The organism is Pseudomonas sp. D8002, assembly GCF_013385695.1.
GTDB lineage: Bacteria > Pseudomonadota > Gammaproteobacteria > Pseudomonadales > Pseudomonadaceae > Aquipseudomonas.
Genome location: NZ_JACAPM010000051.1, coordinates 57343 through 97769 on the forward strand (window position 1 = coordinate 57343; position 40427 = coordinate 97769).

The window sequence follows — 40427 nt, forward strand, 5'->3', positions numbered from 1 at the left end:
TATCCATACCTGAACAACGAACAGGCCTTGCAGGTGCTGTTGACCACGGCCACCCAGCTCAATGGCGCGGTCACCGATGCACCGACCACTCAGGTCGGCTGGGGCGTGCCGGATCTTGGCCGAGCAATGCACGGGCCCGGGCAATTGCTCGGGCCGATGAATGTCACGTTGGCGGCCGGGCAGGGCGATGTGTGGAGCAATGCGATCTCCGACAAGGCGCTGATCCAGCGTCAGGCCGAAGACAGCGCCGAAACCCTGGCCTGGCAGCAAACCCTGCGCGATAAGGGCTGGGAGAACGGCGTGGGCGCCGGCGCGAGTCAGCAGGACCAGACGGACTATGCCGTTGGCACTGCCCGTGCGGCAGCCGCGGCCCAGCGTATCTACGAAGGCAGCCTGACCAAATCCGGTGCGGGCAGCCTGATCCTGGCGGGCGACAACACCTACCGTGGCCCGACCACCGTGAATGGCGGCCGGTTGGCGGTGAATGGCTCGCTGACGTCCGCGGTGACGGTCAATGACAGCGGCACGTTGGGCGGCTCCGGTCGCATCGCGGCGTTACAGGTCAATAGCGGCGGCACCGTGGCGCCGGGCAATTCCGTGGGCACCTTGCAGGTGGCCGGGGATGTAAACCTCGCCGCCGGCTCCACCTATGCGGTCGAACTCACCCCCACCACCAGCGACCGGATTGTCGCCACGGGCAAGGCAATCCTCGGCGGCGGCACCGTGACCCTGGCCCTGGAAAACAGCCCGACCCTGCTCAGCCTGCAACAGGCGGAAAGGCTGGTGGGGCGCCAGTACAACATCCTCCAGGCGGCTGGCGGGATCCAGGGCCAGTTCGGTGCCGTGTTGCCCAACTACCTGTTCCTCGGCGGCACCCTCGACTATGCCGCCAACGGTGTGCAACTGGGCATTGCCCGCAGTGATGCGAGTTTCGCCAGTGTCGGTGCCACTCGTAACCAGCGTTCGGTGGCCGCGGCCGCCGAGCAGTTGGGCGCCGGTAATCCGGTGTACGAAAGCATCCTGCGGTCAGACTCGGCAGCCACGGCGCAGTCGGGTTTCCAGCAGCTGTCGGGAGAAATCTACCCGGCCATCGGCACAATGCTGATCAATGACAGCCGCCAGGTACGCGATGCCGTTAGCGAGCGCCTGCGCCATACGCCGGTTACCGGTGAGAGCAACGTGTGGGTCAAGGCGCTCGGCAGTTGGGGCAAGACCGACAGCCGCAGCGACACGGCAGGCTACACCAGCTCACTGGGCGGCATGCTGGCCGGTGTCGACGGCGCGCTGGACGAGCAGACCCGTGCCGGTCTCGTGGCCGGTTACAGCGACAGCTCGCTGAACATGGGCAGCGGCACGCATTCATCGGCGTCCATCGACAGCTACCACCTCGGCGCCTACGCCGGGCATGAGCTGGGCAATTGGCGCTTGAGCGTCGGCGGTGCCTACAGCTGGCATCGCGGCGACGTGAAACGCGACTTGCAGTACGGCGAAGTCAGCGGCAAGCAGAAGACCAAGCTGGATGCGCGCAGCGCCCAGGTATTTACCGAAGCGGCCTACCGTTTGAACGTGTCCTCGGTGGCGCTGGAGCCGTTCGCCAATCTGGCTTACGTGCATCTGGACAACGAACGCTTTCACGAGAAAGGCGACGCCGCCGCGCTGGAGCGTGGCAGTGACAGCCGCGATGCGGTGCTGAGCACCCTGGGCCTGCGGGCGGCAAAAACCTTCCCCCTCAATGACCGCCAGCAACTGGACGTTTCCGGCTCGCTGGGCTGGCAGCACAGCCTGAGTGCCGTTGAATCCGAAGAGCACCTGGCGTTTGTCGCCGGAGGGCCGTCGTTTGCGGTGCAAAGCTCGCCGTTGATGCGCGACGCGGCATTGGTGGGCGTGCAGGCGAGCCTGGCGTTGAGCAAAAGCACACGGGTCAACCTCGACTACACCGGCCAATTGGCTGGCCGGGAAAAAATCCAGGGCGTGGGGTTGAGCCTGAACTGGCAGTTCTGAGCAAGATCCTGAGGTCGAAAGAGGTCAACTGTGGGAGCGGGCTTGCTCGCGAATGCGGTGTGTCAGTCGACGCACCTGTAACTGAGCCACCGCATTCGCGAGCAAGCCCGCTCCCACATGGGGTCGGCGACGCTTGGGAGAAACGTGATTTATACAAGTGCAATAAAAACTAAGGAAGGTCACCGTGAAAAAAACAAAACGAGGGTTTCAATCCGCCATCCCAACAGGCCCGGGCTACCCGCTCAAGGCCCTGAGCTGCGTGCCATACGGCGCGTTGCTGTGTTGCCTGGCCAGCCTGGGTACCGCCCAGGCCGCACCCTACGTGGAAACCGGCAAACCGGGGGACGCTGCCAGCTGGCGCAGTAATGAATTCAAGGCCGATTGGGGCCTGGGCGCCGTGCATGCAGACGCCGCCTACGCCGCCGGCTACACCGGCAAGGGCGTGAAGCTGGGGATCTTCGACCAGCCGGTGTATGCCCAGCATCCGGAATTCGCCAGCCCCGGCAAAGTGGTCACGCTCGTGACCGAAGGCATTCGCCAATACACCGACCCGTACATCCCGGTGAAGGCCGGGGACGCGTTTCGCTACGACGGCACGCCTTCCCTGGGTTCCAACGGCAAGCTCGGCAATCACGGCACCCACGTAGGCGGGATCGCTGCGGGTAACCGCGACGGCGGGCCAATGCACGGCGTGGCGTTCGATGCGCAGATCATCAGCGCCGAAAACGGTGACCCGGGCCCCGAAGACGGGATCATCCTGGGCAACGACGGTGCGGTCTACAAAGCCGGTTGGGACGCGCTGGTGGCCAGCGGCGCGCGCATTATCAACAACAGCTGGGGCATCGGCATCGGTGACCAGTACGCCAAGGGCGGCCGAGATCCGGCATTCCCCAACTTCACGGTCAATGAAGCCCAGGCGCAGTTCAATAACATTCGGCCGATCCTTGGGACGATCGCAGGTGGCGCTTATCAGGGCGCCATTGATGCGGCCCGCAGCGGCGTGCTGACGATCTTTGCCGCCGGCAACGACTACAACCGCAACAACCCGGATGCGATCTCGGGCCTGGCGTACTTCGTGCCGGAGATTGCACCCAACTGGCTGTCGGTGGCGGCCTTGCAACAGAATCCCGACACCGCCAGTTCCGATCCTTACGTGATCAGTACGTTTTCCTCGCGCTGCGGGTATGCCGCCAGCTTCTGCGTCGCGGCCCCCGGCACCAAGATCTACAGTTCGGTGATCAACGGCACCTCCCTGGAAAACCTGACCACCGACTACGCCAATTTCAACGGCACCTCCATGGCCGCGCCGCATGTGGCCGGCAGTGCAGCGGTGTTGATGGAGCGCTTCCCGTACATGAGCGGCGACCAGATCTCCACGCTGCTGAAAACCACCGCGACCGACCTCGGCGCACCGGGCATCGACTCCCTGTACGGTTGGGGCATGATCAACCTGGGCAAGGCCATCAACGGCCCGGGGATGTTTGTGACGGCCGAGGATATCCCGGCGGAGTTTCGTATCGACGGCGCCTACGGCTCCGGCCAGTTTGTTGCGGACCTGCCAGGGATTGGCGCCGTGGTGGATGCCGGCAAACCGACCCAGCGCACGTGCACCGATGTGCATTGCGGGCTGGATGTGTGGAGCAACGATATCTCCGGGCATGGCGGCCTGACCAAGCAGGGCATTGGCGCGCTGGTACTGACCGGCACCAACACCTACAGCGGCCCGACCCTGGTCAACCAAGGGTTGCTGGCGATCAATGGCTCGATCACCTCCGACGTTACCGTCAGCAGCAGCGGCGTAGTGGGCGGTTCCGGGCGCATTGGTTCGCTGACAGCGAACAGCGGCGGTACCGTGGCGCCGGGCAACTCCATCGGCACCCTGAACGTGGCCGGGGATGTGAACTTCGCGGCGGGCTCTACCTATGCGGTGGAGTTGTCGGCCACCAACAGTGATCGCATCGTCGCCGGTGGCAAGGCCACCCTCAGCGGCGGCACGGTGACCCTGGCCCTGGAAAACAGCCCGACGCTGCTGACCCAGACCCAGGCCGAAAGCCTGATCGGTCGCCAGTACAACATCCTGCAGGCTGCGGGCGGGATTACCGGCAGCTTCGGTTCGGTGCTGCCCAACTATCTGTTTATCGGCGGCACCCTGAACTACGCCGCCAACGGCGTGCAGCTGGATGTGGGGCGCAATGCCAACACCTTTGCCAGTGTGGCCGCCACCCCGAACCAACGTTCGGTGGCCGCTGCTGCCGAGCAGTTGGGCGCGGGCAACGCCGTGTACGAAAGCCTGTTGCTGGCGCCGAATGCGGCTTCGGCCCAGGGTGCATTCCAGCAGCTGTCCGGGGAGATCTACCCGGCGCTGGAAACCGCGTTGGTGAATGACAACCGCTACCTGCGCGAAGCCGTGGGCGAGCGCTTGCAGCAAGGGGCGATGGGCGCATCGAGCCAGACCGTCGACAGCCGTGGCAACGTCTGGGTCAAGGCGTTGGGCGCCTGGGGCAAGACCAACAGCGGCAGCGATACGGCGGGCTACACCACCTCCATCGGCGGCATGCTGGCGGGTGTGGACGGCGCGCTGGATGAAGACACCCGTGTAGGCCTGGTGGCGGGGTACAGCGATACATCGCTGAACATGGGCAGCGACACCCATTCCCGGGCATCGGTGGACAGCTATCACCTGGGTGCGTATGCCGGGCATGAAATCGGTGCCTTGCGCTTGAGCGGTGGTGCGACCTACAGCTGGCACCGCGCCGATGTGAAGCGCGAGCTGCAATACGGTGAAGTCGCCGGCAAGCAGAAAGCCAAGGTGGATGCCCGCAGTACCCAGGTGTTTACCGAAGCGGCGTATCGCCTGAACCTGCAACCCCTGGCCCTGGAACCGTTCGCCAACCTGGCGTACGTGCATCTGGATGCCGATGGGTTTACCGAGAAGGGTGATGCGGCGGCCTTGAAGGGCCGGGATGACAGCCGCGACGTGGTGTTGAGTACCCTGGGTGCTCGAGCGCTGAAAACCTTGAATATCAATGACCATCAGCAACTGGAGCTTTCCGGCACCCTGGGTTGGCAGCACAACCTGAGCAGCGTCGATTCCGAGCGGCACCTGGCGTTTGCCTCGGGCGGCCCTTCGTTCACTGTGGAGAGTTCGTCGATGGTGCGTGATGCGGCATTGGTGGGGGCACGGGTCAGCCTGGCGTTGAGCAAGGAGGCGAAGGTGAATCTGGATTACGACGGCCTGCTGGCCAGCAAGGAGAAAGTCCATGGGGTGGGTTTGAGCCTGGACTGGGCTTTCTAAACACTGCGGTTCGAAATGTGGGAGCGGGCTTGCTCGCGAAAGTGGTGGATCAGTCAACCCATCCACCGACTGGCACACCGCCTTCGCGAGCAAGCCCGCTCCCACATTGATCCGGTTCCAATCGTCCATTTGTGCAGATTCGGCTTTCTCGACAATTCCAACAAAAGAGAGGCAATACCATGGGTGTTTTCGACTATAAAAACCTCGGCACCGAGGGCTCCAAAGCGTTGTTCGCCGATGCCATGGCGATCACGCTGTACTCCTATCACAATCTGGACAACGGCTTTGCCGTGGGTTACCAGCACAACGGTTTTGGCCTGGGGCTGCCCGCCACTCTGGTGGGGGCGCTGCTGGGCAGCACCGATTCACAGGGGGTGATTCCGGGCATTCCCTGGAACCCGGATTCGGAAAAAGCCGCCCTCGAGGCGGTCAACAAGGCCGGCTGGACGCCCATCAGCGCCAGTACCCTGGGCTACGGCGGCAAGGTGGACGCCCGGGGCACGTTCTTCGGTGAAAAGCCCGGCTACACCACCGCGCAGGTGGAAGTGCTGGGCAAGTACGATGGCGACGGCAAGCTGCTGGAAATCGGCATTGGTTTTCGCGGGACTTCGGGGCCTCGGGAAACCTTGATCAGCGACTCCATCGGCGATTTGGTCAGTGACCTGCTGGCGGCGCTGGGGCCCAAGGACTACGCGAAAAACTACGCCGGCGAAGCCTTTGGCACCTTGCTCAAGGATGTCGCGGCGTATGCCGGCAGTCATGGCCTGACGGGCAAGGACGTGGTGGTCAGCGGTCATAGCCTGGGTGGCCTGGCGGTCAACAGCATGGCCGACCTGAGCGGCAATAAATGGTCGGGGTTCTACAAGGACTCCAACTATGTGGCTTATGCCTCGCCAACCCAGAGTGCCGGCGACAAGGTGCTGAACATCGGTTATGAAAACGACCCGGTGTTTCGCGCGCTGGACGGCTCGTCGTTCAACTTCTCGTCACTGGGCGTGCACGACAAGCCCCATGAGTCGACCACGGACAATATCGTCAGCTTCAACGATCACTACGCGTCGACGCTGTGGAATGTCCTGCCGTTTTCCATCGTCAATGTCCCCACCTGGCTTTCTCATTTGCCCACCGGGTATGGGGATGGCATGACGCGGGTCCTGGACTCGCAGTTCTACGACCTGACCAGCCGGGACTCGACGATTATCGTGGCCAACCTGTCGGACCCGGCCCGGGCCAATACCTGGGTGCAGGACCTCAACCGCAATGCCGAGCCGCACAAGGGCAACACGTTCATCATCGGCAGTGATGGCGATGACTTGATCCAGGGTGGCAAGGGTGTGGATTTCATCGAGGGCGGCAAGGGCAATGACACGATCCGCGACAACAGCGGGCATAACACCTTTCTGTTCGGCGGGCAGTTTGGGCAGGACCGGGTGATTGGTTATCAGCCGACCGACAAGCTGGTGTTCCGGGACGTGGAGGGCAGTGCGGACTGGCGTGACCACGCCAAGGTGGTGGGGGGCGATACCGTGCTGAGCTTTGGCGCTGACTCGGTGACGCTGGTTGGCGTTGGGCTCGCCGGGGTTTGGGGCGATGGGGTTTCCATCGGCTAAGTAGCGCCACGGATTGATCGTTCCCACGCTCTGCGTGGGAACGCCGCCCCGGACGCTCTGCGTCCAACGGCCAACCCACGGTTCATGTCTTGCGCAGTGGTGACGCGGAGCGTCACGGGATGCATTCCCACGTAGAACGTGGGAACGATCATGGCAAAGAAAAGTGGGAGCCGACGGGCTCCCACTTTTATTTCTCCTTCATCACGGTCGCGACGTCATCGGCCTTGACGCGAATATGCTTGCCGGCGATATCGGTGAATTCGTAGAAGCCATCGGCGGTTTTCGCGTTGGGCACGTCCTTGGTCAGGTATTGAGTGCCGTTCTGCAACGTCACCACCGTCTGCGTGGAGCAACCGGCCAATACCAGCAACGTCAACATACCCACCGCCAGACCCAAATTCTTCATGCTCATAACCCTTACCCTGATCCTTCGAAAACCCCGCACCTGAGCGGTCGGGGGAGACTCATTTAATGTGGCTGACAGCCATCTGATCATTATTACGCAAAAAGTTGCGTGTGCCTTTGATCTATTACTGATTGCAACAGTCGGTCAGGGACGGCACTCTGTATGCATAAACAGTGGTTGATCCAGTGCCTGAAATGTCCAATCCCCTAGAAGATCCGCTCTATTACCTGCATAACTTCCGCCAAGTGCTCGCCTGGCTGGGGCAGCGTTATGCCGATTTGCTGGCCCCGGACGAAGAGCATTTCATTCAGCAATTTGACAGCTTGCCGCAGGCATCCCAGGCGTTACTGGTACGCATGGTGATGCGCAAGGGCGCGCATTTCCGGGCGGGCAAGCTCAACTATGTCGAGATCGGCGCGGTGCACGAGGCGGTCGTGCCTTTGCTGGAACAGGGTTGGGTGACGGACCAATGCCTGTTGTCGTTCGGCGAGCTGTTCGGCCTGTTGCAGAAAGCGGAAATCCTGGCGGCGTTCAAACCCTGGATCGAGCAACCCAAGGCCAGGAAGGCTGACTGGCTGGAAACGCTGTCAATGCAGTTTTGTGAACTGCGTCACTTCCAGCACTGGTGCCCGGACCTGGCCGATCAGCTTTACAGCCTCACCGTGATGGAACTGTGCGACCGCCTGCGCCTGATGTTCTTCGGTAATCTCTATCAGGACTGGTCGGAATTTGTGCTGGCGGACCTGGGGATCTTTACCTACGAGAAAGTCGAATTCTGCGCCGAATCCCGCGGTTTGCGCAGCCGTGACGATGTGTACGGCTTCCTGTTCCTGCATCAGTGCCAGCAGGCCTTTGAAGCGGGCGAGGCACTCGATGGCGTGCTGGAACAAATCGCTACCTTGCACACCGACAACCCCTGGCTGGAGAAACGTCGGGCCAAGTTGTTGTTCCAGGCGGGCCAGTATTGTGAGCGCAGCGCCGAGTTGGCCCTGGCGGAAGCTATCTACCGGGGCTGCACCTATCCCGGCGCACGGGCGCGGCTGATCCGGGTGCTGGAGCGCCAGGAGGATTTTGCCCAGGCGATGGGGCTGGCCCGTGAGGCGCAACAGGCCCCGGAAAGCGCTGCCGAACAGCAGCACTTGCTGCGCGTGATACCCAGGCTGCGACGCAAGCTCGGCGAGCCGGCGCTGCCCAAGGCAAAACCCCGCGAGATCGTGCGCCTGGACCTCGAACTGCCGGCTCCGGAACCGATGATGTCGGTGGAGTATTGCGTACAGGCGCACCTCAGCGACCATGGTGCACCCGTGCATTACGTCGAGAACAGCCTGATCAATTCGCTGTTTGGCCTGCTGTGCTGGCCGGCGATTTTCGCGCCGTTGCCGGGGTCGTTTTTCCACCCGTTCCAGCGCGAGCCGGTAGACCTGCACAGCGAGGATTTTCATCTGCGGCGCGCCGAGCTGTTCGCCGAGTGCCTGGGCCAACTGGACGATGGACGCTACAAGCACACCATTCGCCAGCGTTATGTAGACAAATGGGGCATCCAGTCACCCTTCGTGTTCTGGAACGTGCTCAGCGAAGAACTGCTCGATCAGGCCCTCGACTGCCTGCCAGCGGCGCACCTTCGCCACTGGTTCGAACGCCTGCTGCTGGATATCCGCGCCAACCGCGCCGGCATGCCCGACCTGATCCAGTTCTGGCCCGAAGAAAAAACCTACCGCATGATCGAAGTCAAAGGCCCCGGTGATCGCCTGCAGGACAACCAGTTGCGCTGGCTGGAGTTCTGCGGCGAACACCAGATGCCCGTCACTGTGTGTTATGTGCGCTGGGCGGGGCAGGCCGCTTGAGCTACAGCGTTGCGGTGCGTGCGTTATGTGAATTCACCGCCAAGGTCGGCGACCTCGACCTGCGTTTTACCCCGTCTCCCAGTGCCCAGGAAGGGATTGTCGGCCACCGCACCGTGGCCTCGCGGCGCAGCGCCCATTACCAGAATGAAGTCGCGCTGGAGGGCGAATACCAGCAGTTGAAAGTCCGGGGCAGGGCGGATGGCTACGACCCGGACCGCAACCAGCTGGAAGAGGTGAAAACCTATCGCGGCGACCTGGACAAACAACCGGCCAACCACCGGCAACTGCACTGGGCACAGGTCAAGGTCTACGGCTGGTTGATGTGCCAGAAGCTCGGGTTGTCGGAGATTGTCCTGGCGCTGGTGTACTTCGACATTGTTGGCGAGCATGAGACGCTGCTCAGCCAACGGTTTCAGGCTGATGACCTGCAGGCATTCTTCGTGCAGCAATGCACCCTGTTCCTCGGCTGGGCCGAACAGGAAATGCACCAGCGCGAAGCCCGCAATGCCGCAGCGGTTGCCCTGGGCTTTCCCCATGCGGCGTTTCGCCCGGGCCAGCGCGCCCTGGCGGAAACGGTCTACAAGGCGGTCAGCACCGGCCGCTGCCTGATGGCCCAGGCGCCTACCGGGATTGGCAAGACCGTCGGCACGATTTTCCCGATGCTCAAGGCCATGGCGCCGCAACAGCTGGACAAGGTGTTCTTCCTGACCGCCAAGACCCCGGGCCGCAAACTCGCGCTGGATGCGGCGCAGGTGCTGTATGACAGCAGCCCCGATCTGCCATTGCGGGTGCTGGAGCTGGTGGCGCGGGACAAGGCCTGCGAACACCTGGACAAAGCCTGCCATGGCGACTCCTGCCCACTGGCGAAGGGTTTTTATGACCGCTTGCCGGCGGCCCGCGAAGCTGCTTCCCGCGTGCGCCTGCTGGACCAGCGCAACCTGCGGGAAGTCGCCTTGGCCCATGACGTCTGCCCCTATTACCTGAGCCAGGAAATGGCACGCTGGGCCGACGTGGTGGTCGCCGACTACAACTATTACTTCGACTTCGGCGCCATGCTGTTCGGCCTGGCCCAGCTCAACCAGTGGCGCGTCGCGGTGCTGGTGGACGAAGCCCACAACCTGGTGGAGCGTGGCCGCTCGATGTACAGCGCGGCCCTCGACCAGTACACGCTCAAGACCCTGCGCGAGATCGCACCCGAGCGGCTGAAAAAGCCGCTCCAGCGCCTGAACCGTGAGTGGAATGCCCTGCACAAGGAGCAAGTGGCGCCTTATCAGGCCTACGCCCAGAAACCCGACAAACTGCTGCAGGCGCTGAGTCTGTGCACCAGCGCCATGGGTGAATATTTCAACGACCATCCCGAAGCACTCAATGGCGAACTGCAAGCCTTCTACTTCGAGGCGTTGCAGTTTGCCAAGGTCGCCGAGCTGTTCAACGAACACTTCATTTTCGACATCAGCAAACGCGAACTCAGCGGCAAGCGCAGTTCATCAAACCTGTGCCTGCGCAACGTGGTGCCCGCCGAATTCATTCGGCCCCGGCTGACGGCGGCCCGCAGCAGCGTGCTGTTTTCCGCAACCCTGAGCCCACGGCACTACTACGCGGACTTGCTGGGAATGCCGCCCGACACGGCCTGGGTGGATGTGGAATCACCGTTCAAGGCCGAGCAGCTGCGGGTGCATATCGTCGACCGGATCTCCACCCGGTTTGTGCATCGCCAGGCGTCCCTGGAGCCCATCGTCGAGCTGATTGCAGCGCAGTTTGCCCAGGCGCCGGGCAACTACCTGGCGTTTTTCAGCAGTTTTGATTATCTGCAGCAAGTGGCGCATTTGCTTGCCGAGCGGCACCCGCACATCCCGCTGTGGCAGCAATCACGGGGCATGGCCGAGGCGCAGCGCCAGGGGTTTCTCGACCAGTTCACCCAGCACAGCCAGGGCATCGGTTTCGCCGTGCTCGGCGGGGCATTCGGCGAAGGCATCGACCTGCCGGGCACCCGCCTGATTGGCGCGTTTATCGCCACCCTGGGCCTGGCGCAACTCAACCCGGTGAACGAGCAGCTCAAGCTGCGGATGGGCGCGATTTTCGGCGCCGGTTATGACTACACCTACCTTTATCCGGGCATCCAGAAGGTGGTGCAAGCCGCGGGCCGGGTGATCCGCAGCCAGCAGGACCGAGGGGTGGTAATGCTGATTGATGACCGGTTTGGCGAAGCGCGAGTGCGGCAGTTATTGCCGCGCTGGTGGTCGATCACTGCGGCGGATACACCGCATCCCGCAACTGGTGGGTGAACTGGCCGGACATGCCTTCGTAAGCCGTATTGGTCAGTGCCACCACCGTAAGCTTCTGCTGCGGGTCGACAAACCAGCTGTGACCGTAGGCGCCGCCCCATTCAAAGGTGCCCCGGGATTGCGGTGTGCCTGTCAACGCCGGGTCATCCAGCACCGCCCAGCCATAACCGAACCCCCAACCCGGGTCCTGGGTTTGCGCCTTGGCGCCGACCGAATCGGTGACCATCAACTGCACGCTGTGTGCCGACAGGATCGGAGCGCCGCCCCGGCGAATGGTTTCCAGGAACCGCGCAATATCACCTGCCGTCCCGGCCATGCCTGCGCCGCCGGAAGGGTAGGCCTGGGGATCGAGAATCCGCCGCACATCAAACAGCGCAGTGCTGGTGCCCGAGGTGATCGTGGCCTTGTCGACCATGCGCAACGGCTGCGGTGATCCATCCTGATACGCGGCGGCCAGCCGCGTGAGGTCGGTCACGGCAAACCCGGTATCGCGCAGGCCCAGAGGCCCGGTCACCGACTCGTGGATCAATTCCGGCAAGCGCTGGCCCGACGCCTTTTCCAGCACCGCACCCAGCACATCGGTGGCCATCGAATACTGCCAGCCGGTGCCCGGCGGGTAACTCAGGGGCACGCTCGCGATACGCTTGAGATTCTCGGCAAAGCTGATCTCGGGCTCACCCAAACCATCGGAAACCCCGGCGGTGCGGTAAGGGCCATGGGTACTTTCCAGGAATCCATAGCTCAGGCCGGCTGTGTGGTTAAGCAACTGGCTGACGGTGATCACCGGGATGGTGCCATCCGCCAGCTTGGGATTGAAGTCGGGCAGCCAGCGGCTGACCGGATCGTCAAGGCCCAAGCGACCTTGTTCCACCAGGTGCATCGCGGCGGCGGATACCAGCGGTTTGGTCACCGATGCCAGGCGAAAGATCGTGTCCTCTGTCATCGGGCGCCCGTCTTCGCGGTCCGCCAAGCCGGCAGCACGGTGATAAACCAGCTGCCCGTCCCGCAGCACCAGCACCACGGTGCCCACCAGGCGATTGTCGGCAATGGCGCTGTCGACCACCGCATCCACGCGCTTGGCGAGCAGTGGGTCGTGGCTGTCGGCGCAGGCGAGGGTGGCGCAAAGGGAGGCGGCAAGGGGCACGAGGTATCTGGCAGGAGGCTGCATGGTTCAGGTCGCTCATTGGCAGTGCATGACTGCCAAATATGAACGCTGGGGTCCCGGACTACAACGTGACATTGCACAACTGCTGACTCACTGCCCATAAGCGTTCGGCCTGCTCCGGGTCGACAGCCCAGGGCCATACGCCGTTACGGCTGGTGTCATCCTGCGACCAAGCGGCCACATCGCAATCTTCGCAGTAGAGTCCGCCCATGCCCTCCAGTTGCGGGCTGACAGCGCACCACACCGAGGTCGCGGCGCCTTGCTCGGGGCTCTTGTAGTGACTGGCGCTGCGGATATTGCCGTGCTCATCCAGTGCGCCGACGAATGCCAGGTCGTCCTTGTCCAGGTAGCGGATCAGGTCGGTGAGGATTTCCCCCGGGTGCACGGAAAATGCGCGCACACCCTCCGCTTTACCTCGTCGGTCCAGTGCTACCGCGAACAGTGCGTTGGCGGTTTTTGATTGGCCGTAGGCGAGCCACTTGTCATAGGGGCGGTGTTCAAATTGCGGGTCATCGAAATGCACAGGGCTGAGACGATGGCCTAGGGATGATACCGAAACCACTCGTGCGCCATTAGCCTCACGCAGCGCCGGCCACAACCGCGCGGTTAGCTGGAAGTGGCCCAGGTGGTTGGTGGCGAACTGCGCTTCGAAACCTCGCGTATCCCGTTGCAGTGGTGTGGCCATGATTCCGGCGCTATTGATCAGAAGGTTCAATGCCCGGTCGCTGGCGAGGAAGTTTTCGGCAAAACGGTCGATGGAAATCGGGTCGAGTAAATCCAGGCTGGCGTGTTCAACACCGATGATGCCCGAGAGGTTGCGTTCGGCCTTTTCAGGATCCCGCGCGGGAACGATCACCTGCGCACCCGCGTCGACCAACACGCGAACCGTTTCCAGGCCAATGCCGGAGTAGCCACCGGTGACAATCACCGTCTTGCCTCGCAAATCGCTGCCCGCCAAGGCTTGCTGGGCGGTAGTGCCGGCATCGAAGCCGCTGCCAATTGGGGTTTGTTTGTCAGCCATGAAAGATCTCCTTATGGGAGGCCTAGAGTCTCTCGCTGGAGCCCGGACGCGGAATGCCCTAGAGTCCGTGTTTCTGTCGCGATCGTCCGGAGCTTTTATGGATACCCTTTCCGATGTGCTGGCACTGTTAAAAAGCCATCGCTCGACCTTCGCCGGCTTGAAGGCTGGCGGCAACTGGGCCATTGACTTTGCGGCGCCGGATGGCATCAAGTTCAACGCGGTGGTGGAGGGTAGTTGCTGGCTGGAAGTGGAAGGGCTGGCAGTACCGATACGCTTGTATGAGGGAGATTGTTTCCTGTTGACCCAGGCACGCCCGTGGAGGCTGTCCAGCAATCTGTGCCCTGAAGGACTCGATGCACGTGAGGTGTATGCCGATGCGGTGGGAGGCATCGCCACGGTGGGTGCCACGGTGGATCTGTTCTTGATCGGCGGACGATTTATCTACGGGGACGACGCCCGACTGTTGCTGGATAGCCTGCCGCCGGTGTTGCGCGTGAGTGCCAACTCCGAACAGGCCGCCGTGTTGCGTTGGTGCCTGGATCGCCTGGCCCGGGAATACGCCAGCCCGTTACAAGGCGCGGCGCTGATGACCGAGCATTTGGCGCAAATGATGCTGGTGCAAATCCTGCGGCTCTATCAATCTTCCATGGGCACCCATACCAGCGGCTGGCTGGGAGCCTTGACGGATCCAAGGCTGGCCCCGGTGCTGCGGGAAATTCACGCAGCACCCGCCCGGCGCTGGACATTGAGTGAAATGGCCGGCGTGGCGAGTCAATCCCGCTCCACCTTCGCCTTGCACTTCAAGCAACGGGTAGGGCTGGCACCGCAGGAATACCTGACCCGCTGGCGTATGCACCTGGCGGTACAGGCCTTGAAAGCCAGCGACAACAGCGTGTCCACGATCGGCCAGTCCCTGGGTTATCAGTCAGACAGCGCTTTCAGCAATGCTTTCAAGCGCGTGATGGCTTGTTCTCCCCGGGAATACCGCGAGCGAACCCCACACAAGGAACCCAGTGATGAGTGAAACCCTGCAGCAGAAGGTCAAGGTCAACGGCATTGAGTTGAACGTGCACATCGCCGGCCCCGAGAGCGGCCCGCCGGTGTGGTTGCTGCATGGGTTTCCCGAGTGCTGGCACTCCTGGCGCGAGCAGATTCCGGCGCTGGTGGCCCAGGGTTATCGGGTGTTTGTCCCGGAAATGCGCGGCTATGGACAATCCAGCGCGCCGCCGGAAGTGGCCGACTATGACCTGCTGACCCTGTGCGCCGATATCCAGGGCGCCATGGACCTGTTCGGGCATCGCCGGGTCGTCATGATTGGCCATGACTGGGGCGCCGTGGTGGCCTGGCACCTGGCGTTGCTCGAGCCAGAGCGCGTCAGCCAGTTGGTGACGATGTCGGTACCGTTCGCCGGACGCTCCCGCAGGCCGGTGATCGAGATTATGCGCGAGCTGTACGCCGATCGCTTCAATTACATCCTGTACTTCCAGGCCCCGGGCGTGGCTGAAAAGGAACTGGATGCCGATATCGAGCGGACATTACGGCTGTTCATGCAGGACCAGGACGTTTTCCTGCAGAAGAAACCCGCCAGCGCGAAGCTGCTGGAAGGTGTGCCGCTGCCCGGTACGCTCCCGGCCTGGTGCAGCCAGCAGGACCTCGACGTGTATGTTCAGACCTTCGCCAATGACGGCTTTCGCGGCCCGTTGAACTGGTACCGCAACTTCGAACGCAACTGGCAGCTCACCGAGTTCCTCGCCGGCAGGCAGGTGCTGCAGCCGACGCTGTTCCTGATCGGCGACCGCGACCCGGTCGGCGTGTTCGAAGCCCACACCCTCAAGCGCATGCCCGACGTCGTGCCGAACCTGCAACAAAGCGTCCTGGCCAACTGCGGCCACTGGATTCAGAACGAGCAGGGGCCCAAGGTCAACGAACTGCTGCTCGGGTTTCTAGGGCGAACGTGAACGTCGCGCCGCGCCCTGGCACATCGATCAGGCGGATTTCCTGACCGTGCAGTTGCAGGATCCGGTGCACGATGCGCAAGCCCAGGCCGCCATCGCGTCGAGCCCCGCCAATGGTGAAGGCGCGCAGGAACAGACCTTCGCGCAGATCCGCCGAAATCCCGGGGCCGCTGTCGCTCACCGTGACCTCAACAAAACCGGACTTGGGGGCCAGGGTCACTTCAACTTCGCCATTGGGCGGGGTATGGCGCAGGGCGTTATCCAGCAGGTTGGTGAGTACCCGTTCGATCAGGCCCAGGTCGGCCAATACGGTTGGCACCACCGGTGGCAGGCTGGCGGTGAGGGTGATCGCCCGGGCTTCCGCGGTCAGTTCGAACTTCTGGAAAATGTCCTGCACCAGGTCGGGTAACGAAAAGCCTTCGATGACCGGCTGCACAAACCCGTGTTCCAGGCGTACCAGTTCCAGCAGCGACTGGGCCAGCCCGCCGACCTTGCGGCTCTGGTCGAGGGCGATGCCCAGGTAACGCCGGCGTTCCTGCGGGGTCAGGCTGGCGTCTTTCAGGGACAGGGTTTCCAGGTAGCCATGCAAGGAGGCCAACGGTGTGCGCAGGTCATGGGAAATATTCGCGACCATCTCCCGGCGCTCCTGCTCTTGATGGGTGATAGCGCGCCACTGTTCACCCAGGCGGTTCTCCATCTGCACGAAGGCGTGGTCGAGCACGGCGATTTCATCCTGGCTGGCAACCTCGGGCGCCACGGCCTGCGGGACTTTCGGTGCGCCGTTGATGTCGAACTGGCCGACCTTCTCGGTCAGTTGCCGCAAGGGCCGGGTGATCCAGGCGAACGCGGTCAAACCCGCGAGCAAGCACAACAATGCCACCAGGGCGATGGACCACAGGGCGATGTTCAGTGCCATGCCGGTGGCATCCCGGGCGTCGAACACATCATGGGCTTCGCCCAGCAGCACCACATACAGGTAGCCGGCCTGCTGGCCGTTGACCCGCAGCGGCGCGGCGCTGAACACCTTGAGGCCGTCGACGCTGCGCGGATCGTCGCCGAGGATCGGCAGCATCGCGCCGCTGAGGAAACGGCGCACCGGTTCCAGGTTGACCTGGTCGCGGCGCAGGTGGCCGCTGGGCGCAGCGTTGCCGACCACGCGCCCGTTAATGTCCAGCAGGTACACCTCGACACTCGGGTTTACCAGCATCAACTGGCTGAACAGGTTGCGCACCGCGTCCGGCTTGAGACCGTCGGCGTCCATCAACTGCGTATCCCGGGCGATGTGCGCGGCGAGGTCGCGGGACAGGCCTTGCACCACTTCCAGTTCATGCATGTGGTTGGAGCGCACTTGCAGCCAGGCCGACGTGCCGCTGCAAATCAGCAGCAACAGCGCGAACACCAGGGACAGGCGCTGGGTAAGGGTCAGCCTCATGCCGGTTGCTCGGCAAACTTGTAGCCACGGCCCCACACCGTGAGGATGCGCGCCGGGTTGGCCGGATCGGCCTCGACCTTGGCCCGCAGGCGGTTGATATGGGTATTGACGGTGTGTTCGTAACCTTCGTGGCTGTAGCCCCACACGGCGTTGAGCAGGTCCATGCGCGAGAATACCTTGCCCGGTTGGCGGGCGAAAAAGTACAGCAGGTCGAATTCCCGGGGCGTGAGGTCCAGCCGCTGGCCTTGCAGGGTGGCGTCACGGGTCAGCGGGTTGATGAACAACTGGCCGAGGTCGAGGCTGCCGGCGTCCATCTTCAAGTTGCGCGCCATGGCGTCGACCCGGCGCAGCAGCGCCTTGACCCGCGCCACCAGCTCCGGCATGGAAAACGGCTTGGCCAGGTAGTCATCCGCCCCCAGTTCCAGGCCGAGGATGCGATGCAGCTCGCTGGAGCGGGCACTGGTGATAATGATCGGCGTGTAGCGCGTCATTGCCCGGGCCCGCCGGCAGATCTCCAGGCCGTCGACGCCGGGCAGCATCAGGTCCAGGATCAACGCATCCCAGCCGCCTTGCTCCAGCAGGCGCAGGCCTTCGTCACCATCGGCACTGTGAACCACCTCGAACTGCTCGTCCCGCAGGTGCAGGCAGATCAAATCGGCAATATGGGCATCGTCCTCGACCACCAGGACACGTTTGGGCTGATCCATTGATAAAAACCTGTCTTCTTGATTCGCGCATTGTGCGGCTTTTGCAACAGTGTAGTTATCACGAATTGTTTAACTCTGCGTGAGGATTCCGCGACCACCCCGGGCCTAACCTTACTCATCGCAACGGCAAAAGTACGCCCCCCTCATTGTGGCGAGGGAGCTTGCTCCCGCTGGGTCGCGCAGCGGCCCCAAAAAAGCCGGGAGCGCTGCGCACTCCAGCGGGAGCAAGCTCCCTCGCCACAGTTTGTTTATCAGCCATAGGGGCTTCGCCAGCCATCCGCATTTGTGTGAGGAGCAACTCATGTATTCACGTCGACAGATCCTGCTCGCCGGCGGCGGCCTCGGCCTCGCGGTAATCGCCGGTGGCCTGCTGCAAAAAATCAACGCCGGTCCCGCCCTGATCGCCGAAGCTGAAGCCGCCGAACATTTCGAAGTCAGCCACACCGACGCCGAATGGCGCACCCTGTTGACCGCCGAGCAGTACGCGATCCTGCGGGAGGAGGGCACCGAACGCCCCTACAGCAGCGCCCTCAACAGTGAACACCGCAACGGCACCTTCGCCTGCGCCGGTTGCGCGTTGCCCCTGTACGCCTCGGCCACCAAATTCGAAAGCCACACCGGCTGGCCCAGCTTCTGGCAACCCCTGGAAAACGCCGTGGCCAGCCACGTCGACACCTCCTTCGGCGTGGTACGCAAGGAAATCCACTGCCGCCGCTGCGGCGGTCATCAGGGCCACGTGTTCGATGACGGCCCGGCACCCACCGGCCTGCGCTACTGCATGAACGGCGCAGCCATGACGTTCACCGCGACTTAATTCAATGTCTTCCTATAAGGGTCTACCCCATGTGGCTTTTGGTTCTCGCATATCTGGGCGGCGTGCTGACGATTGTCAGTCCCTGCATCCTGCCGGTTCTGCCTTTTGTCTTCGCTCGCACCGGGCAGCCGTTTTTGCGCAGTGGCTTGCCGCTGCTGCTGGGGATGGCGATGACCTTCGCCCTGGTCGCCTCGCTCGCGGCGGTGGGCGGCGGTTGGGTGGTGCAAGTCAATCAGTACGGTCGCTGGCTCGCGTTGCTGTTTGTTGCGCTATTCGGGCTGACGCTGCTGCTGCCAAGCCTGTCCGAGCGCCTGACCCGGCCGCTGGTGGCCGCGGGCAGTCGCCTGTCGGAAGCCGCCGGGGCCGATTCGCGGCCGCGTCCGGGCGCATCGTTCCTGATCGGCGTGGCCACCGGGCTGCTGTGGGCGCCGTGCGCCGGGCCCATCCTCGGGCTGGTGCTGACGGGCGCCGCGCTGCAGGGCGCCAGTATCGGCACTACCTTGCTCTTGCTGGCCTACGCGGCAGGGGCTGCCACCTCCCTGGCCTTGGCGCTGCTGGTCGGCGGTAAAGTCTTCGGTTTCATGAAGCGTTCGCTGGGCGCTGGTGAATGGCTGCGTCGTGGGCTCGGCGCCCTGATGTTGGCCGGTGTGGCGGCCATCGCCCTGGGCCTGGACACCGGGATCCTGGCGCGCCTGTCGACGGCGTCAACCGGTGGCCTGGAACAAAGCCTGGTGGAGAAACTCAGCGCCAAGCCTGAACAGAAGAGCGGGGCGATGATGGCCGGCGGCGCGATGATGGCCGCCAACCACAGTGACACGCTGCCAGTGGAGGGCCAGTTGCCGCCGCTGGACGGTGCCGTGCAATGGCTCAACTCCGAGCCACTGACTGCCGAGGCGTTGAAAGGCAAGGTGGTGCTGGTGGATTTCTGGACCTACTCCTGCATCAACTGCCTGCGCACCTTGCCGTACGTCAAGGCCTGGGCCGAGAAATACCGCGACCAGGGCCTGGTGGTGATCGGAGTGCACGCTCCGGAATTCGCCTTTGAACGCGACGTGAACAACGTCACCAAGGCCATGAAGGACCTGGGCATCACTTACCCGGTGGCCATCGACAACAACTACAAGATCTGGCGCGCCTTCAACAACCAGTACTGGCCGGCGCATTACTTTGCCGATGCCAAGGGCCAGATCCGCTATCACCATTTTGGCGAGGGTGACTACGCCGAGTCCGAGCGAGTGATCCAGCAACTGCTGCGTGAGGCGGGCGCTACCAAGGTGGCGGGCGGCTTGATCGAAGCCGATGCCAAGGGCATCCAGGCCGCACCGGACATGAACGAAGTGCAGTCGCCGGAAACCTACCTGGGCTTCCAGCGCGCCGAGAACTTCGTGACCACCGGCACCCTGGGCACCGACAAGGTGGTGAACTACCCGGCAGCCGGCAACCTGGCCTTGAACAACTGGACCCTGGAAGGCCAATGGAACGTCGGCGGCCAGCAAGCCACCCTCGCAGCGGCCAACGGCAAGATCGTCTACCGCTTCCACGCCCGTGACCTGCACCTGGTGCTGGGCCCGGGCGCCGACGGCAAGCCGGTGCGCTTCAAGGTCAGCATCGACGGCCAGGCGCCGGGGGATGCCCACGGCACCGACGTCGCACCGGATGGCAGCGGCACCGTGACCGAACAACGCTTGTATCAACTGGTGCGCCAGCCGGGCGCGGTCAAGGACCGGACCTTCACCATCGAGTTCCTGGACCCGCAAGTGGCGGCCTATGCCTTCACCTTCGGCTAACCCATAGCGAAATTTGGCATGGTTAACCCGATCAAGTAGGAGCTGGCTTGCCTGCGATAGCGATGTTGAATTCACCACCTCAATCGCAGGCAAGCCACACACACAGTTGACCGCATTTATCCTGATGTTTCGGAGTGACTGAGATGAAACTGCTTAAGTACTTACCGGCCCTGGCGTTCGCCGCCTTTGTCGGCCACAGCTCGGCGTTCTCCTTCGGCCCGTCCGACGACGCCGTGGCCATCGCGCCTCCGGCCATGGACCTGCCGGCAGACGCGAACAACCTGCAAACCGCGGTCTTCGCCGGAGGCTGCTTCTGGGGCGTGCAGGGTGTGTTCCAGCATGTACAAGGGGTGAAAAACGCCGTCTCCGGCTATGACGGCGGCGCGGCGAGCACCGCGCAGTACGAAAGCGTCAGCGGCGGCGATACCGGCCACGCCGAGTCCGTCGCCGTGACCTACGACCCAAGCAAGGTCAGCTACGGCAAGCTGCTGCAGATCTACTTCTCGGTCGCTCACAACCCCACGGAACTCAACCGCCAGGGCCCGGACAGCGGCACCCAGTACCGCTCGGCGATCTTTGCCCAGAACGCCGAACAGCAAAAAGTCGCCCAGGCCTACATCGCCCAGCTCGACGCCGCGAAAGCCTTCGACAAGCCGATCGTGACCAAGATCGAGATGGGCAAAGCCTTCTACCCGGCGGAGTCCTATCACCAGGACTTCCTGACCGAAAACCCGTCGTACCCCTACATCGTGATCAACGACCTGCCAAAGGTGGCCCAGCTGAAAAAATTGTTCCCTGAGCAGTACCGCGCAGAACCGGTACTGGTGAAAAACCAGTAGACCTATGATCGTTCCCACTTTCGACGATCGTTCCCACGCTGGACGATCGTTCCCACGCTCTGCGTGGGAATGCCGCCAGGGCGCTCTGCGTCCGCTCTTGAAGTCGTGACGCGGAGCGTCACCGGATTCATTCCCACGCGGAGCGTGGGAACGATCAGCGTGGGAACGATTATCAGACGACTTCAAGGTAGGAGCTATGAATCGCCCGCGCCAACTCCCGCACGGTGTCGATAAAATCCGTCAACCGGCTATGCAGCCCATCCTCCAGAATCTCATCAATCCCTGTATACCTCAGCCGCGCCTCAAACTCCGCCGCCAAACGCTGGGCCGTACGCCCATAACTCCCCGGCAGGTCCGCCAGGATATGGCTCAACTCCTCGATACACGCATGCAACGAGCGCGGCACATCACTGCGCAACAGCAACAACTCCGACACCGACCGCGCATTCAGCGCATTCGGGTACAGCTCGGTATACGCCTCAAACGACGACAGCGCCCGCAACAACGCGCTCCACTGGTAATACCCGCGTGCCGAAAGGTCGCTGACTTCCTCGGACTCTTCCCCAAACATTTCATACCGCGCGTCCAGCAACCGCAACGTGTTATCCGCCCGCTCGACAAACGTCCCCAGCCGAATAAACCGATACGCATCGTTGCGCATGATCGTCCCGGACGTCGCCCCACGAAACAGGTGCGAGCGCTGCTTCACCCAGTCACAAAAGTGGCTGATGCCATGCCGCGCCAACCCGCCGGCCGCAATACTGCGCATCTCCAGCCAGGTGGCGTTGAGGTTTTCCCACATATCAGCCGTGATCCGTCCCCGCACCGCATGGGCATTACCCCGTGCAGCCCGCAGGCAATTGTAGATACTGGCGGGGTTTTCCTCGTCGAGGGCGAAGAAGTGCAGCATGCGCTCGGCGTCCAGTTGCTGATGGCGCTCAAGGTAACTGTCCAGTGTGCCGCTGCTGAGCAGCGACATGGCCAACTCGTCCAGCCCGTCACTGCGCCCGGCCTGGGGCATCAACGACAGCGAATAACTGACTTCCAGCATGCGCGCCAGGTTCTCGGCACGCTCCAGGTAACGGGACATCCAATACAGATCTGCGGCGGTTCTACTCAGCATACTCAGCCCTCCACCACCCAGGTGTCCTTGGTTCCGCCGCCTTGCGACGAGTTGACGATCAATGAGCCTTCGCGCAGCGCCACGCGGGTCAAGCCACCGGGTACCAGGCGGGTTTCCTTGCCCGAGAGCACGAACGGTCGCAGGTCGATATGCCGCGGCGCGATGCCGTTTTCGACAAACGTCGGGCAAGTGGACAGGCTCAAGGTCGGTTGGGCGATGTAGGCATGAGGGCGGGCCTTGATACGCTGGCGGAAGTCCTCGATCTCGGCCGCGCTGGACGCCGGGCCCACCAGCATGCCGTAGCCGCCGGAACCCTGGGTTTCCTTGACCACCAGCTCCGGCAGGTGCGCCAGTACGTGGGACAGCTCATCCGGCTTGCGGCACTGGAAGGTCGGCACGTTTTGCAGGACCGGCTCTTCATCCAGGTAGAACCGGATCATTTCCGGCACGTACGGGTAGATCGACTTGTCGTCCGCCACGCCGGTGCCGATCGCATTCGCCAGCACTACGTTGCCCGCGCAGTACGCCGCGACCAGGCCGGGCACGCCGAGCATCGAATCGGGGTTGAAAGCCTGCGGGTCGAGGAAGGCATCGTCGATGCGGCGGTAGATCACATCCACGGCCTTGGGGCCGTCGGTGGTACGCATGAACACCTTGAGGTCGTGCACGAACAGGTCGGCGCCTTCCACCAGCTCCACGCCCATTTCCCGGGCCAGGAATGCATGCTCGAAGAACGCGCTGTTAAACCGGCCCGGCGTCAGCACCACCACATTCGGGTTGTCCAGGCGGCTGGAGCTTTTCAGGGTTTTGAGCAGCAGGTTGGGATAGTGGTCCACCGGGGCGATGCGTTGCTTGGCGAACACCTCGGGGAACAGGCGCATCATCATCTTGCGGTCTTCGAGCATGTAGCTCACGCCGCTGGGGGTACGCAGGTTGTCTTCGAGCACGTAGTAGGTGCCGTCGCCATCGCGCACCAGGTCGACCCCGGAGATGTGCGAATAGATATCGCGGTGCAGGTTCAGGCCGACCATGGCCTTCTGGTATCCCTCGTTGCCCAGCACCTGATCGGCGGGAATGATCCCGGCCTTGATGATGCGTTGGTCGTGGTAGATGTCGGCAAGGAACATGTTCAGCGCATTCACCCGCTGGATACAGCCGCGCTCGATGACACTCCACTCACTGGCGGGGATGCTGCGGGGGATGATATCGAAGGGGATCAGGCGCTCGGTGTCTTGCTCGTCGCCATACAGGGTGAAGGTGATCCCCGCGCGGTGAAACAGCAGGTCGGCTTCACGGCGGCGCTGGGCCAGCAGTTCTGGCGGCGTGTTGGCCAGCCAGCGGGAGAATTCCTGATAATGCGCACGGCAAACGCCTTGTGCGTCATTCATTTCATCAAAGAAAGATCGAGCCATTCCAATTACCTTGTCAGTGCCGGGACTAACTGCGCTTTGGCACTGCCGCTTTAGAAAACGCATTTTTTTATGAGCCCGTGGCTGATGGTGCCAGCAGGCCTGGTCCTTACTTTCTTTTGGGGTGGGCTCTGGGTCGGGGGGTAACGATTGCTCCTGTATCCGGGCAGATAAAGGACTAAAGCAATGCCTGTGCCATCCACCTGGTGGCGAGGGAGCTTGCTCCCGCTGGGCTGCGCAGCGGCCCCAAAAAGGACCCAGACCGCTGCGCACCGAAGCGCTGTCCCGGTCCAGCGGCACCAAGCTCCCGCGCCACCGATGCGGCCCTATCGCCTCAAAACGGTGCACTGATTACTTGAACTTTGCACCAGCCCGGTTCTTCTAAACTGCTTCAAATGCCAGCACGGAGCACGGATGTGCCCAGAATCATCTCACCCGACACCCCGGAATCGAGCCTGACCGACCACAGCGAACACAACGCCAAGATTTTCGGTTCGCCCAAGGACCGTCTCGACTTTTACCGGCGTGAAATCCAGTACGAAACCAGCATCCTGGCCAACCGCACCGACGCCTACCTCACGGCCCAGTCATTCCTGGTGATCGCCTTCGTGTCCGGCATGGGCAACCTGAACCCTGAATGGGGCAAGCTGTTCACCCTGGTGGTGCCCGTGTTCCTGGCGACCCTGGGCATTCTCAGTTCCCTCAACGCCTGGCCGGGGATTCGGGCGGCCTACGAAATCATCGACCACTGGCATTACAAGCAGAGCGAACTGCTGCGCAGCGAGCCGGTGATGGGCCTGGCCTACGATGAGTCGCCACTGTTCAGTGAGATGGAGTCGTCCCACAAGGGCTATCGCAAGTCGCTGTTGTTCTCGATGCGCGCGCCCTGGCTGTTCATGGTGTTCTGGGTGATGCTGGGGGCCTACGCGTTTTACATCCAGGTGGACAACCCCGGCTCATAAGCAATTGGAACTTCACCGACCCGCACGGGACCTTACCTTTACGCAGCCTGCGTTTTCCAACAGAGGTGAGCCATGAGCACAGACAACGACCCGCAAACCAGCAACCGTAACGATCCCGCCATCGACCGCGGCGAACCGGCCCCCGGCACCGCGGCCGACGCGCCGAAAGACCCGACGCCTGCCAGCGACCCCAAGGCCAAGGAAAACGACTACAGTCCAGACTTCAAGCCCGAGCGCGAGCCCAAGCCTGAAACCGATGCCGATATCGATACCCAAGGCGGTTAGAGGAGACGGTGATGTCAGTTGAAATAGACGAAGACGATGAACTCAATGACCCGGGCAATGAAGACCCGGGTTCATTGATGGATGATGCCGAAGTACCGCTTAACGACCTGGATGATGCCGCTGACGTCGGCAACACTGAAAACCAGGAGTAGACGTCATTGTTGTGCCTGGGCACGTCGTTCATACCACGCCAGCATCGGCTGCGTGCTGAGACCATGAACGACGATGCTCAGGGCAATGACTGACAGCGTCAGGTTCACCGCGACCGCGCTGCTGGTGCCCACCAGCCCGTGGTTGATGGCATAGAACAGGTAGTAGATGCTACCGATCCCGCGAATCCCGAACCAGCCCACCAGCCCGCGCTGATGGCGATTCAGCAAGCTGCCCCAGGGTATCGACAGCACGCTGAGGGGGCGAATCACACAAAACAGCACCGCCCCCACCGCCAGGGCCCGCCAGTCCCAATGGCTGACCAGCACCACGCCCAGCAGGGTCACCAGGAACACTTCCATCGAACGCTCCACCAGCCCACCAAAGGCGAGCATGTCGCCCATCATCACCCCGGCGGCGATCTGCGTGTCCTGCAGTTGCCCGACATCGCCATGCAACGCATGCTCCGGCTCAACTTCCATGTGGCCAACCACCGGCTGTGCCAGATGTTCCGCCGGGGTTTGTGAGTTGCCGGTGGACTTGAACTCGGCCTGGCGCAGGCCCAGGCCGGCGGCAAATACCGACAGGAAGCCGTAGCCGCCGATGGCTTCGGCCACCACATAGGCGAGGGCGATCAGGGCCAGCGTCAGGTAGTCATTCGGTGACAGGGTGCTGTCGGCATTGGTGATACGCATCTTCAGGGTGACGCGACCGATGCCACGCCCCATCCAGTAGCCCACGAGCAACCCGGCAGGTACGGCCCAGAGCAGGTTTTTCAGCACCCAGCCGCCCAGCCAGTCACCGTCGAACCCGCCGTGCTGCATGAAAATCAGCGCAAAGATCACGAACGGGAAGGCCGTGCCGTCGTTCAAGCCTGCCTCACCGGAAAGACCGAAGCGCAGCGCGTCATAATCCTGCGCGTTATTGACCTGCACCAGGCCCGCGAGCACCGGGTCGGTGGGCGCAAGAATCGCCCCCACCAGCAGTGAAACCCCCCACGACAACCCCAGCAGCCAATGCAGCACCAGGCACGTCCCGAGGATGGTCAAGAGCATCACCGGCCCGGCCATGCCAAACGCAATGCGCCAGGTTCGGTGCTTGAGGGGCAGGCGCAGTTTCAGCCCGCTGACGAACAGCGAAAACAGCACCGCGACTTCCGTCAGATGTTCCATCCAACTGGCCGAGGCCTTGATGTCCAGATGCAGCAGGTCCATGCCCAGCGGGCCGATACCCACGCCGAGCAACAGGCACACCGCCGAGGTGGTGACCGGCATCCAGCGCAGGTAGGAGGAGGTGAGGGCGAGGGTGAGCAACACCGCGCCCAGTACGGCCATCCATAGGATGAAGGTCATTGAATAGTCCCGGGCATGGTCTGTGTGAACGTTTGAGGTTTGCCGGGAGAGAGAGGTTCAAAAAACGCGCATTGCCTGCTCGGGCAATGCGCGGTTTGTCAGGTCGCCAGGCGTGTTACGTTGGCATTGAGGGTGCTGTTTGGGGTGAAGGAGAAGGTGAACCCCGAGTCGAGAAACTTTTGCAGCCCGTCATTATCAAGACTGAATACCGTTGCACCGACCGATTGATCAAGAGTGCCAGTGGCATCGAACATGGCTTTGTCCAGGCCGGCTTGGTTGGTGTTGTAGATATAGAGCTTTCCATCACTGCTCTTTTGAATATAGGCGGTGTGTACGATATTGCCGTCTGCTCTATTGCTCATGAAATTGATAACGCCTGATTCGGTAATGTCCGCGGGCCTGAATACGGCGCAGGTATTCTCGGCAGTAATACCCATCAGATCCTTGTAGCGTTGCGTGTAATTGGAATCCCCGCTCCTGACCACACTGCCCAGCACGGCCTCGCGAGTTTTCAACGGGAGTGCATTGTCTGCCATCCCGACGAACATGGTTTTTTCGTAGCAGATTGTCCCGGTGTATCCCGTTTTGGCATGGAGCTTCTCCAGTTTGTCGCGAAGCGCTTCTACCGGCACGGCGTCAGCTTTGAAATTTTCCAGCGGCTCGCCAAAGGGCTTTCTGGTTTTCACATTCAAGGCGTGCCAATTACCGGTGGCGTCATCAAACTTCGCAAACACCTTGGCTTCTTCGGTCGCATTGGCCGCCTTGTAAGTGCCTTCGGCAATGCCGGGCTTTTTCGCCAGTGACGTCAGGTCGACACTGCGCAAGGCGCCACGCAGATGATTGACGCCGTTACGTCCAGCGGTCAGCGTGGTGCGCCCCAGCTTCAATGCACTCCGGGCCAGATCATCAGCTCCGCTCAACGGATTGAAACTCCCCAGCGCCGCGCGCCCGACAATCTTCGCGCCCTGGGCGAACTTGCTGAAAGCCGATGCGCCGGCGGCCACGGCCTTGGCCCCCCTGGCTGCCGCACCGAGGCCCACGGCAAACCCAAATATATCCAGGGCCAGGTCGCCGACACCTTCGCCGATGTTGCCGTTTTGAAAGTTGACGATTGCCGACCTCAAGGGGATCAGGTTGAGGAGGAATTCATTGACTTTCTTGTAAAATGGAACCTCGGTATCAAGCGTGGTGAGCCCCTCGGCCTCTTTTTTGAATGACCGAATATCAACATCCTTCACCATGGCATCGGCAATATAAGACGTTCGGGCACTGCCAAAGCTCTTGGGGTTGGCGGCCTGGATTTTTTCATCCGTCAACCCGGGTGCGTACTCGCCCGAAGGTATGACTTCTTCCAGGTCTTTATGGTAATGGGTGTGATTGGAAGGCTGTTTGCCTGCCGTGAAGTCACCCAGGTCCGTACGCTCGGTAATCTTTGCGGTCCTGAGATTGATTTCGTAGATGTGCACCTGGTTGTTGCGCCTGGTTTTCACCAGCAGGCAATTGTCGTCGGGCACCCGCTTGCGGGTTTCCTTGCCAAAGTTGTCCTTATCGACGTCGACTTCCCTGACCACTGTGATTTCGCCGTATTCCAGGTTTTTACGGTCTTCTTCAGGGAGCCGCGAAACCATCCACTTGACCTGGGTCGCGACGCTTTTTTCGATGCCGTCGGCGTATTCCCCGAACGCGTCCTGGAACACGTTCGGCATACTTGGCAGGTCTTTGGTTTTTTCCAGCACCTCGCTGAGGTTCAACGTACTGGATGAGGTCACCCAATGATTGTCAGCGGGGGGCGGGGGCCCAATTCCAAGTACCCCTACGGCCGGTGGTTCTTCGACGCCAGGTCGATGGTGAAGCGCGTCCTTCATATACAAGTCGAGGATCGAATAAGGCCCCGGGAAATCGCTATGGGCGGGTTCCAGCGTGATGCTCTTGTCTTCCAGGGTTGCCGTATCCATGCCCGGCAGGGCTTTGCGCAATTGCTCCAGGGCCATTTCCTTGCGTAATGGCATCGGCATGCTCTGTGTTTGACTGGCCGCGCTCAGTTCGGTGATCTGCGCATCGAATGCATCGCGTACATCATTCATTTGGCCTTCGGTCACCGGATACGGCATACCGTTCGCGCTTCCCCAATCCTTGAGCGCCTCTTGCTGGGCGGCATATTCGACATAACGCTCCTGGGCGGAGACCGGCGCGACCTCAGCGTGGAGCATGACCTGCCCGTAGGACATCCCTGCGGTTGAACCCGGAGACTGCGCTTCGATGCGTTCTACCGCGGTGACAAAACTGACCCAACTATGGGAACCCGGGGTGACCTGGTCCGGGATGTCTTTAACCAGGAACTCCGGAGCGCGGGTGGAGAGCAGCAGATGCGCTTGTAGCGCCGCTGCCTCGGGTGACGATGCCTTGCCGGTGCTGACAAGATGTTCAGCCAACCGGCTGACGATACCGGAGGCGGGTTTGCCCCAGGTACTGTTCCCGGTCACGGCAAAACCGGCGATGTGATGCCTGGACCTGGGGTCTGTCGCGCGGAACGAGTTGTCTTTGTCCACACTCATGGCCGCCAACAGCCAATCAGTGGCACTGCCTTTGATGGACTGCGCGTCAAATTTTGCCTGGAGGGCCTCGCCCAACGCCTTGCCCTTGGGGGAGCGGATCAGCGAGTCGAGCACCCGCTGCGGGTCAGCCAGCTCGGAAGGCGTGAACGACTTGCCCTGCATGAGGTATTCCACTACGTTCCTGGCGCCGTTCAAATCAACGTCGCCGATCTTGCCGCGGCGCAGGTCGGACCGCAGCTGATTCGCCGCCTCGGGCGCAAGTGGGGGCTGCCATTCCAGCGCACCGCCATAATTGCCATGGAGCGGCGTCTGGAGTTCAGGCCTGAGCAGATAATTCGTCAGGTTCTCCACCTCCTCGGGCGTGGTTGGCACGTCCCAGCCATTGATCTCAAGGAATTCCTTGAGGCTAATGGTGCTCCCTGAGTCGGTGCTCCCGACCTGGCGGTAAGCGCTGTCGGGGTGAAGCTCGACTTTATTCTTTTGCAGGTAGTCGAGAACGTCACCGCTCCCAATGCTGCCCGATCGAATCCGCTCAAGCAGGTAATTGAGTTCACGCCCCACGGTGTTCAGCGTCTGGGTATTGCCCACCAGGGCTTTCTGGCGCTCAACCTCATCCTCACCACGGGTTTCGTGCAGGTCCGCAAAACGCGGGCCGCTCACGCCGGTAAAAGCTTTGTCGCGCGCCAACTCATCTGCACGCTCGTGGGCATGATCCGGCAGGATATGTTCTTGCTCTTTGTAGAATTGGCTCACCAACCACAGGGGGGCACTGTTGCTGTTTTGGGAGAGCGGCGGTTTGAAGGGGATCGGGTTACCGTCGCCGATAACGCGTGCGGCGTCCCTGACCTGTGCGCCCACCTGCGCCCAGCCTTTGTCATCGGGGCCGTTGGGTTGCGCGGCGGCGGAGGGCCTGCGCTGGTAGGTGATCTTCCCGGTATTGGGGTCAATCATCACTGAATTGGGGTTTATCCCGTTTTCCCTCATCCAGTCACGGACTTGCGGGGACTCCATGGCACGCCCCAACTGCGACCACCACTGCCCGAACGTTGAGTTCGGCGGAATGTTCTCGACCATGATCGCGTCGTCATGGCCGTCGCCCTTGACCTGACGCAGCGCGCTGGCTACCTGGCCTGCCAGTTCACCGTCGGCATCGGCACGCGGGCTGGGGATCCTGGTCCCGGGGGAGCCTGGCGCGGCATTTTCCGGCGCTGCGGCCTGGAGCCGCGCCGGGGGAAGCGGCTTGTCAGGTGCGTTCAAAGGAATGAAAGAAGCCGTAGCCTGAGTAGGAGCAATTGTCATAGGAGGGGGATCCGGTAATTTATCGAGTACACCCAAGCAGCGCTTCGCTCCAGCGGGTGTAACTCTTCGTACCCGATGCCCCCTCAGCGATTCCATCCCACTGGCATGCAGTTTGATACGGCGTTTTACGCGCCCATGCTAAGGGTGCGCCGCGGTCCTCAGCCGAATCATGTCGATCAGCTGGCGCAATCCCGGCTGCGACTGACGCCGGCTGGGGTAGTACATGCACAGCGGCGCGCCGATGCAGGCCCAGTCGGGCAGCACTTCCACCAGGCGCCCGTCGGCCAGTTCCGCCAGCACGCGATTCTCCAGGCAGTAGGCGATACCCACGCCTTGCAGGGCCGCATCAACGATGGTCTGGGTGTCGGCCGCGCTGAAGTGGCCGGGCACATCGAGCCGCTGCTGGCGTACGCCATTGCCCAGTTCCCATTTGTAGGTGGTCTTGTCGCCCAGGTACATGCGTACACAGGAGTGCGTGAGCAAGTCCCTGGGCACTGCAGGTGTCCCTGCCTGTGCGAGGTAGGCCGGGGAGGCGACCATGATCCAGCGCAGCTCGCCGGTCAGCGGCACGGCCACCATGTCCTGGGGCACCGTGGCGCCATAGCGGATCCCTGCGTCGTAGCCCTCTGCGACGATGTCGAGCATGCGGTCCTCGATCATCACGTCCAGGCGCAGTTGCGGGTAGGTGCGGGTGAACTCGCCGAGCACCGGCGAAATCAGCAGCACCGCGGCATCCCGGGGTACGTTCAGGCGCAGGCGGCCAATCGGCGCCTCGCGGTACAGTTCGAGGGTGTCGAGGCCGTCCTGGATCGTCGCAAAGCCGGCACTGAGTTTTTCCGCCAGTACCACGCCGGCATCGGTAGGCTCTACGGCGCGGCTGGTGCGATACAGCAATTTGACCCCCAGGCGCGTTTCCAGGTTGCGCATGGTGTGGCTCAGGGCCGAGGTGGTGACGCCAAGTTCATTGGCGGCATGCCGGAAACTGCGGCGACGGATGATCGCCATGAAGACATTCAGGTCGGCCAACTCGGAGCGATTGAACGTAGCCATATCAAGCACCTTTTATGGGGTTTGGGTTGCACGCGGCGTTGAGCCCGATTCAACCACGGATGATCTAGAGTAATCGTTTTTTTACTGATTGTTTCTGGCGGAGGCTTTTTCATGAGTATCGAAACCATCAAGATCCCGGGCATCGACAAGGCCGTCTCGCGGATTGCCCTGGGCACCTGGTCCATGGGTGGCTCGATGTGGGGCGGCGCCGATAATGAGGTCTCGGTCAAGACCATTCGCCATGCGCTGGCCAGCGGCATCAACTTTATCGACAGTGCGCCGGTCTACGGCCTTGGGCTGTCGGAAGAACTGATCGGCCGGGCCCTGCGCGGTGTACGCCACACGGCGGTGATCGCCACCAAGGCCGGGTTGCAATGGGACGACGGCACGGTGCGCCGCAATGCCACGGCCCGACGTATCCGCAAGGAAATCGATGACTCACTGCTGCGCCTCGAAACCGACTACATCGACCTCTACCAGATTCACTGGCCCGACCCGTTGGTAGCCCAGGAGGAAACCGCCGGCGAGCTGGAAAAACTGCGCCGTGAAGGCAAGATCCTTACCGTGGGGGTGAGCAATTATTCGCCTGCGCAAATGGACGATTTCCGCCAGTACACGCACCTGGACACCGTGCAGCCGCCCTACAACCTGTTTGAGCGGGCGATCGACAGCGATATCCTGCCGTACGCCAAGCAAAATTCACTGGTGGTTTTGGCTTACGGTTCGCTGTGCCGGGGTTTGTTGAGCGGCAGCATGCACGCGGCCACGGGTTTTACCGGGGATGACGTGCGCAAGCTCGACCCGAAATTCAAGGCGCCACGCTTTGAGCAGTACCTGGCGGCGGTCGCGGCATTGGACGTATACGCTCGCGAATGCCACGGCAAGTCTGTGCTGGCCCTGGCGTTGCGCTGGGTGCTGGACCAGGGCCCCACGGTTGCACTGTGGGGCGCCCGCCGGCCGGAGCAGCTCAAAGGCGTTGAAGATGCGTTCGGCTGGCAGCTCACGGCCGATGACCTGCAACATATCGACCGTATTCTGGCCAGCACGATAAAAGACCCGGTAGGGCCGGAGTTCATGGCCCCGGCCCAGCGTTAACCTTTGCGACAGGGATGTCTTGCAGCTGCAAAACACAAAAGACATTCCTTTGGCGTTGAGGTTTTTGGCATGAAGCGCGGTCCCTTGTTCAAGATCATGGGTGGTTTGCTGTGTGTGGTGGCGGTGGCAGCCGCCTGGAAATGGCGCGGCAATCCCGATGTGCTGTGGCAGATCGTCAGCCGTCAATGCGTGCCCGACCAGAACCAGCACCAGAATCCGCGCCCCTGCCTCGAGGTTGATCCGGACAAGGGGTTCGCGCTGCTCAAGGACCTCAACGGCCCGTACCAGGACTTACTGATCCCCACCGATAAAGTCACCGGAATCGAAGACGTCGCGCTGGCCCGGGACTTGTTGCCGCATTACTTTGCCCAGGCCTGGAAACACCACGATGTACTCTCGGCCGGCCTGCAAACACCGATTGCCGACCGTTATGTATCCCTGGCGATCAACTCGCGGTATGGCCGCACGCAAAACCAGTTGCACATTCATATCGCCTGCCTGCGCCCCGACATTTTCAACACCCTCAATGAACGCGCGGCAACCCTCGACGAGCACTGGCAAACCCTGCCGGTAAAACTGCAGGGGCATACCTACAGTGCCCGTACGTTGTCGGCGGTGGAATTCGACCTGCGCGACCCATTGGCCATCCTGAATGACTACGTGCAGGCCCAGGGCGACGCCATGGCCAGTTACAGCTTGCTGTTGGCACCGGCGGCGAACGGCAACTTCGTACTGTTGACCACGCGGTTGACGCTCAAGGAATGGAACCTGGCCTCCGCCGAAGAACTGCAGGACCGCCAGTGCAACCTGATGGACAAACCACCACAACGACCTGTTTTAGCTGTTAACGACATCCGGTGAAGTTTGCCGTTGAACGAGTGTTCAGTTTCAATTATGTTGGCTGCACCCCCTGCCTGGTAACAGGCGGGCTTGCGCTTTTTCTGATTGAACGAGAGGCACTGGCATGCGGTTTTCACCTTTTGTCGAGCGAATTGCAGGGCAGGGCGTAGCCGCCTGGGACATCCACCACGCCGCCTTCCAGGCCAGCAGCAAAGGCGAAGACATCATCATCCTGAGTGTGGGCGATCCGGATTTCGCCACACCCTCGTTCATCACCGACGCCGCCGTCGAGGCCCTGCGCCAGGGCGACACCCACTACACCGAAATCCCCGGCCGCCCGGCACTGCGCGATGCCATCGCCGCGCGCTACAGCCAGTCCCTGGCTCGCCCGCTCGACGCTGAAAACGTCATCACCGTGGCCGGTGCGCAGAACGCCTTGTTCGTCACCTCGCTGTGCCTGTTGCAGGCCGGTGATGAAGTGATCGTGCTCGACCCGATGTACGTCACCTACGAAGCGACCCTCAAGGCCAGCGGCGCAACGCTGGTGCGGGTGCCGTGTTCCGCCGACTCGGGCTTTCGCCTCGACCCGGCACTGCTGGCTGCCGCCATTACGCCTCGCACCCGGGCGATCTTCTTCTCCAACCCCAACAATCCCACCGGCGTTGTCCTCAACCCTCAGGAATTGCAGGTGATCGCCGACCTGGCGATCGAGCATGAACTGTGGGTCGTGGTGGACGAGGTCTACGAAAGCCTGGTGTTCGATGGCGAATACCATAGCCTGGCCGCGTTGCCGGGCATGGCCGATCGCTGCATCGTGATCGGCAGCCTGTCCAAGTCCCATGCCATGACCGGCTGGCGCATCGGCTGGATCGTCGCCGCGCCTGCGATGGTGGCCCACGCGGAAACCCTGGTATTGAGCATGCTCTACGGCTTGCCGGGGTTCGTGATGGAGGCCGCGACCGCCGCCGTGCTGGCCCACGATGAAGTCACCCAGGGCATGCGCGAAACCTACCGCCGCCGCCGCGACCTGGTGGTAGCAGGCCTCGGCGGTTGCCCGGGCATTCACGTGCGGGCCCCGCAGGCAGGCATGTTCGTGTTGGTGGATGTGCGGGATACCGGCCTCGGCTCCCTGGATTTCGCCTGGCGGCTGTTCCGCGAAGCCGGGGTTTCCGTGCTGGATGCCGCGGCCTTCGGCGAACCGGCCCAGGGTTTTGTGCGGCTGTCGTTTACCCTGGGTGAAGCGCGACTGGCCGAAGCCTGTGAACGTATCAGCCGCTTCGTCGCCAAGCTCGCCGGAGAACCGCGAATCGAGCCTGCGGCGAAAATCATCAGCGTACAGCCGGTGGCTGCGAAGAAGATGATCGAGGTGCTCGACCTGCATAAACGCTTTGGCAATATCGAGGTGCTCAAGGGCATCTCCCTGACCGCCCACGAAGGCGAGGTGATCTCGCTGATCGGCGCCAGCGGCTCGGGCAAAAGCACCTTGCTGCGCTGCATCAACATGCTCGAAGTGCCGGACCAGGGCAGCATCCACGTCGACGGTGAAAGCATCAAGCTCAACTACGGCCGGCCCGGCGCACCGCTGGTGGCCGACGCCAGGCAACTGGTGCGGATTCGCTCGACACTCGGCATGGTGTTCCAGAACTTCAACCTGTGGCCCCATCGCACCGTGCTGGAGAACCTGATCGAAGCGCCGATCCAGGTGCTGCGCGAAAGCCGGGCCGAAGCCATCGAGCGCGCCGAAGCCTTGCTCGACCGGGTTGGCCTGGCCGCCAAGCGCAATGAATACCCGGCGTTCCTCTCCGGCGGCCAGCAGCAGCGGGTGGCCATCGCCCGAGCCCTGGCCATGCGCCCCAAAGTCATGCTGTTCGACGAACCCACCTCGGCCCTCGACCCGGAGCTGGTGGGCGAAGTCCTGCGGGTGATTCGCTCCCTGGCCGAAGAAGGCCGCACCATGATCCTGGTGACCCATGAAATGGCGTTCGCCCGGGATGTGTCATCCAAAGTCGCGTTTTTGCATCAAGGCTTGATCGAGGAAACCGGCTCGCCGGACTCGGTGTTTATCGACCCACGCAGTGAACGTTGCCGGCAGTTCGTCAACGCGCATCAAACTCGCTAACTCCAAAAAAAGACGGGGCAAGATCATGAAATCCAAACGATTGGCAAAGTGGTTGAGCAGTGCTGTGTTGATGCTGGCGGCAGGTACTGCGTTGGCGGCGGAGAAACCCATTGTGTTCGCGGTGGCGGCAGAACCCTACCCACCGTTCACGGTGAAGGGCGGCAATGGTGAGTGGACGGGCTTTGAAGTCGACCTGATTCATAAGCTCTGCGGCTTGATGAAGGCTGAGTGCCAGATCAAGGAAGTGGCCTGGGACGGGATTATTCCGTCACTGCTGGCGAAGAAAATCGACGTGATTTTCTCCTCGATGTCGGTCACCGAAGAGCGCGAAAAACAGATCGCCTTCAGCCGCGCCTACTACGATTCGCTGCTGGGCATTGCCGGCCCCAAGGGCACCACGGTCGAAGTCTCGCCGGCAGGGCTGAAGGGCAAGATCATCGGCGTGCAGATCTCTACGGTCAGCGCCAACTACCTGAAGAAGTACTACGAGAATATTGCTGACCTGAAGTACTACGACACCCAGGAATCGGCCAACGCCGACCTGATTGCCGGGCGCACCGACCTGATGATGGCCGACGGCGTCGCCATCGCCATGATGGTCAAGACCCCTGAGGCCCAGGGCCTGGCCGAAATCGCCGAAGTGCCTTACGACCCGATCATCGGCCGCGGCGTGGGGGCTGGCCTGCGCAAGGAAGACACCGAACTCAAGGCCCGGCTCGACAAGGCCATCGGTGAGTTGCTGGTGAGCAAGGACTACGCCGACCTGTCCCAGAGCGTGTTTGGGGTATCGGTGAGCCCGTGCAAACGCGCCGATACGCCTGCCTATGTGAGCAAAGTCTGCGACAGCCCCTACACAAACTAACCCGGTAGAAAGGGAGTGCTTGTGGCGAGGGAGCTTGCTCCCGCTGGGGTGCGAAGCGCCCCCAAAAAATGGGCCTGCTACGCAGTCCAGCGGGAGCAAGCTCCCTCGCCACAGCAAGCTCCCTCGTCACAGGGTCATTGCGTGTCATCGAAATAGGGAGCCGCGATGTTCGATCTACTCAGCTTCAGCGAACAAGGTTGGGGCAACGCATTGCTCAAGGGGTTATGGATGACCCTGCAGATCTCCGCCGGCTCGTTTGCGGTGGGGCTGCTGATCGGCCTGGTGGTGGCCTGCGCCAAGCTCAGTGCACCGCGCCCGATAGCCATGCTGATGCGCGGCTACACCACGGTGTTTCGCGCGGTGCCCGAGTTGCTGCTGATCCTGCTGCTGTATTACGCAGGCTCGATGGGCCTCAACGCATTGATGCTGTGGCTGGGGTTTGCGCAGTTCAACATCAGCGGCCCGCTGGTAGCGGTCCTGGTACTGGGGCTGGTGCAAGGCGCGTACGCCTCGGAGATTTTCCGCGCGGCGATCCTCGCGATTCCCCATGGCCAGATCGAAGCGGCGCGGGCGTTTGGCTTGAGCGGCTTTGGCCTGTTCCGTCGGGTGACCCTGCCGATCATGGCGCCATACGCCCTGGCGGGGATGTCCAACCTGTGGATCAATCTGATCAAGGACAGCGCGCTGATCAGCGTAGTGGGCACCAACGAACTGCTGTACACCGCCAAACAGGCGGCGGGCTCGACCCGGCATTACCTGTTGTTCTACCTCACGGCCGCCGCCTTGTATTACCTGGTGACACTGGCCTCCAACTACCTGTCCGGGCGCCTGGAGCGACGTATTCGTCGCTGGATGCCGGTTGTCGAGTGAGCCGCACATGCCTGAGTGGATAAGTTATTACGCAGGACTGATCGCCAAGGGCTTGCAGACGACGCTGTCGCTGCTGGTGATCTCGGCAGTGCTCGGCTTCGCCCTGGCGGTGCTGGTAGCGCTGGCGCGGCTGTCCCGGCGCAAGTGGCTGGCCCGTTGCGCACTGGGCTACACCAGTGTGCTGCGGGGAACGCCGTTGCTGATCCAGATCTACATCTTCTATTACGGCCTGGGCAGCCTGTTTGCCCAGTTCCCGATGATTCGCGGGAGTTTCCTCTGGCCGTTCCTGCGGGACGGTTACTGGTACATCGTGTTCGCCCTGGTGTTGTCGGTGGGCGCGTACGTCGGTGAAGTGATTCGCGGCGGGCTGCTGGCCGTGCCCAAGGGTGAAATGGAAGCCGCCTCGGCGTTCGGCATGACGCCACGCCAGGCACTGTTGCGGGTGCGCCTGCCACGGGCCATGCGCCTGCTGCTGCCGACCCTGGCGGGGGAGACGGTGATGCTGCTCAAGTCCACGGCGCTGGCCTCGACCATTGCCGTGGTCGACCTGCTTGGCGCCGCCAACGTGGTACGCGCCCAGACCTTGCAGATCTACCAGCCGCTGCTGCTCGTGGCCGGGGTCTACCTGTGCCTGACCTTTTTGATTGAAGCCCTGTACGCCATTGCCGAGCGACGCGGCACACCGTTGCGCAGGTCTGCCGGATGAAAACCGATCGCTCGTTGCAAGGGATTGCCCTGTGCTCGCTGGCCTATGCGTTCCTGGCGCTGCAGGACGCCGGGATCAAATGGCTGGTGGCCGACTATTCAGTGTTTACCATCCTGTTCTGGCGCAGCCTGGTGGTGGTCGCCGCGTGCGTGATCGCCGGGCGAATGGGTTTGCTCAAGCGAGCCTGGTACTCGGTCAGCCGCAAGCTGTTGATCATCCGCGGCCTGCTGTCGCTGCTGGCCTGGCTGCTGTACTACACCGCCGCCAGAGACCTGACCCTGGCGGAAATGACCACGCTGTATTTTTCCGCACCGATCATGGTCACGTTGCTCGCGGCATTGATCCTCAAGGAGCGCGCCAGTCGCGGCCAGTGGATTTCGCTGATCATCGGCTTTGTCGGCGTGGTGATCGCTTGTCGCCCCAGCAACATGCTCGATCCGTTGCCAATCGCCCTGACATTGGCGGCAGCACTGTGCTGGGCGTTTACCTATATCCAGTTGCGCCAGGTGGACGACAACACCTCGGTGCTGGAGCAGATGCTGATCACCAATGTGGTGTTTGTGATCTGCATGGCGCTGACGCTGCCCTGGACCCACACGCCATCGCCGACCCCGGCATGGTTGGGCATGCTCGGCGCGGGGCTGGTGGGCGGGATTGGCCAGTTCCTGCTGTTTGCGAGCTTCCGCCGGGCCACGGCGACGCTGCTGGCGCCGTTTGAATACACTGGTTTGATCTGGGCGTTCCTGCTGTCGAGCCTGGTCTGGGGCACGGTGATGGACGTGTCGCTGATTTTCGGCGCCGTGCTGATCGCCATCAGCGGCACCCTGGCCATGCTCAGCGCCCGGCACCCGGTGTCACAGGATGTGGTCGGCGCCGAATGCTCCGTGACGCAGCCCCTGTATCCAGCAACGGCAGATGTGCAGCCCGTTGGCGGGGCTGAAGGTGCCGGGGTTGAGGCACCACTCGAGCCAGAGTCCGTCGAGCATCGCCGATAAGCCGATGGCGGCCAGGCGCGTGTCGTGGATCACGAAGCCTTCGCTCTCGGCCAGGTCGTCGAGCAACTGGCGGATCAGGTCGAGGTAGGCGCGGTAGCTTTTTTCATGGGAGTCATTCACGTGGTTCGAGTGGCGGATCAGGCTCCAGAACACCACCCAGACGCCCAACAGTTTCGGGTCCATGACCCGCGAGGAAAACGAGCCGGCGAGGAATGCATCGAGCCGCGCGGCAGGGCCCACGGCCTGGTCGACTTCCTGCCACAGGGCGGTGGTCAGTTCGCTGGCGAGTTTGTGGTAGGTCTCGGCGATCAGTGCATCGATGCTGCCGAAATGGTGATTGAGCAACCCCACCGAAACCCCGGCTTCAGCGGCGATGCGCCGCACGGAAATGCCGGCATGCCCGTCACGGGCGAGGCTGGTGAGGGTGGCGGCAATCAACAGGTCGCGACGGTCTTCGGCCACAGGCACACCCTCGGTGAAGATAGATGGTTGAACGTGTGTTCAATATATACCTGCAGAACCAACAAGAGGAGGGCAACGGCATGGCAAAAGACCTTTCGTGGCAAGTCCCCGGGGATTCCGGGAACACCCTGCACATTGGCGCCTGGCGCTTCGAGGGTGACGGCGACGGCCCTCGGGTGCACCTGCAGGCCGGTGTGCATGCCGATGAAATCGCCGGGATGTTGGTGTTGCATCAACTGCTGCCGCGTTTGCAGGCCTGCCAGGATCAGGGCCGGCTCAAGGGCACGGTGACGGTGGTGCCCCAGGCCAACCCGTTTGGCATTGGCCAGTTTCGCCAGGGGCGGTTGTTGGGGCGGTTTCACGAAGCCACCGGGCAGAATTTCAACCGGGCGTTTGATCATTCATTGGCCATGGAGCGGCCAGCCAGCAACCTGGCGCAATGGCAGAAAAGCCTGGTGCAACTGGCCGCCGATGCTGACCTGGTGCTGGACCTGCACACCGATGATGAAGCCCTGCCATATCTCTACATCCACCGCAGCTTTTGGCCCGCGGGCCGGGCGCTTGCGGCGGCGTTGCAGGTGGATGTGGTGATTGTCTGGGACGAGGGTGGTGATGGGTCGTTTGAGGAGACCATCATTGATCATGGGCAGCCGCGGTTGGCGGCGACGATTGAATTGCGTGGGCAGGCGGATGTGAGTGATGCCCTGGCCGGGCAGGATGGTGATGGGATCTGGGCTTGGCTCTGCGCCAGCGGGGTGATTGATGAGGCGCCGGTGATTGCGCAATGGCACGGGCAACTGGTGGATATGGGCTGTATGGAGACCATCCTGGCGCCGTGTGCCGGGGTGTTGGTGTTTGAAAAAGGTTTGGGTGGACAGGTGGAAGAGGGTGAGCGGTTTGCGCGGATTATTCGGCGGCCTGGGGATCCGGCTTCTGAGGTTGTGCTGCATGCGGCGCAAACCGGGCGGATGGTGACGGGGCATCGGGAGCGGCTGGTTTCACAGGGTTCGGTGGTGGCCAAGTTTACCGGGACGCGGTTGTCTGAGGGGTACAGCGGGGGGGTGTTGGATCCTTAGGCGGGAGTACATATCCGTTTCTTCGGTTATGGCTGGTATTGGTTCCGCTCTTACAG

Annotated in this window: 31 protein-coding genes and 1 pseudogene (1 of these 32 running past the window's edge); 21 read left to right on the top strand and 11 right to left on the bottom strand. The window is 62.2% G+C overall.

Translation table 11 applies throughout. From position 1 onward, the window contains the following. The 3 genes from HX807_RS27480 to HX807_RS27490 all read left to right on the top strand — a co-directional run. Nucleotides 1–2001, top strand: partial view of an autotransporter serine protease gene (locus HX807_RS27480; protein WP_177051683.1) — the 3' portion only. It extends 957 nt beyond the left edge of the window; only the last 2001 of its 2958 coding nucleotides appear in the window; its start codon lies off the left edge, out of view; the stop codon is at nt 1999–2001. A 184-nt stretch (nt 2002–2185) separates the two neighbouring features. Next, nucleotides 2186–5296, top strand: coding sequence for an autotransporter serine protease (locus HX807_RS27485; protein ID WP_177051692.1), 3111 nt, complete (start codon nt 2186–2188; stop codon nt 5294–5296). Between the two features lie 179 nt (nt 5297–5475). After that, on the top strand, nt 5476–6906 hold the full coding sequence (locus HX807_RS27490) for a lipase (RefSeq protein WP_008433771.1): 1431 nt from the start codon (nt 5476–5478) through the stop codon (nt 6904–6906). 187 nt (nt 6907–7093) lie between these two features. Here HX807_RS27490 and HX807_RS27495 read toward each other — a convergent pair whose 3' ends face one another. After that, nucleotides 7094–7318: a YgdI/YgdR family lipoprotein gene (locus HX807_RS27495; RefSeq protein WP_003217100.1), complete on the bottom strand. Its 225-nt coding sequence runs from the start codon at nt 7316–7318 to the stop codon at nt 7094–7096. A gap of 188 nt (nt 7319–7506) precedes the next feature. Here HX807_RS27495 and HX807_RS27500 point away from each other — a divergent pair, with 188 nt between their 5' ends. Both HX807_RS27500 and HX807_RS27505 read left to right on the top strand, forming a co-directional pair. Continuing rightward, complete coding sequence (locus HX807_RS27500; protein ID WP_177051694.1) at nt 7507–9156, top strand: VRR-NUC domain-containing protein; 1650 nt, start codon at nt 7507–7509, stop codon at nt 9154–9156. Next, nucleotides 9153–11441: an ATP-dependent DNA helicase gene (locus HX807_RS27505; RefSeq protein ID WP_177051696.1), complete on the top strand. Its 2289-nt coding sequence runs from the start codon at nt 9153–9155 to the stop codon at nt 11439–11441. Before HX807_RS27500 ends, HX807_RS27505 begins: the two co-directional genes overlap by 4 nt. Here the strand turns inward: HX807_RS27505 and HX807_RS27510 are convergent. Together HX807_RS27510 and HX807_RS27515 are read right to left on the bottom strand one after the other, a co-directional pair. Further along, nucleotides 11401–12609, bottom strand: coding sequence for a serine hydrolase (locus HX807_RS27510; protein WP_177051698.1), 1209 nt, complete (start codon nt 12607–12609; stop codon nt 11401–11403). The two genes, HX807_RS27505 and HX807_RS27510, sit on opposite strands and share 41 nt — an antisense overlap. A 58-nt stretch (nt 12610–12667) precedes the next feature. Further along, nucleotides 12668–13627 (bottom strand): oxidoreductase, encoded by a 960-nt coding sequence (locus HX807_RS27515; protein WP_134326656.1) that lies wholly within the window; start codon nt 13625–13627, stop codon nt 12668–12670. A gap of 97 nt (nt 13628–13724) precedes the next feature. On the opposite strand from HX807_RS27515, the gene HX807_RS27520 reads away from it, so the two are divergent. After that, nucleotides 13725–14651 (top strand): AraC family transcriptional regulator, encoded by a 927-nt coding sequence (locus tag HX807_RS27520; RefSeq protein ID WP_177051700.1) that lies wholly within the window; start codon nt 13725–13727, stop codon nt 14649–14651. Further along, nucleotides 14644–15585, top strand: coding sequence for an alpha/beta fold hydrolase (locus HX807_RS27525; protein WP_177051701.1), 942 nt, complete (start codon nt 14644–14646; stop codon nt 15583–15585). Before HX807_RS27520 ends, HX807_RS27525 begins: the two co-directional genes overlap by 8 nt. Here HX807_RS27525 and HX807_RS27530 read toward each other — a convergent pair. Together HX807_RS27530 and HX807_RS27535 are read right to left on the bottom strand one after the other, a co-directional pair. After that, nucleotides 15548–17014 carry a HAMP domain-containing sensor histidine kinase gene (locus HX807_RS27530; RefSeq protein ID WP_003217087.1) on the bottom strand — a complete coding sequence of 489 codons (1467 nt, stop codon included), beginning with the start codon at nt 17012–17014 and terminating at the stop codon, nt 15548–15550. The genes HX807_RS27525 and HX807_RS27530 overlap by 38 nt on opposite strands. Further along, nucleotides 17011–17721, bottom strand: coding sequence for a response regulator transcription factor (locus HX807_RS27535; protein WP_177051703.1), 711 nt, complete (start codon nt 17719–17721; stop codon nt 17011–17013). Before HX807_RS27535 ends, HX807_RS27530 begins: the two co-directional genes overlap by 4 nt. Nucleotides 17722–18022: 301 nt before the next feature. Between HX807_RS27535 and msrB the strand changes: the two genes are divergently transcribed. From msrB to msrA, 3 genes are all read left to right on the top strand, one after another. Further along, nucleotides 18023–18535 (top strand): peptide-methionine (R)-S-oxide reductase MsrB, encoded by a 513-nt coding sequence (msrB, locus tag HX807_RS27540; RefSeq protein WP_003217084.1) that lies wholly within the window; start codon nt 18023–18025, stop codon nt 18533–18535. A 29-nt stretch (nt 18536–18564) separates the two neighbouring features. Further along, entirely contained in the window at nt 18565–20322 is a 1758-nt protein-coding gene (locus tag HX807_RS27545; RefSeq protein ID WP_177051705.1) for a cytochrome c biogenesis protein DipZ, read from the top strand. A 143-nt stretch (nt 20323–20465) separates the two neighbouring features. Further along, nucleotides 20466–21161 (top strand): peptide-methionine (S)-S-oxide reductase MsrA, encoded by a 696-nt coding sequence (msrA, locus tag HX807_RS27550; protein WP_008433754.1) that lies wholly within the window; start codon nt 20466–20468, stop codon nt 21159–21161. Nucleotides 21162–21333: 172 nt separating this feature from the next. Here the strand turns inward: msrA and HX807_RS27555 are convergent, their stop codons facing one another. Then, entirely contained in the window at nt 21334–22284 is a 951-nt protein-coding gene (locus HX807_RS27555; RefSeq protein WP_003217078.1) for an alpha-E domain-containing protein, read from the bottom strand. Nucleotides 22285–22286: 2 nt separating this feature from the next. Further along, nucleotides 22287–23696 (bottom strand): circularly permuted type 2 ATP-grasp protein, encoded by a 1410-nt coding sequence (locus HX807_RS27560; RefSeq protein WP_177051707.1) that lies wholly within the window; start codon nt 23694–23696, stop codon nt 22287–22289. 413 nt (nt 23697–24109) lie between these two features. Here HX807_RS27560 and HX807_RS27565 point away from each other — a divergent pair, with 413 nt between their 5' ends. The 3 genes from HX807_RS27565 (at nt 24110) to HX807_RS27575 (ending at nt 25092) form a co-directional block, all read left to right on the top strand. Further along, the gene (locus tag HX807_RS27565; RefSeq protein ID WP_003217074.1) at nt 24110–24655 is read left to right on the top strand and encodes a hypothetical protein; all 546 of its coding nucleotides are present in this window, start codon (nt 24110–24112) and stop codon (nt 24653–24655) included. 72 nt (nt 24656–24727) lie between these two features. Continuing rightward, complete coding sequence (locus tag HX807_RS27570; RefSeq protein WP_177051709.1) at nt 24728–24940, top strand: hypothetical protein; 213 nt, start codon at nt 24728–24730, stop codon at nt 24938–24940. Between the two features lie 11 nt (nt 24941–24951). Then, complete coding sequence (locus tag HX807_RS27575) at nt 24952–25092, top strand: hypothetical protein (RefSeq protein WP_003217070.1); 141 nt, start codon at nt 24952–24954, stop codon at nt 25090–25092. A 3-nt stretch (nt 25093–25095) separates the two neighbouring features. Here the strand turns inward: HX807_RS27575 and HX807_RS27580 are convergent, their stop codons facing one another. From HX807_RS27580 to HX807_RS27590, 3 genes are all read right to left on the bottom strand, one after another. Beyond that, a complete protein-coding gene (locus HX807_RS27580) occupies nt 25096–26442 on the bottom strand; it encodes a sodium:proton antiporter (RefSeq protein WP_177010015.1) in 1347 nt (448 codons plus the stop codon). A 98-nt stretch (nt 26443–26540) separates the two neighbouring features. Further along, complete coding sequence (locus HX807_RS27585) at nt 26541–30296, bottom strand: hypothetical protein (protein WP_256349599.1); 3756 nt, start codon at nt 30294–30296, stop codon at nt 26541–26543. Between the two features lie 138 nt (nt 30297–30434). Further along, the gene (locus HX807_RS27590) at nt 30435–31346 is read right to left on the bottom strand and encodes a LysR family transcriptional regulator (protein WP_177051711.1); all 912 of its coding nucleotides are present in this window, start codon (nt 31344–31346) and stop codon (nt 30435–30437) included. A 111-nt stretch (nt 31347–31457) separates the two neighbouring features. On the opposite strand from HX807_RS27590, the gene HX807_RS27595 reads away from it, so the two are divergent. From HX807_RS27595 to HX807_RS27625, 7 genes are all read left to right on the top strand, one after another. After that, nucleotides 31458–32441, top strand: a complete 984-nt coding sequence (locus tag HX807_RS27595) for an aldo/keto reductase (RefSeq protein WP_177051713.1) — start codon at nt 31458–31460, stop codon at nt 32439–32441. A gap of 69 nt (nt 32442–32510) precedes the next feature. After that, nucleotides 32511–33302: a CDP-diacylglycerol diphosphatase gene (locus HX807_RS27600; protein WP_003217058.1), complete on the top strand. Its 792-nt coding sequence runs from the start codon at nt 32511–32513 to the stop codon at nt 33300–33302. A 103-nt stretch (nt 33303–33405) separates the two neighbouring features. Then, nucleotides 33406–35400 carry an aminotransferase class I/II-fold pyridoxal phosphate-dependent enzyme gene (locus tag HX807_RS31845; RefSeq protein ID WP_177047942.1) on the top strand — a complete coding sequence of 665 codons (1995 nt, stop codon included), beginning with the start codon at nt 33406–33408 and terminating at the stop codon, nt 35398–35400. A gap of 25 nt (nt 35401–35425) precedes the next feature. After that, entirely contained in the window at nt 35426–36262 is an 837-nt protein-coding gene (locus HX807_RS27610) for a transporter substrate-binding domain-containing protein (RefSeq protein ID WP_087692319.1), read from the top strand. A 165-nt stretch (nt 36263–36427) separates the two neighbouring features. Then, entirely contained in the window at nt 36428–37132 is a 705-nt protein-coding gene (locus HX807_RS27615; RefSeq protein WP_003217052.1) for an ABC transporter permease, read from the top strand. A 7-nt stretch (nt 37133–37139) separates the two neighbouring features. Beyond that, entirely contained in the window at nt 37140–37838 is a 699-nt protein-coding gene (locus tag HX807_RS27620) for an ABC transporter permease (RefSeq protein WP_003217050.1), read from the top strand. After that, complete coding sequence (locus tag HX807_RS27625) at nt 37835–38833, top strand: DMT family transporter (RefSeq protein WP_177051715.1); 999 nt, start codon at nt 37835–37837, stop codon at nt 38831–38833. The genes HX807_RS27620 and HX807_RS27625 overlap by 4 nt, the downstream gene beginning before the upstream one ends. Here the strand turns inward: HX807_RS27625 and HX807_RS31815 are convergent. Next, nucleotides 38789–39301 (bottom strand): annotated as a pseudogene (locus tag HX807_RS31815) (TetR family transcriptional regulator C-terminal domain-containing protein); the annotation flags it as partial. The gene HX807_RS27625 and the pseudogene HX807_RS31815 sit on opposite strands and share 45 nt — an antisense overlap. A gap of 74 nt (nt 39302–39375) precedes the next feature. Between HX807_RS31815 and HX807_RS27630 the strand changes: the two are divergent. After that, a complete protein-coding gene (locus tag HX807_RS27630) occupies nt 39376–40371 on the top strand; it encodes a succinylglutamate desuccinylase/aspartoacylase family protein (RefSeq protein ID WP_177051717.1) in 996 nt (331 codons plus the stop codon). Nucleotides 40372–40427: the final 56 nt, after the last annotated feature.

Coding starts and splice junctions, on each gene's coding strand:
- HX807_RS27490 (WP_008433771.1), top strand. CDS start 5,476: ATGGGTGTTTTCGACTATAAAAACCTCGGCACCGAGGGCTCCAAAGCG.
- HX807_RS27495 (WP_003217100.1), bottom strand. CDS start 7,318: ATGAGCATGAAGAATTTGGGTCTGGCGGTGGGTATGTTGACGTTGCTG.
- HX807_RS27500 (WP_177051694.1), top strand. CDS start 7,507: ATGTCCAATCCCCTAGAAGATCCGCTCTATTACCTGCATAACTTCCGC.
- HX807_RS27510 (WP_177051698.1), bottom strand. CDS start 12,609: ATGCAGCCTCCTGCCAGATACCTCGTGCCCCTTGCCGCCTCCCTTTGC.
- HX807_RS27515 (WP_134326656.1), bottom strand. CDS start 13,627: ATGGCTGACAAACAAACCCCAATTGGCAGCGGCTTCGATGCCGGCACT.
- HX807_RS27520 (WP_177051700.1), top strand. CDS start 13,725: ATGGATACCCTTTCCGATGTGCTGGCACTGTTAAAAAGCCATCGCTCG.
- HX807_RS27525 (WP_177051701.1), top strand. CDS start 14,644: ATGAGTGAAACCCTGCAGCAGAAGGTCAAGGTCAACGGCATTGAGTTG.
- HX807_RS27530 (WP_003217087.1), bottom strand. CDS start 17,014: ATGAGGCTGACCCTTACCCAGCGCCTGTCCCTGGTGTTCGCGCTGTTG.
- HX807_RS27535 (WP_177051703.1), bottom strand. CDS start 17,721: ATGGATCAGCCCAAACGTGTCCTGGTGGTCGAGGACGATGCCCATATT.
- msrB (WP_003217084.1), top strand. CDS start 18,023: ATGTATTCACGTCGACAGATCCTGCTCGCCGGCGGCGGCCTCGGCCTC.
- HX807_RS27545 (WP_177051705.1), top strand. CDS start 18,565: ATGTGGCTTTTGGTTCTCGCATATCTGGGCGGCGTGCTGACGATTGTC.
- msrA (WP_008433754.1), top strand. CDS start 20,466: ATGAAACTGCTTAAGTACTTACCGGCCCTGGCGTTCGCCGCCTTTGTC.
- HX807_RS27555 (WP_003217078.1), bottom strand. CDS start 22,284: ATGCTGAGTAGAACCGCCGCAGATCTGTATTGGATGTCCCGTTACCTG.
- HX807_RS27560 (WP_177051707.1), bottom strand. CDS start 23,696: ATGGCTCGATCTTTCTTTGATGAAATGAATGACGCACAAGGCGTTTGC.
- HX807_RS27570 (WP_177051709.1), top strand. CDS start 24,728: ATGAGCACAGACAACGACCCGCAAACCAGCAACCGTAACGATCCCGCC.
- HX807_RS27575 (WP_003217070.1), top strand. CDS start 24,952: ATGTCAGTTGAAATAGACGAAGACGATGAACTCAATGACCCGGGCAAT.
- HX807_RS27580 (WP_177010015.1), bottom strand. CDS start 26,442: ATGACCTTCATCCTATGGATGGCCGTACTGGGCGCGGTGTTGCTCACC.
- HX807_RS27585 (WP_256349599.1), bottom strand. CDS start 30,296: ATGACAATTGCTCCTACTCAGGCTACGGCTTCTTTCATTCCTTTGAAC.
- HX807_RS27590 (WP_177051711.1), bottom strand. CDS start 31,346: ATGGCTACGTTCAATCGCTCCGAGTTGGCCGACCTGAATGTCTTCATG.
- HX807_RS27595 (WP_177051713.1), top strand. CDS start 31,458: ATGAGTATCGAAACCATCAAGATCCCGGGCATCGACAAGGCCGTCTCG.
- HX807_RS27600 (WP_003217058.1), top strand. CDS start 32,511: ATGAAGCGCGGTCCCTTGTTCAAGATCATGGGTGGTTTGCTGTGTGTG.
- HX807_RS31845 (WP_177047942.1), top strand. CDS start 33,406: ATGCGGTTTTCACCTTTTGTCGAGCGAATTGCAGGGCAGGGCGTAGCC.
- HX807_RS27610 (WP_087692319.1), top strand. CDS start 35,426: ATGAAATCCAAACGATTGGCAAAGTGGTTGAGCAGTGCTGTGTTGATG.
- HX807_RS27615 (WP_003217052.1), top strand. CDS start 36,428: ATGTTCGATCTACTCAGCTTCAGCGAACAAGGTTGGGGCAACGCATTG.
- HX807_RS27620 (WP_003217050.1), top strand. CDS start 37,140: ATGCCTGAGTGGATAAGTTATTACGCAGGACTGATCGCCAAGGGCTTG.
- HX807_RS27625 (WP_177051715.1), top strand. CDS start 37,835: ATGAAAACCGATCGCTCGTTGCAAGGGATTGCCCTGTGCTCGCTGGCC.
- HX807_RS27630 (WP_177051717.1), top strand. CDS start 39,376: ATGGCAAAAGACCTTTCGTGGCAAGTCCCCGGGGATTCCGGGAACACC.